This is a genomic window from Salinispora pacifica CNR114 (genome assembly GCF_000514775.1).
In the GTDB taxonomy this organism is placed as follows: Bacteria; Actinomycetota; Actinomycetes; order Mycobacteriales; family Micromonosporaceae; genus Micromonospora; species Micromonospora pacifica.
This window is the reverse complement of record NZ_AZWO01000020.1, coordinates 1-57,053: the sequence shown is the minus strand read 5'-3', so window position 1 is coordinate 57,053 and position 57,053 is coordinate 1. Positions and strand designations below refer to the sequence as shown.

General features: G+C 68.8%; 58 protein-coding genes, 1 tRNA gene and 3 pseudogenes (1 of these 62 running past the window's edge). 32 read left to right on the top strand and 30 right to left on the bottom strand.

The genetic code is table 11. The annotated features are described in order from the left end of the window. The 18 genes from B118_RS0114255 to B118_RS0114170 all read left to right on the top strand — a co-directional run. A protein-coding gene (locus B118_RS0114255; RefSeq protein WP_028192941.1) for a hypothetical protein crosses the window boundary here: on the top strand, positions 1–527 show its 3' portion. It extends 361 nt beyond the left edge of the window; only the last 527 of its 888 coding nucleotides appear in the window; its start codon lies beyond the left edge, outside the window; the stop codon is at positions 525–527. Between the two features lie 2 nt (positions 528–529). Beyond that, positions 530–952 (top strand): hypothetical protein, encoded by a 423-nt coding sequence (locus B118_RS0114250; protein WP_238323921.1) that lies wholly within the window; start codon positions 530–532, stop codon positions 950–952. After that, on the top strand, positions 953–1,246 hold the full coding sequence (locus B118_RS0114245) for a hypothetical protein (RefSeq protein WP_020609473.1): 294 nt from the start codon (positions 953–955) through the stop codon (positions 1,244–1,246). A gap of 2 nt (positions 1,247–1,248) precedes the next feature. Then, entirely contained in the window at positions 1,249–1,986 is a 738-nt protein-coding gene (locus tag B118_RS0114240; protein ID WP_028192939.1) for a hypothetical protein, read from the top strand. A gap of 14 nt (positions 1,987–2,000) precedes the next feature. Next, positions 2,001–2,414, top strand: coding sequence for a hypothetical protein (locus B118_RS0114235; protein ID WP_028192938.1), 414 nt, complete (start codon positions 2,001–2,003; stop codon positions 2,412–2,414). Positions 2,415–2,426: 12 nt separating this feature from the next. Beyond that, positions 2,427–2,669, top strand: a complete 243-nt coding sequence (locus B118_RS0114230; RefSeq protein WP_028192937.1) for a hypothetical protein — start codon at positions 2,427–2,429, stop codon at positions 2,667–2,669. A 2-nt stretch (positions 2,670–2,671) separates the two neighbouring features. Continuing rightward, a complete protein-coding gene (locus B118_RS0114225; RefSeq protein ID WP_028192936.1) occupies positions 2,672–3,145 on the top strand; it encodes a hypothetical protein in 474 nt (157 codons plus the stop codon). A 2-nt stretch (positions 3,146–3,147) separates the two neighbouring features. Further along, positions 3,148–3,501: a hypothetical protein gene (locus B118_RS0114220; RefSeq protein WP_028192935.1), complete on the top strand. Its 354-nt coding sequence runs from the start codon at positions 3,148–3,150 to the stop codon at positions 3,499–3,501. 44 nt (positions 3,502–3,545) lie between these two features. Further along, positions 3,546–3,683 carry a hypothetical protein gene (locus B118_RS32395; protein WP_202902335.1) on the top strand — a complete coding sequence of 46 codons (138 nt, stop codon included), beginning with the start codon at positions 3,546–3,548 and terminating at the stop codon, positions 3,681–3,683. Further along, positions 3,683–5,719 carry a hypothetical protein gene (locus B118_RS0114210; protein WP_028192934.1) on the top strand — a complete coding sequence of 679 codons (2,037 nt, stop codon included), beginning with the start codon at positions 3,683–3,685 and terminating at the stop codon, positions 5,717–5,719. Before B118_RS32395 ends, B118_RS0114210 begins: the two co-directional genes overlap by 1 nt. Positions 5,720–5,734: 15 nt before the next feature. Beyond that, complete coding sequence (locus B118_RS0114205) at positions 5,735–8,452, top strand: hypothetical protein (RefSeq protein WP_028192933.1); 2,718 nt, start codon at positions 5,735–5,737, stop codon at positions 8,450–8,452. Positions 8,453–8,465: 13 nt separating this feature from the next. Further along, positions 8,466–8,864 carry a hypothetical protein gene (locus tag B118_RS31735; protein WP_155256552.1) on the top strand — a complete coding sequence of 133 codons (399 nt, stop codon included), beginning with the start codon at positions 8,466–8,468 and terminating at the stop codon, positions 8,862–8,864. A gap of 130 nt (positions 8,865–8,994) precedes the next feature. After that, complete coding sequence (locus tag B118_RS0114195) at positions 8,995–9,813, top strand: peptidoglycan-binding domain-containing protein (RefSeq protein ID WP_028192932.1); 819 nt, start codon at positions 8,995–8,997, stop codon at positions 9,811–9,813. A 20-nt stretch (positions 9,814–9,833) separates the two neighbouring features. Further along, on the top strand, positions 9,834–10,151 hold the full coding sequence (locus B118_RS0114190; protein WP_028192931.1) for a hypothetical protein: 318 nt from the start codon (positions 9,834–9,836) through the stop codon (positions 10,149–10,151). After that, positions 10,148–10,411 carry a hypothetical protein gene (locus tag B118_RS0114185; protein ID WP_028192930.1) on the top strand — a complete coding sequence of 88 codons (264 nt, stop codon included), beginning with the start codon at positions 10,148–10,150 and terminating at the stop codon, positions 10,409–10,411. The genes B118_RS0114190 and B118_RS0114185 overlap by 4 nt, the downstream gene beginning before the upstream one ends. A gap of 97 nt (positions 10,412–10,508) precedes the next feature. Beyond that, a complete protein-coding gene (locus B118_RS0114180; protein ID WP_028192929.1) occupies positions 10,509–11,246 on the top strand; it encodes a DNA-methyltransferase in 738 nt (245 codons plus the stop codon). Between the two features lie 187 nt (positions 11,247–11,433). Beyond that, positions 11,434–11,634: a hypothetical protein gene (locus B118_RS0114175; protein WP_018813121.1), complete on the top strand. Its 201-nt coding sequence runs from the start codon at positions 11,434–11,436 to the stop codon at positions 11,632–11,634. Positions 11,635–11,724: 90 nt separating this feature from the next. Then, a complete protein-coding gene (locus B118_RS0114170; protein WP_018813122.1) occupies positions 11,725–12,204 on the top strand; it encodes a hypothetical protein in 480 nt (159 codons plus the stop codon). Positions 12,205–12,309: 105 nt separating this feature from the next. Here the strand turns inward: B118_RS0114170 and B118_RS32880 are convergent, their stop codons facing one another. The 12 genes and pseudogenes from B118_RS32880 to gyrB form a co-directional block, all read right to left on the bottom strand. Next, entirely contained in the window at positions 12,310–12,732 is a 423-nt protein-coding gene (locus B118_RS32880; protein ID WP_028192928.1) for a single stranded DNA-binding domain-containing protein, read from the bottom strand. Positions 12,733–12,890: 158 nt separating this feature from the next. Then, the gene (locus B118_RS0114160; protein WP_028192927.1) at positions 12,891–13,175 is read right to left on the bottom strand and encodes a hypothetical protein; all 285 of its coding nucleotides are present in this window, start codon (positions 13,173–13,175) and stop codon (positions 12,891–12,893) included. Between the two features lie 77 nt (positions 13,176–13,252). Continuing rightward, positions 13,253–13,708, bottom strand: coding sequence for a hypothetical protein (locus B118_RS0114155; protein ID WP_028192926.1), 456 nt, complete (start codon positions 13,706–13,708; stop codon positions 13,253–13,255). Continuing rightward, a complete protein-coding gene (locus B118_RS0114150; protein WP_028192925.1) occupies positions 13,708–14,517 on the bottom strand; it encodes a class I SAM-dependent methyltransferase in 810 nt (269 codons plus the stop codon). The genes B118_RS0114155 and B118_RS0114150 overlap by 1 nt, the downstream gene beginning before the upstream one ends. Before the next feature lie 348 nt (positions 14,518–14,865). Next, positions 14,866–15,097, bottom strand: a pseudogene (locus B118_RS28315) (hypothetical protein). Beyond that, positions 15,097–15,273 carry a hypothetical protein gene (locus tag B118_RS32390; protein ID WP_202902334.1) on the bottom strand — a complete coding sequence of 59 codons (177 nt, stop codon included), beginning with the start codon at positions 15,271–15,273 and terminating at the stop codon, positions 15,097–15,099. Before B118_RS32390 ends, B118_RS28315 begins: the two are co-directional and overlap by 1 nt. A gap of 144 nt (positions 15,274–15,417) precedes the next feature. Beyond that, a complete protein-coding gene (locus B118_RS0114130; protein WP_238323920.1) occupies positions 15,418–16,611 on the bottom strand; it encodes a helix-turn-helix transcriptional regulator in 1,194 nt (397 codons plus the stop codon). Positions 16,612–17,410: 799 nt separating this feature from the next. Beyond that, positions 17,411–18,355 carry a tyrosine-type recombinase/integrase gene (locus B118_RS0114125; protein WP_080678058.1) on the bottom strand — a complete coding sequence of 315 codons (945 nt, stop codon included), beginning with the start codon at positions 18,353–18,355 and terminating at the stop codon, positions 17,411–17,413. 129 nt (positions 18,356–18,484) lie between these two features. Then, a tRNA-Ile gene (locus B118_RS0114120) sits at positions 18,485–18,558 on the bottom strand. Between the two features lie 125 nt (positions 18,559–18,683). Continuing rightward, complete coding sequence (locus B118_RS0114115; protein ID WP_028185176.1) at positions 18,684–19,640, bottom strand: DUF3566 domain-containing protein; 957 nt, start codon at positions 19,638–19,640, stop codon at positions 18,684–18,686. A 4-nt stretch (positions 19,641–19,644) separates the two neighbouring features. After that, positions 19,645–22,164 (bottom strand): DNA gyrase subunit A, encoded by a 2,520-nt coding sequence (gyrA, locus tag B118_RS0114110; protein WP_018221874.1) that lies wholly within the window; start codon positions 22,162–22,164, stop codon positions 19,645–19,647. Between the two features lie 131 nt (positions 22,165–22,295). After that, the gene (gene gyrB, locus B118_RS0114105; RefSeq protein ID WP_026185556.1) at positions 22,296–24,242 is read right to left on the bottom strand and encodes a DNA topoisomerase (ATP-hydrolyzing) subunit B; all 1,947 of its coding nucleotides are present in this window, start codon (positions 24,240–24,242) and stop codon (positions 22,296–22,298) included. Positions 24,243–24,737: 495 nt separating this feature from the next. Between gyrB and B118_RS0114100 the strand changes: the two genes are divergently transcribed. Further along, entirely contained in the window at positions 24,738–25,319 is a 582-nt protein-coding gene (locus tag B118_RS0114100; protein ID WP_018221876.1) for a hypothetical protein, read from the top strand. Here the strand turns inward: B118_RS0114100 and B118_RS0114095 are convergent. The 5 genes from B118_RS0114095 to dnaA all read right to left on the bottom strand — a co-directional run bounded on the left by B118_RS0114095 (position 25,310) and on the right by dnaA (position 31,675). Beyond that, positions 25,310–25,906, bottom strand: a complete 597-nt coding sequence (locus tag B118_RS0114095; RefSeq protein ID WP_018221877.1) for a DciA family protein — start codon at positions 25,904–25,906, stop codon at positions 25,310–25,312. The two genes, B118_RS0114100 and B118_RS0114095, sit on opposite strands and share 10 nt — an antisense overlap. Further along, entirely contained in the window at positions 25,896–27,029 is a 1,134-nt protein-coding gene (gene recF, locus B118_RS0114090) for a DNA replication/repair protein RecF (RefSeq protein WP_018221878.1), read from the bottom strand. Before recF ends, B118_RS0114095 begins: the two co-directional genes overlap by 11 nt. A 14-nt stretch (positions 27,030–27,043) precedes the next feature. Next, on the bottom strand, positions 27,044–27,916 hold the full coding sequence (gnd, locus tag B118_RS0114085; protein ID WP_018221879.1) for a phosphogluconate dehydrogenase (NAD(+)-dependent, decarboxylating): 873 nt from the start codon (positions 27,914–27,916) through the stop codon (positions 27,044–27,046). A gap of 38 nt (positions 27,917–27,954) precedes the next feature. Further along, positions 27,955–29,088 carry a DNA polymerase III subunit beta gene (dnaN, locus tag B118_RS0114080; protein WP_018221880.1) on the bottom strand — a complete coding sequence of 378 codons (1,134 nt, stop codon included), beginning with the start codon at positions 29,086–29,088 and terminating at the stop codon, positions 27,955–27,957. 817 nt (positions 29,089–29,905) lie between these two features. Continuing rightward, positions 29,906–31,675 (bottom strand): chromosomal replication initiator protein DnaA, encoded by a 1,770-nt coding sequence (gene dnaA / locus B118_RS0114075; protein ID WP_033773750.1) that lies wholly within the window; start codon positions 31,673–31,675, stop codon positions 29,906–29,908. A gap of 689 nt (positions 31,676–32,364) precedes the next feature. Between dnaA and rpmH the strand changes: the two genes are divergently transcribed. The 9 genes from rpmH (at position 32,365) to B118_RS28310 (ending at position 40,346) form a co-directional block, all read left to right on the top strand. After that, positions 32,365–32,502, top strand: a complete 138-nt coding sequence (gene rpmH / locus B118_RS0114070) for a 50S ribosomal protein L34 (RefSeq protein ID WP_018221882.1) — start codon at positions 32,365–32,367, stop codon at positions 32,500–32,502. Positions 32,503–32,537: 35 nt separating this feature from the next. Continuing rightward, a complete protein-coding gene (gene rnpA / locus B118_RS0114065; RefSeq protein ID WP_018221883.1) occupies positions 32,538–32,948 on the top strand; it encodes a ribonuclease P protein component in 411 nt (136 codons plus the stop codon). Further along, positions 32,945–33,232: a membrane protein insertion efficiency factor YidD gene (gene yidD / locus B118_RS0114060; protein ID WP_026271305.1), complete on the top strand. Its 288-nt coding sequence runs from the start codon at positions 32,945–32,947 to the stop codon at positions 33,230–33,232. The genes rnpA and yidD overlap by 4 nt, the downstream gene beginning before the upstream one ends. A 3-nt stretch (positions 33,233–33,235) precedes the next feature. Continuing rightward, a complete protein-coding gene (gene yidC / locus B118_RS0114055) occupies positions 33,236–34,348 on the top strand; it encodes a membrane protein insertase YidC (protein WP_018221885.1) in 1,113 nt (370 codons plus the stop codon). 159 nt (positions 34,349–34,507) lie between these two features. Continuing rightward, on the top strand, positions 34,508–35,107 hold the full coding sequence (locus B118_RS0114050; protein ID WP_028192922.1) for a Jag family protein: 600 nt from the start codon (positions 34,508–34,510) through the stop codon (positions 35,105–35,107). Between the two features lie 100 nt (positions 35,108–35,207). Then, positions 35,208–35,924 (top strand): 16S rRNA (guanine(527)-N(7))-methyltransferase RsmG, encoded by a 717-nt coding sequence (gene rsmG, locus B118_RS0114045; RefSeq protein WP_028192921.1) that lies wholly within the window; start codon positions 35,208–35,210, stop codon positions 35,922–35,924. Between the two features lie 361 nt (positions 35,925–36,285). After that, a complete protein-coding gene (locus tag B118_RS33455; RefSeq protein ID WP_080678057.1) occupies positions 36,286–37,584 on the top strand; it encodes a ParA family protein in 1,299 nt (432 codons plus the stop codon). A gap of 27 nt (positions 37,585–37,611) precedes the next feature. After that, a complete protein-coding gene (locus B118_RS0114035; RefSeq protein WP_026185557.1) occupies positions 37,612–38,604 on the top strand; it encodes a ParB/RepB/Spo0J family partition protein in 993 nt (330 codons plus the stop codon). 641 nt (positions 38,605–39,245) lie between these two features. After that, the gene (locus tag B118_RS28310; protein WP_420329456.1) at positions 39,246–40,346 is read left to right on the top strand and encodes a hypothetical protein; all 1,101 of its coding nucleotides are present in this window, start codon (positions 39,246–39,248) and stop codon (positions 40,344–40,346) included. Positions 40,347–40,381: 35 nt separating this feature from the next. Here B118_RS28310 and B118_RS0114025 read toward each other — a convergent pair whose 3' ends face one another. Together B118_RS0114025 and B118_RS0114020 are read right to left on the bottom strand one after the other, a co-directional pair. Beyond that, positions 40,382–41,362, bottom strand: a complete 981-nt coding sequence (locus B118_RS0114025) for a D-alanine--D-alanine ligase family protein (RefSeq protein WP_018221891.1) — start codon at positions 41,360–41,362, stop codon at positions 40,382–40,384. 7 nt (positions 41,363–41,369) lie between these two features. Next, entirely contained in the window at positions 41,370–42,683 is a 1,314-nt protein-coding gene (locus B118_RS0114020; RefSeq protein ID WP_018221892.1) for an aminotransferase-like domain-containing protein, read from the bottom strand. A gap of 128 nt (positions 42,684–42,811) precedes the next feature. On the opposite strand from B118_RS0114020, the gene B118_RS0114015 reads away from it, so the two are divergent. Then, entirely contained in the window at positions 42,812–43,477 is a 666-nt protein-coding gene (locus tag B118_RS0114015) for an N-acetyltransferase GCN5 (protein WP_018221893.1), read from the top strand. A 76-nt stretch (positions 43,478–43,553) separates the two neighbouring features. On the opposite strand, the gene B118_RS0114010 is transcribed toward B118_RS0114015, so the two are convergent. From B118_RS0114010 to murJ, 8 genes and pseudogenes are all read right to left on the bottom strand, one after another. Continuing rightward, positions 43,554–44,729 carry an N-acetylmuramoyl-L-alanine amidase gene (locus B118_RS0114010; RefSeq protein WP_018812784.1) on the bottom strand — a complete coding sequence of 392 codons (1,176 nt, stop codon included), beginning with the start codon at positions 44,727–44,729 and terminating at the stop codon, positions 43,554–43,556. 212 nt (positions 44,730–44,941) lie between these two features. Continuing rightward, positions 44,942–45,265 (bottom strand): thioredoxin, encoded by a 324-nt coding sequence (trxA, locus tag B118_RS0114005; protein WP_018221895.1) that lies wholly within the window; start codon positions 45,263–45,265, stop codon positions 44,942–44,944. A 34-nt stretch (positions 45,266–45,299) separates the two neighbouring features. Further along, complete coding sequence (gene trxB / locus B118_RS0114000) at positions 45,300–46,253, bottom strand: thioredoxin-disulfide reductase (protein ID WP_018221896.1); 954 nt, start codon at positions 46,251–46,253, stop codon at positions 45,300–45,302. Positions 46,254–46,441: 188 nt separating this feature from the next. After that, positions 46,442–46,801 (bottom strand): annotated as a pseudogene (locus B118_RS33880) (hypothetical protein); the annotation flags it as partial. A 102-nt stretch (positions 46,802–46,903) separates the two neighbouring features. Beyond that, positions 46,904–47,539 (bottom strand): annotated as a pseudogene (locus tag B118_RS33875) (hypothetical protein); the annotation flags it as partial. Next, complete coding sequence (sigM, locus tag B118_RS0113990; protein ID WP_018221897.1) at positions 47,536–48,270, bottom strand: RNA polymerase sigma factor SigM; 735 nt, start codon at positions 48,268–48,270, stop codon at positions 47,536–47,538. The gene sigM and the pseudogene B118_RS33875, both read right to left, overlap by 4 nt. Positions 48,271–48,313: 43 nt before the next feature. Continuing rightward, positions 48,314–49,915 (bottom strand): protein kinase family protein, encoded by a 1,602-nt coding sequence (locus B118_RS0113985; RefSeq protein ID WP_028192919.1) that lies wholly within the window; start codon positions 49,913–49,915, stop codon positions 48,314–48,316. 469 nt (positions 49,916–50,384) lie between these two features. After that, positions 50,385–52,127, bottom strand: a complete 1,743-nt coding sequence (gene murJ, locus B118_RS0113980) for a murein biosynthesis integral membrane protein MurJ (protein WP_026185560.1) — start codon at positions 52,125–52,127, stop codon at positions 50,385–50,387. A gap of 144 nt (positions 52,128–52,271) precedes the next feature. Here murJ and B118_RS0113975 point away from each other — a divergent pair, with 144 nt between their 5' ends. Beyond that, positions 52,272–53,729 (top strand): CCA tRNA nucleotidyltransferase, encoded by a 1,458-nt coding sequence (locus B118_RS0113975; protein ID WP_018221900.1) that lies wholly within the window; start codon positions 52,272–52,274, stop codon positions 53,727–53,729. A gap of 61 nt (positions 53,730–53,790) precedes the next feature. Here B118_RS0113975 and B118_RS0113970 read toward each other — a convergent pair whose 3' ends face one another. Both B118_RS0113970 and B118_RS28305 read right to left on the bottom strand, forming a co-directional pair. After that, positions 53,791–54,921 (bottom strand): TolB family protein, encoded by a 1,131-nt coding sequence (locus B118_RS0113970; protein ID WP_028192918.1) that lies wholly within the window; start codon positions 54,919–54,921, stop codon positions 53,791–53,793. Continuing rightward, entirely contained in the window at positions 54,918–55,433 is a 516-nt protein-coding gene (locus B118_RS28305) for a SigE family RNA polymerase sigma factor (protein ID WP_018221902.1), read from the bottom strand. Before B118_RS28305 ends, B118_RS0113970 begins: the two co-directional genes overlap by 4 nt. A gap of 119 nt (positions 55,434–55,552) precedes the next feature. On the opposite strand from B118_RS28305, the gene B118_RS0113960 reads away from it, so the two are divergent. After that, positions 55,553–55,957, top strand: coding sequence for a hypothetical protein (locus tag B118_RS0113960; RefSeq protein ID WP_018221903.1), 405 nt, complete (start codon positions 55,553–55,555; stop codon positions 55,955–55,957). A 27-nt stretch (positions 55,958–55,984) separates the two neighbouring features. Here B118_RS0113960 and B118_RS0113955 read toward each other — a convergent pair whose 3' ends face one another. Continuing rightward, complete coding sequence (locus B118_RS0113955; protein ID WP_027646169.1) at positions 55,985–56,605, bottom strand: TetR/AcrR family transcriptional regulator; 621 nt, start codon at positions 56,603–56,605, stop codon at positions 55,985–55,987. A 133-nt stretch (positions 56,606–56,738) separates the two neighbouring features. On the opposite strand from B118_RS0113955, the gene B118_RS0113950 reads away from it, so the two are divergent. Beyond that, positions 56,739–57,053: alpha/beta fold hydrolase (locus tag B118_RS0113950; RefSeq protein ID WP_043541372.1), on the top strand; the 315-nt coding region annotated here is incomplete at its 3' end.

Genomic DNA, 57,053 nt, shown 5'->3' with positions numbered 1-57,053 from the left:
AAATCCTCGGCGCCGTGATCACCGTGTCCCGATGGATCGAGGACCACTGCGAGCGGACGTTCCACCAGACGGCCGTCACCCGCACCTTCGATAGCTGCGACGCCTACCTCCTTGCCGTCGACGATCTCGTCTCGGTGACCAGCGTCGCTACCGACACCAGTCGAGACGGCACCTTTGCCACTACCTGGACCGCCACCGACTACCAGCTGCTGCCGCTCAACCCGGCGGCGGGTTCGGAGACACGGCCGTACACGTCACTGCGGTCAGTCGGTAACCACACGTTCCCGCTGCGATCCGGCACCGACCGGGAGGGACTGACACAGATCGTCGGCGTGTTCGGCTGGGCAGTAGTACCCGCCGCAGTCCGGCAAGCTGCCGCGATCTGGGCAACCGACCTGCTCAAGCTCAGCGGCATGGCGTTCGGGATCGCCGGCTACGGCGAGTACGGGCCCGTGCGGGCCCGCCCGAACCCGATCGTTGACGCGCTACTCGCCCCGTACCGGCGGCACCCGGTGAAGGTGGCCTGACCATGGCCACCACCATCGCGCAGATCATGACCGGACTCAAAGACCGACTGGGCAGCATCGCCGGGCTGCGCGCATTCGACTACGCCCCGGACAACCCGGTGCCGCCGTGCGCGTTCCCCCTCGTCCCGGCTATCCCCTCCTACCGGGAGGCGATGAAACGCGGCACCTACATCATCCCGTTCCGGATCGCGGTGTTGACCAGCGGTCAGCTTGACCGAACAGGGCAGAAAGCGCTCGCCGGGTACGCCGACGCGACCGGGCCGACATCGATCCGGGCCGCGCTGGAGGACACCGACCGGACGCTCGGTGCCCTCGTCAACGACCTGGTCGTGGACTCGTTCGAGCCGTCGGGCCTTGAAGACGTCGGCCTGGCCGGCTACCTCGGCGGCACCTTCAGCGTCCGTGTTATCGCCCAAGGAGGGTAGATGGAGATCAAAACGTGCACGCCGATCGCAGGCACGTGTCACCAGCCGGCGGTCGGCACCGGTAAACGCCCGGTGGAGCACTGCCGCCGCCACTACCTGGAGGCGATCAGCGCGGACATCGTGCGCGCCGAGGTGCTCGGCGCGGTGGGCATCACTGATGTGCGTACCGGCCGCAGTGTCGAGCGGGGCGGGATGGTCGAGTTGGATCCGGTGGAGACCAGCATCGCGCAGCTTGTCTACGCCGGACACATTCGGGTGCTCGACACCGACCCGAAGCCGGCCAAGAAGGGCTGAGCGTGACGACGTTCACGGCGAACAACATCACCACGTGGTTCGCCGGATACGACATGACCACCGACCTGTCCCAAACCACGATGCCCATCGAGTTCGAGGCGCGCGACGCGACGACGTACGGGCCGCCCGGTCAGCGCACCGCCCGGTCCCGTAACGCCGGCCTGGAGGATGTGTCGTCGCAGGTGGCGGGGTTCTGGCAGGCGGCCACCGCGTTGGACGAGACCGTGTTCACCGCGCTCGGCGGCGCGGTGCAGGTGATCACCCACTCGCACGACGGCGCGGAGGGCAGCCCGGCCTACTTCTACCAGGCGCGAACCTTCTCGTATCAGTTGTTCGGTGCGGTCGGTGAGATGGCGCCGTTCTCGTTGACGGCGCAGGGCAGCAAGGGTAACCAGGCGGTCGGCGCGGTCCGCGGCACCATCCTGAAGACCAAGAGCACCGTGGACGCGACGGGCCCGACGGGCACCGCCGTCGAGCTCGGCGCGGTACCGGCCGGGCAGTACCTGTACGCCGTGCTGCACGTCATGAACCCGGGCACCACCGTCACCGCGGTCCTGGAGTCCGACGCCGACAACACCTTCACCGCGGCGACGACACGGGCGACGTTCGGGCCGATCACAACGGTGGGCGGCACCTGGGCAACCCGGGTCGCCGGGCCGATCGGCGACACCTGGTATCGGCTGCGCATCACCGCGATCACCGGTACTGCAACCATCGCCTGCATCGCAGGCATCAAGTAGGAAGGGGGCGAAGTATGAGCACGTTTGCCCTGGTGGATGCCCGCGTCGAGGTCAACGCCGTGGACCTGTCGGCCTGGATCACGTCGGTGCAGCTACCGATCGAGTTCGAAGCGCTGGAGAACACGGCGATGGGTAACACCGCCCGGTCGCGGCTCGCCGGTCTCGAAGACTCCACCATCACGCTCAACTTCAACGACGACTTCGCCGCGTCGGCGGTGGACGCCACGATCTGGGCGGCGCGCCGCACTGTCGTGGTGATCCGGGTACGCCCAACGTCAGCGGCGATCAGCGCCACGAACCCCGAGTATGTCGGCGCGTACCTGGTGTCCCAGATCAACCCCTTCGGTGCCGGCGTCGGGGAGTTGGCGACGCGATCTGTGGCGTGGCCCCTGTCCGACCCGGACGGCGTCGCCCGCAACACCGCCTGAGGAGCCACGGTCATGCATGCTGAGATCGAACTCGGGCGGGCCGGCGGGCGCGTCATTCTCGACGGCACCGACGTGTCCGGGGCTGTACGGCGCCTTACTGTCCGGGCTGAGGCCGGGTGCCTACCGGACATCGAACTGGACCTGAGCATTGTCGACGCTACGCGTATCGACAGTGATCACGCGCAGATGTTGATTCCGCCGGCCACGCGGGACGCGTTGGTGACGCTTGGCTGGACCCCGCCGCTCGAGGCGTAGCGGTGGGTTTCATCGTCCAGGTCGAGGCCGGGCGGCGTGACCTGACGACTGTACGGCGCAACCTGCGCCAACTCGGCGACCGCGGCTTGTCCCGGCAACTATCCGCCGGCCTTCAGCGGGCGGCGAAACCCCTCAAGCCGCAGGTGCAGCGGTCAGCGGTGCGGCTGTTGCCGTCCGGGTACGGGCCGCTGCTGTCCAAGAGCCTGCGGGTTCGTATGCAGACCCGGGAGCGCCGTGGCCAGGCCAGCGTGCAGATCCGGGTGTTCGCTGACGGGCAGCGGGAGCGGCGGGACGTCCCGGCAGTCAACCGTGGCGTGTTGCGGCATCCAGTGTTCGGGCGCCGCCGCCGGGCGTGGGTGGCCCAACGGGTGCGACGCGGATTCGTGGACCGGCCCGCCGCCCAGCTCGCACCAGCGATAGCCCGGGAAATGCAGGCGGTCGTGGACCACATCGCCGACGTGATCACGAAAGGCTGACCGTGAGATTTCGCTTCACCTTCCACCCCGACGACCATGAACGGTACGGCGACGGAACGTGGACCCTCGACCCGGAGGCGCTACTGCGGCAGCCGGTCCGGGAGCTGATCGCCGTCGAGGCCGCAACCGGCATGGGCATCCCTGGCATGCTGCTCGTCCTCGACAGGCCGACCGACCCCCGGTACACCACGGCGCTCCTGGCGGCCACGTGGGTGGCCCGCCGTCTCGGCGGGGTCACCGAGGCGTACGAGTCGTATGAGCCGCTGGTGTACCTCATGCACCTCGAACGGCTGGAGGACGACGAGGTCCCCCCGGGTGGGGCCTCCTCGTCCTCGCCGCAGAGCGAGGGGGCCTAGCCGCCCTGCTCGACGAGGTCGGGCCGATCCTGTCCCGGCACTTCGTGGCGTGCACTCCTGCGGCGCAGCGCGAGATGACGCTGCGGGAGATCAACGCCCACCTCAGCGCCATCGCGCCTGAGCCCGCCGACGAACGGGCGGCGTTGATGGCCCAACACCCTGGTCTGCGAGGGAGGTCGTGATGGCTGACGTCCGCGACATCCTGATCAATCTGTTGGGGCGGGAAACCGTCTCCGGCGCGGCGAAAAGGGCCGCTGACGGCGTCGGCAAGCTCGGCGACGGAATGCAGGCCACCGCTCGTGACGCCGACCGCCTCGACCGGGAGATCGAGGCGGCCGAGGTCGCGCTGAAGGGCCTGGCCGCGCAGTTCGCCCGCACTGACGACGCCGCGGGGCGGATGGACATCAGCCGGACGATGCGTAAGCAGCAGACGGAGCTGCGTCGGCTGGTACGTAACCGCGACATCGTCAACGACGCCGTGCGGCAGGGCGAGGAGGCCGGCCGCGGGTTCGCGGTGTCGATGGTGGCCCGGATCGGCCCGATCCTGGCTCATGCGCCGCTGGGCCCGGCCGGAGCGGCGATCGGTGGGGTTCTCGCCGCGTCGATTGTGCCTGCCCTCGGTGCGGCTGTTGGTGGTGCGGTACTCGGCGGGACCGCGGGTGTGGGTGTGCTCGGCGGTCTGGTGCTCGCCGGCAAAGACTCTCGGGTGCAGGCGGCCGGGAAGGCACTCGGCCGGTCGGCGCTCGGTAGCCTGGAGAAATCGGCTGCCCGGTTCGTGAAGCCCGCGTTGCGGGGTATCGGAATCGTCTCCGACGCGTGGACCAGCATCACCGGGGACGTGGATGGGGCGTTTCAGGCAGCGTCACGCTACGTCGAGCCGCTCGCGCGTGGCGTGGCCGGTATGGCTCGCGAGTTGGGTCCGGCGCTGCGCGACGGTATCGAGGCTGCCGGGCCGGCTATCCGGGAGATATCCGACGGGCTACCCCGGCTGGGACGCGCCCTCGGTGACTTGTTCGACACCTTTGCCGACAACGCCGACGAGGGCGCGTCAGCGCTGCGGTTCCTCTTCCAGTTGATGGAGACTGGCATCCACACCGTGGGTGGTTTGGTTGACGTGCTGGGCTGGGTGTACCGGCGGACGCTGGACATCGGCGAGGCGAGCGCAGCGATGGCCGACACCCTGTGGGGGTGGCTGCCCGGCGCCGGCCCGAAGATCGATGAGGGCCGCAAGCGAATCACCGAACTCAAGGACGCTCTTGAGGACACCGGCGAGGCCGGGCAAGCCGGCGGTGAGCGGATCGCCGGTGGCCTGCGCAAGGTCGAGAACGCCGCCGGCGACGCTACCGCCGAGGTCAAGACGTTCGCGCAGGCCCTCGACGAGTCCCTGAACCGCGTGTACGCCTCCGAAGAGGCCAACATTCGTATGGCCTCAGCCCTGCGCCGCCTTACCGAGGCGGCCAAGGACGGCAAGGGCGCGGGTATCGACCCCCACACAGAGGCCGGGGAGCGAAACCGGCGGGCGTTGCTCGATGCTGCGCGGGCCGCGAATGACAACGCCGCGGCTATCCGGGAAACCACCGGCAACCACCAGCGGGCGGCGGATGTCGTTGAGCAGGCCCGCGCGGACTTCCTCCGCGCGGCCGACGCGATGGGCGTGGAGCGCCGCGAGGCGAACACCCTCGCCACACAGTTGTTCCGGATCCCCGACATCAACCGGACGGTGTCTGTCGACGCCGGAGGCGCCCGCACCGCGGTAGCCGCCTACAAACGGTGGCTGGCCAGCGTCAACCTGGACAAGACCTCGACGGTCAGGCAGCGGATCATCGCTGAGCGGCACACCGCCCGCGGCGGCGTCCGCGAGTTCTCGGCCGGCGGCTATGTGCGAGGTGCCGGCGCGAAGGGTGTCGACTCGGTGCCCGCTGTGCTGGCTCCAGGTGAGGGTGTGCTGACCTCGCAGGAGGTCGACAGTATTGGCGGTGCGGCCGGCCTGGAGCGGCTACGGGCGGCGATCCGCCGTGAGACCGGCGGCCGTGCGGCCCCATCGGCGCTGCCGGCGATGGCCGGTAGCCCCTCTGCCAGCGGGAGCTTCACGATTCGCGTCGAGGCCGGTGCAGGCGGTGGCTCGATGGAGCGGACTTTCACCGACATGTTCCTCGGCCTGATCCGGACCGGAGCGCTACGGCTTGTGGCTGATCAGGGCCGGATACGGCCGGCCTGACGGGGAGGAGTGCAGGTGGCGTTTCCCGCCGATCCACTGGATGTGACGGTGGAGCTTGATGTGGGTGGGTGGTTGGACATCACCAGTGATGTCCTGACCGGCCACGGTCCTGTCGTGATCAGCCGTGGGCGGATGTCGGAGGGCTCTGAGTCGGTGCCGACGTCGTTGTCACTGTCGATTCGTGACGTCAACGGCCGGTACAGCCCGCGGAACCCGACCGGCCCGTACTACGGGCTGTTAGGGCGCAACACCCAGGCCCGGGTACACCGCGGTAGGCCGCACCTGGGTGCCGCCGGCGGCACCTCGGTTTCTTCCACATCACACGATGCGCCAACGGTCACCGCTACTACGGACGGGCTGCTGATCTGCGCGTGGGTAGCCGGGGCGCCGATCGACTACACGCTGCCGGTGAGCATGACGGCGGGGCCAACGGAGACTGACGGCACCTATGCCACCATGGCCACCGCCTACGAGACTGTGTCTTCCGGGGCGACCGGCGCCCGCACCGCGACCGCCAGCGCGTCTCACAGTCACGTGGCGGCCTCAACGGTTGTGCACGGTGTGGCGATTGCGGTCGAGCAGACCCTGTCGGGCATCAGTGACACGCTGGCGAATGTCACCCTGACCACCGGGTCGGGGACGCAGGCCGGCTGGTGGCTGGTTGCCGTGCAGTGCTGGGCATCCGGCACGCAGATGCCGGATGCCCCGTACGGCGACGGTGGTGGCTGGATCCTCCTCGCCGACTCGCATGTCACCGCCAGCTCGTCTCTACAGGTCCGGATGTGGGCGCGGCGAGTGGCGACGGCCGGCGCGCAGACAGTGATCCTCGCCGGTACGGCCGCGGCCACGGCCGCCGACAACCACGCCGCTGTGTACGTACTCAGCGGGGTCGACGACTGGGACATTCGGGCCACGGTGGAGGTGCCAGCATGGCCGCCACGGTGGGACGTCACCGGCACCGATGTGTGGGTGTCGGTAAGCGGCGCGGGGATCTTGCGCCGCCTTGATCAGGGAGCCTCGCCGCTCACGTCGCCGATGCGGCGAGCAATCACCGGGACTGCTCCGGTCGCGTACTGGCCGATCGAGGACGGTGCGGGTTCTACCCAGGCCGCGTCCGGGCTAGTCGGCGGAACTCCGCTAACCGCTACCGGTGCGATCGCCTGGGCGTCTGTTGCGTCGCCCGGTTCGTCGCCCCTACCGGACTTCTCACGGGAAGCTAGCAGTCTCGCTGGCCCGATTACCGGTGTCGCGTCGGGCGACGATTGGGCTATCCGGTTTCTGGTGCAGCTCGGCAGCGGGGCGGGCTGGGACGTGCTGTCCATCGCTGTGGGCGGCGACAGCATCTACGACGAACTGCGGATAGACCTGTCGTCGTCGTCCGTGCTGGTGGCAGCGGTGGCCTACGGACATGACTCATCCAGCTTCACCTATATTCTTACCGATTTCACCGACTATGGCGATGGTGAGCCACACTGGCTGGAGGCGGGGGCGGCCGACGTCGGCGGCGGAACCGTCACCTACACGCTGCGGATTGACGGTGCCCTCCGGAGTTCAACCACCACGGCCGGAGCGCCGGGTGTGCCGCACCGTCTACACATCGGGCCGCGGGCGGATGGCACGGCCGCGCTGGGCCACATCGGTGTGTGGCGAGCCCCGACCACGGATACCTGGACGACCGTCGCTCCAGCCGTCACGGGACACATCGGCGAGACAGCCGGCCGGCGGATCGAGCGGCTGTGTCATGAGGAGGGCATCACCTGCCACATCGTGGGTGATCCTGACGACACCGTGACGATGGGCCCGCAACCCACGGGCACCCTGCTGACCCTGTTGCGCCAGTGTGAGGACGTCGACCAGGGCATCCTCTACGAGCCGCGCACAGTGCTGGGGCTGGCCTACCGAAGCGTGCGATCCCGGTACAACCAGCCGGGAGCCGTCGTCCTGACCTACGGCGCGGACGGTGAGGTCGCGCCGCCGCTGGAGCCCGTCGACGACGACCGGCACGTCCGCAACGACGTTACTGCCTCACGGTCCGGCGGGTCGGCGTACCGGTATGAGGTGACGTCGGGTCCGCTGTCCACAGCGGCGCCGCCGGATGGTGTCGGCCGATACGACCACCAAGTGACTGTCCACGTCCCGTCCGACTCCCAGCTACGTGACCAGGCGTCATGGCGCACGCACCTAGGCACGTGGGATGAGGCCCGGTATCCCACCATCCGCCTCGACCTGGCCGCGCTCGGCCATGCGGGCAAACCCGCGCTTATCCTCGCCGCCGCCGCAGTGGACGTAGGGGACCGCCTGACGATCGGATCTCCGCCTGTGTGGCTGCCACCGGACGGCATCGACCAGCACGCCGAGGGGTACACCGAGACCATCACCCAGCACGCCTGGGATCTGCGACTGGTGTGTGTGCCCGCAGGCCCATACACGGTGGCCGTGGCCGACGGCCCGCAACGTGTACCGGCGGACGGCTCCACCATCGCGGCCGTGTCCGAGTCAGCGCTGACCATGACGATGACCTCGACCGCCGAAAACGGCGGTTGGACCACGGATCCCGCGGATTTCCCCGTGGATCTACAGGTCGGCGGGGAGCGCGTGACCGCTACCGGGATCACCGGCACCGGGCTCACACAAACAGTGACCCTGGCCACGCGCAGCGTCAACGGAGTCCAACGGGCCTGGCCGGATGGGACCTCGGTGCAGGTCTGGACACCGGCCATCACACCGCTCTAACGGGAGGGGAGAAATGCCTGAGCTCATTACGTCCGGCCAACCACTGACGCCTGCCCGACTAAACGGCAGATATTACGAGGAGGTCACCACGGGTTTTACGGTCGCCGACAATTTAACGCTACTGAATTTCCAGCTCCGTCGTACGGCCGGAGTCTGCGTACTCGTCGTGCATTTAGCATTCGATACGGGGAGTAACCTGAGCTCGAATGGGAATTTGCCGGACCGCGAGCTTGGGACGCTGCCCTCATGGTGGGGGCCGACGGGGTCATCAACCATGTGGTCCGGCGATAACGGCTACTTTTCCGTAACGGGCATCATCCACGCCTCGAATGGAATTGTGGAAGCGCGTGCCGCCGGCGGCGATATTGCGGCGGGCACAAATCTGCGCCTGACCGCAACCTATATCAACTGAAGGTGAGTAATGACTGTAATTCCACACCCGGTCCCGGATGAGGAACCGGAGCAGCACATCGGGGAGCCGACCCCGGATCCATGGCTCGACCCTGAGCAGACCGACTGGCCAATCATGGAGGTGAACACCGATGGCATGGACAGTAGTACCGAATCTGGATGAGGCCCGAGACCAGCTCAACCAGCGGTTCCCCAAGCGAGACACCAGATCGGACGGCTCGATCGGCGACACCGCCCACCAGCGCTACCCGTCGAGCCACAACCCGGACCGGACCGGTCGGGCGGAATATCGCGATGGCGACCAGCTCGACGAGGTACGGGCCCGAGACTTCGACGCCGACCTGCACGACCCGCGCGGGGTCACGATGGAACAGGTCGTGCAGCTGTGGGTGACACTCGCCCGATCGGGTGCACTGTGGTGGGTGCGGTACATCATTTACCAGGGCCGGATCTGGCACCGTCGGCACCAGTTCGCCACCCACGCGTACACCGGGTCGAACCGGCACACGAGCCACTGCCACGTGAACTCAGACTTCACCCAGGCCGCGGACACGGTGCGGGGCACAAACTGGCGGCTCGACCAGCTCGGCGTACCGGCTCCGGCACCGGTGCGGCCGGCTCCGGGACCACCGGTGGCGTTCCCTCTGCCGGGCGGCTACTACTTCGGCCCACGCTCCGGTGGTGACAGGTCGGTTTCGGGCTACTACCGCCGCCGATTCGTGGGCAAATCCGACCGGCAGTGGCTCGCGATGTGGACCAAACAGCTCACCCGTCGGGGCTGGCCCGCCGGCAAGGGCAAGCGGTACCTGCGCAAGACCGGCGCCGATGGCCTGTACGGGCCGGAGTACCGAGAGCTGATCAAGGCATTCCAGGCGGACCAGGGCCTCACCCGCGATGGGCTGCTGGGCCGCAAGACGTGGGATGCCGCATACCGCAACCCGATCATCTAGCCGCACGTCAGGAGTCCGCGGTGGAGACACTGCTCTACATCTCGGCGGTGATCGCCGCCGTCGGCGCCGCCGCCGAGGTACTCCGCCGCGCCGGCCGCGGCACGCTGACCACCAGCCGCAAACTGGCCAGGCTCGCCGATGACCTGCTCGGCGAGCCACCCCGGCCCGGCCTCCCCGACGGGCGCCCCGGGTTGATGGCCCGGGTCGGCCGAATCGAATGCCGCCTTGACGCCCTGGAGGAACTGCGCCCCAACGGAGGTCAGTCACTCAAGGACCAGGTCGGCCGGATCGCCGAGCAGGTCGGCGCCGACACCACCCCCGAGAGGAAACCCCAATGACTCACGACTACCTGATCTCGCTGATCCGTACCGCTGTCCCCGCCGCCGTCGGCGCCGCCCTCGCGTGGCTCGCCTCGACGGCGGGCATCGTGCTCGACGCCGACTCGGGCACCGCCCTCACGGCCGGTGTGGTCGCGCTGGCGATGGCCGGGTACTACGCCCTCATCAGGATCGCAGAGGCGCGCTGGCCGTGGCTGGGGGTGCTGCTCGGCACGCCGGCCGCGCCCACGTACGAGGCGCCGGCCGCCCGAAGGCAGTAGTCCAGCCGACCCAGCCACACCCCGTTGGTGGTGGTGACCGGGGCACCACCACCAACGGACACCCTTCAGACACCCCCGGGTTGATGCGGGAGACCCGATGAGCCCCTGGACTGTGCACCACGGCGACGCCCTGACGATCCTGCCCACCCTGCCCGCCGCGAGCGTTGACCTCGTGCTGACCGACCCGCCGTACAACTCCGGCGGCCGTACCCAATCTGACCGGACCAAGAACACCACCCGAAGCAAGTACGTCTCCGGCGACGCCGCCCATCAGCTGCGGGATTTCACCGGGGACAACCGCGACCAGCGCTCTTACACCGCATGGCTGTCGCTGATCCTCGCCGACTGCCTCCGCGTATCGAAACCCGGCGCATCCCTGCTTGTTTTCACCGACTGGCGGCAACTACCGGCCACCAGCGACGCCCTGCAGGCCGGCGGCTGGCTGTGGCGCGGCATCATCTGCTGGCACAAACCGATCTCTCGCCCGCGTGTCGGCGGGTTCAAAGCCGACTGTGAGTTCCTGCTGTGGGGCTCGCATGGGCCGATCGACGCCACCCGCAACCCCGTCTACCTGCCCGGCCTCTACAGCGCCAGCCAGCCCCGCGGCAAGGGCAGGCAGCACATCACCCAGAAGCCCGTCAACCTGCTCGCCGACCTGATGAAGGTCTGCCCACCCAGCGGCGTCGTACTCGACCCCTTCGCCGGCTCCGGCTCCACCGGCGTCGCCGCCACTGCCGCTGGCCACCCGTTCGTCGGTATCGAGGCCAGCACCCACTACGCCCAGATTGCACGACAGCGGATCACCGACGCCACCATGCAGCACACGCCCGGGTAAGATCGCCGATGCGGTGCCGCCGGTGACGTCCCGGCCGGCGCCGACCACCAACACAAGCGCCCCGCTCTGGCCTCACGGCCGGGCGGGGCGCTTCGCGCTGTCTGGAACCAGCCCAGACATCCAGATAACCCTTACGCATCCGCAATGATTTGTGTTAGAGTGAAGTCACAACGAAGGGAGGTGAAAGATGGAAATCGGAGAAGCGATGCAGCTGATCGCCGAGGAAGCCGAACGCCAGGGCTTTCTCGTCCGGCAGACCCGCAGCAGCATGTGGCACTTCCGTAAGGGCGGCGACAACTGGCTCGTAGCCCCCAAGGACGCCGGTGACGTGCTGGAGGTCCTACGGGTGCTGATCAGCGCCGGCCTCGACTGGTCCTTCAAGGACTAGTCGAGGCACGCCGGGGTCGGGTTACGCCGACCCCGGCCACCTCCGATATCTCGCCCCACCTTCACCAAGCAAAGAAAGGAGAAGAGCATCATGAGTTGGTACTTCGAACTCGAATTCGTCGGTGACCTACGCGACGAACACCTCGACCAGGCAGCCGAAGGAGCCTCGATCGCGCACTACCAGGAAACCCTCGGAGTGCTGCGGTTGCGCGCCCCACTCGACGCGGGCGAGTACGAGGCGGCCATGAACGAGGCAATACAGTGGCCAGTACGACTGACCGGTGCCGCCGCGCTGGTCCGCGGCGGGGTACTTACCGGCCCGGACCGCCTGATCATCGAGACGTCCGCGGCACGATCCCGAGGCTGGGACCTGCTCGGCTCCGCTGAGATCGCCGAGCGACTCGGCGTGTCCACGGCGAGAGTTCGCCAGCTTGAGCAGCGCCCCGACTTTCCGGCACCTGCCGTCGAACTCGCCGGGGGGCGAATGTACCGGGCGGACGACATCGCCGCCTTCGGCAAGGGGTGGCACCGCGCCCCCGGACGACCACGCAAACGCCAGTCCGACGCGTAACCTGGTACAGCGAGGCCCCGCAGCTACTGGCGTTCTGCGGGGCCTCGCTGCCGCCCGCGCTACACCACGCCGGCCGTGAAGCCAGGCGGGATTTTGTGATGTCCATCAATCTGGTACTGCGGCGGCAAACTCCGCGGGGGCCGCAGTGTTCAGGCTGGCGACCGCCCATCGGTCGCCCTCCACCACAAACGCCCCGAGCTCTCTCATTGAGTGGACCCACCCCGATTGAGCCTCCGGGGCGAACACAGCAACCGTCACTTCATCGCCGCCCATCGTGCAGGTGCCCATCTCGTACCGCCCTGGGTCAAGTGCGATCTGCTCTCCGCCGTTGCATCCGGCGGACCACATGAGCGCTACCACACCAAACACCGTGCTCTGTGCTGCCGGGGTCGGCGCTTGAGGGCCCCAAGTCACGGGATCCGTGCTGTTGCTGCCCTGGGATGCCTGGGAGGTGGCTAGGACTAGCCAACTGAGCGCCAGGCCGACGAGGACGCCAATCAAGGATGCAGCTAGGTCCCGGCGCACCATCGCTCCCCTCGTCGGTGGGCTGCCGCCACAGCAGTGATCACGATTCGTGTGCGGGTCACTACCGCACCGTACGACCGGCCGTCAAACCAGGCCGCCGTGACACGCCCTGACCAGGGGCGCAGCAGTGCTCACGGCAGCCGCCGGAGGGGTCAAGCTGGTCACGCCGCCCATACGACCTCCTCGGGGGCCCTGTACCCCTCGGATACCGTCACTCGACCAGGGATGATCCACATGTGTGTTCGCATCGGCAAGTCATACATGCTCACCAACAACCCGGACCGCCACGCCGCTTCGGCGAGCAACGGGTGCAGCCTGTAATCGCAGTCAATCGTGACTGCGAAGCCCTGCTGCGGCACCTCCCTACCGAGGCGCTGATCGATCAGCTCGGCCAGAGCGGCGGCGAACCGGTCGGCCTGGGCGGGGGTGAAGCGGCGCCGCAGCATAGCTTTACCGTTGGTAAGTTTGTTGGCCCACCAACGGGCCGCGGCACTGGCCTCGGGACTCGGGGCAATAGAGAGTGTCATGGCCTGACTCGGGAGCGCAGCAGCCAGCCGAGACTGTCGAAGACGCCGTCCGGCTCGTATGGTCGCCAGCGTGCCTGAGCAGGCGGCACCACCCAGCCGACCGTCAGCCCATCAGGGGCGTGCCCTGGCGGTGCTGGCACCCATGCATCCGGTCCACGATGCAGCCGACCACCGTCCCGGGCGACCTGGTCAGGGTCCAGAAAGCCCGGGGCGAACAAGAACATCCACCGCATTCGGTCCCCAGGGCCCAGCAGCATTGACCACCACGGCGGGCGGACGGTGGCGGTAGGTACGCGGGTGAGCAGCCGGTGGTGGATTATCGCCCCGATCGGCGAGGCGATCTCCAACACATCGAACCGTAGCGCCTGCAACGCAACCCCCCACGGGCGCGGTTGTGCCGGCCAGCCGTGAGCGGTGTACTCGGCAATAGCACGAGCCACCCTGGCCGTCATCATGCGCCTGCCTGCGGAACCCGGCTGACCGCCAGCAAATTAGCGCTGGCGTGGATCAGCTCGGGGCAGTGGTCGCCCATCCGGGCACCCAGTAGCGCGGCGTTAAGCATGCCGCCTCCCATATCATCCAGGTTGTACCGGTCGGCTGCGACCGCAAGCCACCCACCCGGCCCGCCGACTCCGTGCACGTTGACCACCTGCAACCCTGCTCCGGTCAGCTCATCGCGCAACTCGTCGATGGTGTGGTAGTACGTTGTTGCTGGCCAACGGTCGTTCCTGGAGCTCCATCCCTGAAGCTGGATGTCCTCCACGATAGCCCGACGTTGGACCAGTTGCCCGGCGATGGCCGCGCCGAAAAGGTTGGCGTGCCGGCCCAATGCCACCACCGCCACCACGCCGCCTGGGCGGGTCACCCGCACCGCCTCGGCCACCGCCACCCGCCGATCCTGCGAGTCGGTCAGGTGGTACAAGGGCCCAGCCAGAAGTGCGACGTCGAACGAGTCTTCATCCCAGGGCAGGCTGCGGGCATCCCCAACCACCGCCGACACACCCGCCCCGCGCGCCTGGTCGACGTGATGGGCTACAGGGTCAAGCAACTCGACCGCGTGACCCCGCTCTCGCATCCACGCTGCGTGCGCGCCCGGTCCGCCCCCAATGTCGGCGACCCGACAGGGTGCCGACGGCAGGTAGCGGTCTAGCAGCTCGCGCACCCGGGCTGCCTCCAGTCGACCCCGGATGGTTGCCCCTAGGCGGCCGGCCTCGTCATAGCCGTGTACGTAGTGATCGATCAGGTTCTGACCTTCACCCATCGCGTCCTCCAAGTTTGATGAAAGTTGCTGTTTCCGGACCGCTTTACAGTCCGGTCCGTCCCACTCGTAGCCCTCCACCCACGCCCACCCGGGATTGGTAGGCCGATCGAGGACCCGGATCACCCGGACCGTGGTCGGGCGAGCGAGTTGCGGGGAGGCACGTCGATTGAGGCGGATTGTGTCCCCCGGCGGTTGCGAAACTGGCGATCACCTAAACTGCCCGATCACCACAGCGACAACAACGATCACCAATACCAGCGCTGTGATCAGTTTCTCCCTACCCGTCGGCGGTTCGGGGGGTTCAGGCGCTGGCATCGACGGCCGATTCCCATCGGCCGGCGGTCGATTTCACCGCCGGCCCCGCGCACGCTGCGGGTGGAGCCCAGTTGCCCTGCCCGGCCGTGGCGAGGTAGTCGTATGCGGTCTCGGTGGGCGGACACGGCCAGGCGGACCGGCAGATCGGGCACCGGTCCACCCGCGGCCAGTGCTCGGTGATGATCCGCCGGGCGGACAGGATCATCCGGTTGCGTAGCTGGACCGTCGACAGGCTGCCGGAGCGCGGCCGGGCGTGGGTGGCCATCACCGGGAGCAGGCCCGCTGCCGGGCCAACCGGGTCATCAACGGCCGGCTATCGAGGATCACCGTCGGCTGGTCCCACAGCGGGCGGTAGGCGCCGGCCCGCGCCGAATACACCGTGGCGGGACCGGTCGCGTCCAGCCGTGCGGGCCGGTGGCGTTTGCGGAACAGCCGAATCATGCGCGTACTCCCTCACCCTCGATGGTGGCGAGACGGCCGACTCTCTGGCTGCGACCGCCCCTACCCAGTCACGGGGAGGGCAGACCGGAAACCGCCGTCACACGGACTATCGACCGACGGCGGTATCGGGAGAGTAACTGCTAGTTAAGTCTGGTCGTGGTCGGGATCGAGCGGGTCGACACCAACCCGTGTCGCCAGATCCCGCAGCTCATCGGAGCCTCGTCGACGAGAGTCACGGATCATCTGTCCGACCAGTTCGCGCACGCTCGGCCGGGACCGAAGTTTGGCCGGTGACGCCTCGTCAGCCTCCAGCCACGACAGGATGGCGCGGTCCTGGTCGCCGGCGGCGTACCAGCCACGCCCCGTGTCGATGTGCATCCGGGCGCGGCGGCTCACGGTGCGGATACGGGACCGGTCGACCTGGCGGGCGTACTCGGGAGCCCGCTCGGGCTCGCCGTTCTCAACCGCCACCCCGATACGCCAGATGTCGACGTTTGTGGAGGTGAACTCCATCCGCCACGGATCCGATCCCACGCGACGGGCTGTGGCACCCGCCTCGGCGAGATGACTGTCGGAGTCGCCGATGTCGAGTGAGGCCGCCGACAGGGCGGCGTGCAGGTGCAGCATGCCGTACCACGTGAGGGCGGCGTCGTCACCGTCGTCACCGAGGCGCTCGGCAGCGGCGACCGCGGTCATCAGCGACCGGCGGCGCCCACCGATAGTGCCGGATGCCAGCGCGGTCTGTGCGAGCGCGAACGCCGCCGCCGCGGACTCGATTTGCCTACCGAGGCGACCGGCGGCAACCTCGGCGCGCTCTGCGTACCGCGCGCTCAAATCGACGTACCCAAACGGCTTGATCGCCAATGCTGCGGTGACCGCGGTCCGTACGAACAGCGCCAACGCGTGTTCGTCTCCGGAGTTGGCGAGTTGGCGGGTGTCAGCGACCAGCGTGGGCAGTAGCCGTGCCAGATTCTGATAGTCGCAGGCCATCCGCGCGGACATGGCTGCGTCCGTGCGGGAGGCAACGTCGGCCAGGGACGGCAGCCCATCGGCCGTGGGCTCGTCATCAAGTGCGCCACGTAGAGCTGGCACGGCAGCATAGATAGCAACATCGTCAGAACTGCGTGGCGCCGTAGGTTGACCGGTTAGATCGGTGACGCTGACCTGTAGCGCGCTGGCTAGTGCGATCAGTAGCGAGCGTTTCGCAACAGGCCGGCGGCCGTTCTCCAGCATGCTGATATAGGCCGATGTTACGCCGACTGCGTTTGCCAAGTCCTGTTGAGTTAGTCCGCTGATGTCGCGCCACCTGGCGACGCGCAATCCGATGTAGTCGCTCATGGTGCCCTCCCGCACGAGGGTTGTCACGCCAGCCCCGCACGAACCGGCGTCCTGAATGGCACAGTACGTCGCTTCAACGACCCCTGTTACCGTGACGTGGCGCGCAAGGGGTCGGACCGCACATCCGGCCCCTACTTTCTGCCTCCGTTCTGAGGGCTTCCCTGCCGCGCCGCCATCGACGGTACTCCCCGTCCGCACGTCACGCCGTCACCCGGCCGTGTGGTCACCTCGGGCGCGTCGGGCTACACCCAAACCTTGCCTCAAACGACGGAAGAATCGTGCCTCATTTGCTCTTACCCGACATTGAATAACCCACGAAAGATGCGAAACTCGCTCACAGATGTTGCTTGTCGATTGTGGAACTGGTATTAAACTAGGTCCGGATCGGTGATCAAGTAGTGACTGACCGTAAAGATCTGGCGGGGCCCGTCACGCACCAGCACCCCCGCCCCAGACCCATCCACGACACGCCACGAGAGCCCTGGCCATCCGGATAGAACATATGTTCGACTCACGTTCCCTGTCCGACACTCAGCGGAGGTCATCTACCACACCATGCGCCAGGCCACGACACCCCAGTTCCGACAGGTCATCACTGCGGTTGCCCTAACGGCGGTCAGCTTTACCAGCTTGCTAGCTGCTCGGTACATTCGCCGACAGGTCTACGACGCCGGGTATGTAAACGGGTACGCCGATGGCCTGACAGCGCCGGTATACGAGGGCCGCGGGCGTCGACGACGACTCAAGGTCGTTCGGTGATCCGCTGCGTGGGGCCACCCTGGGTGGCCCCACCGCGTTCCTAGACTCCGCCCATTACGTCGACCCGGTCATACGCTCGCCGTGCTCTGGCGGACCGGGCAGACCGGCCGTAGTGACGCAGCATCTGCGGCGACTCCCAGCCCGCTAGCTCCTCCAGATCACCCTCCGCACCACCAGCGTCCAGCCAGCGATGGGCGAATGTGTGGCGAAACAGATGGGGCCAGAGCCTGATGCCGAGCCGCGCGCCGCGCCGCTCTATCGCCTGTCGGATGCCGGATGGGGTCATGGCACCTCGACGCCGGACGCCTACCCAAAGGGCTGTCGCTCCGCACTCGACGACCGCCTTGTGGCGGGCACGGACGCGGAGGTATCTATCGATAGCTACAGCACAGCGATGGTCGTAGCGCACAGTGCGAGTCTTGCCGCCCTTGCCAGTAACGGTTGCCTCACGCTTAGAGACTGCGAGGTCATCGAGCGTCAAACTTGCGATCTCGGCGAGTCGGCCACCGGTACCGGCGAAGAGCCGGATCAACGCCGCATCACGGCGAGACTCAAAGTCTCGGCCCGACTCGGCATCCTTGAGTAGCAGTGATAGCTGCTCCTGAGCGATGACCGGCGGAGGCGTCTCGCCGAGCTTCGGCGCTGCGGGCACTGCCACCTTGGACATCGGGTTGGGGGCGTCCTCCTCTGCTGCGAACCAGCGCCAGTACTGCTGGAGCGCGCCGCCGATGTTGTGCACGTACTTGCGGGAGTATCCAGCGTCTTGCAGGTGCAGGAGAAAGCGTCGGATGTGCTTGTGGTCGGTCTCGTGCCAGTCGTGCAGCGTCGGCGAGTCGGTCGCGAGCCAGCCGGCGAGCCAGCCGATCGCATCGGTGTATCGCTCAACGGTCAGGGGGGACCTGCCTGCGGATTCCAGGTGAAGTGTGAAGCTTTCGATCCACGGAAGTGCCCAGTCGGGCACACGTGGACGTGGGTGGCGTGGCATACCCCCACCTTGCCCGCAGTTTCGGGCAGGCGAATCGGCCGGAAGCCGCGTACCTCTGTCGTCTCTGAGCATCGTTCGGTCCTCCGCGTGAGTGGAGTACCGGCGTTTGTGCAGGTGAAGCGGTATGGGTGGGGCTAGCTGGAATCGAACCAGCGACCTCAGAGTTATCAGCTCTGCGCTCTAACCGACTGAGCTATAGCCCCGTGTTGCGACGAGCAAGGTTAACCCATCGGCCCGGCCGCCCCAAAATCGGGGGTGGCTCCGGGCGTGCTCCCGGCACCGGCGGATCGGGGACCCGGGCCGGGCGGCCCGGGTCCCCGTGACGTACTCAGTCGCGCTCGGCGAGCGTCAGCTCGACACCGCCCACCAGGTCGGCGCAGACGTTGTAGACGAAGGCACCCAGCGTTGCCAGTGCCGTGAACAGCACGACGTTGACCAAGCCGATCAAGGCAGAACTCAGAATCACGCCACGGGCGGTGATCTGGAAACCGTTGGCGCTCTGCCCGCCGCCCGCGTTGACCAGATCACTCAGGCTGTCGTTGACGCTGGCGAACACGCCCATCGCGTCCAGCGCCAGATACAGCACCGAGGTCGCGACCACGACGACGATGAAGAGCACCACCGAAACGGCGAAGGCGAACTTCATCACCGACCATGGGTCGATCCGCCGCAGGTTCAGCCGGGCCCGGCGCGGCCCGCGAGACGCGGCCGAGCTGACCGCGGTACGCGCGGCGCGCACCGCCTCGCCGACGCGCGCGGCGCCGACGGCCGCCACCCCGCCGATTCCCGGCGGGAGGCCGCCGCCCTGGGGTCGGCCAATGGAGTTCGGCTGTGGTCGGGCGGCCCCGGTGACCCGCGGGTGACTTCCGGTGTCACCAAGTCGGGGGACGCTGTTCACGCCGCCCAGGGCAGCCGCACTCCCGGTAGCCGCACTCCCCGCAGCCGCGCTCCCGGTAGCCGCGCTGGTCTTCCCAGCGCCACCGGAGGTCGGTACCTGGGCGGTCCCGGCCGTCTTCTTCTCAGCGGCGGCACCATCGGTACGCGGCGGTTCAGCCTTCGTGGCCGTAACCGGTTCCTCGGTGGGTTCCGACTCCTTGGCCGGGTTGTCCGGCGGCGGGGCCATCCCCGGAGCTCTGGTGAACTTGGGGGCCGGCACGTCGGCGGGGACGGTGGCCCGGCCCACTGCCGCACGGCTGGCGGCTGAGGCACCGCTCGTGGCGCTGTCCTCGTCGACCGGGTCAGCCGAGTTCCCCGCGTTCCCCGACTTCGCCTGTGTCTCCGTCATGCAACTAGTCCTGTTCGTCAGGCTCGTCGGCATTGCGAGCAATCGCCACGATGGTTACGCCATCCGGAAGGTCCATCAGCTTGACCCCCATTGTGTTCCGGTCGCGCGTACGGCGTACAGGCTTCACCGGAGTCCGAATGACACCACCGTTACTGGTGATAGCGAAGAGCTCGTCGTCCGGGTCGATCACCACAGCACCGACCAGACCACCGCGCCGCTCGGTGATCTTCGCAGTCAGCACGCCTTTACCTCCCCGGCCCTGGACCGGGTATTCCTCGATCGGAGTACGTTTCGCGTATCCACCATTGGTGGCCACCAGGACGTCCAAGCCGTGCCGGACGACCTCCATCGCGAGCAACTCGTCGTCCTCGCTGAACCGCATCCCGATCACGCCCGAGGTAGCCCGCCCCATTGGCCGCAGCGCCTCGTCGGAGGCGTTGAACCGGATCGCCAGGGCGTTCTTCGACACCAGCAGGAGATCCTGCTCCGGCGCCACCAGGGCGGCACCGACCAGTTCGTCGTCCTCGCGCAGGTTGACCGCGATGATGCCGCCGGACCGGTTGGAGTCGAACTCCTCAAGTCTGGTCTTCTTTACCACTCCGTTCTTCGTGGCCAGAACCAGGTAGGGGGCGACCTGGTAGTCGGAAATCTCGATGATCTGTGCGATCTGCTCGTCTGGTTGGAAGGCGAGCAGATTGGCCACGTGCTGGCCTTTGGCCACCCTACTGGCTTCGGGGAGCTCGTACGCCTTGGCCCGGTACACCCGGCCCTTGTTGGTGAAGAACAAAATCCAGTCGTGCGTCGAGCACACGAAGAAGTGGCTGACGATGTCATCCTGCCGCAGGGAGGCGCCACTGACCCCCTTGCCGCCCCGCCGCTGCGACCGGTACGCGTCCACCTTGGTGCGCTTCGCGTACCCGGTTCGGGTGATGGTGACCACGACGTCCTCGCGGGCGATCAGGTCCTCCATCGAGACCTCGCCGTCGAACGGAATGATCTGGGTACGCCGGTCGTCGCCCCACTTCGCGACGATCTCGCCCAACTCCTCCGAGACGATCCGCCGCTGCCGCTCCGGCTTCGCCAGGATGTCCTTGAAGTCGGCGATCTCCAGCTCCAGCTTCGCCAGGTCGTCGAGGATTCGCTGCCGCTCCAGCGCGGCCAGCCGGCGCAGCTGCATGTCCAGGATCGCGGTCGCCTGGATCTCGTCGATGTCCAGCAACCGGATCAGGCCCTGCCGCGCATCGTCCACCGTCGGCGAGCGCCGGATCAGCGCGATCACCTCGTCGAGGGCGTCCAGCGCCTTCGACAGACCCCGCAGGATGTGCGCCCGCTCCTCGGCCTTACGCAGCCGGTACGCCGTCCGCCGGCGGATCACCTCGATCTGGTGATCGACGTAGTAGCGGATGAACTGGGCCAGGTTCAGCGTGCGCGGCACACCGTCCACCAGCGCCAGCATGTTCGCGCCGAAGGTCTCCTGCAGCTGGGTGTGCTTGTAGAGGTTGTTCAGCACCACCTTGGCGACCGCGTCGCGCTTGAGTACCAGCACCAGGCGCAGGCCGGTGCGGCCGGAGGACTCGTCCCGGATGTCGGCGATTCCGCCGAGCTTCCCCTCCTTGATCAGCTCGGCGATCCGCTCGGCCAGGTTGTCCGGGTTCACCTGGTACGGCAGCTCGCTGACCACCAGTGCCGGGCGGCCCCGCTTGTCCTCCTCGACCTCGACCACGGCGCGCATCCGGATCGAACCACGACCGGTGCGGTACGCGTCCTGGATTCCCGCCTGGCCGACGATCAGGCCGTGGGTCGGGAAGTCCGGCCCTCTGACGATCCCCAGGAGGGCTTCCAGGGTGCTCGCCTCGTCGGCCTCCGGGTGCTCCAGGCACCACTGCACCGCCGCACCGATCTCCCGCAGGTTGTGCGGTGGGATCTTGGTGGCCATCCCGACCGCGATACCTTCGGAGCCGTTGACCAGCAGGTTGGGGATTCGGGACGGCAGGATCGTGGGCTCCTTGGCCCGGCCGTCGTAGTTGTCCTGCAGGTCGACGGTGTCCTCGTCGATGTCCCGCAGCATCTCCATCGCCAGCGGTTGGAGCTTGCACTCGGTGTACCGCATCGCCGCTGCCGGATCGTTGCCCGGGGACCCGAAGTTGCCGTTGCCGTCCACCAGCGGGTAGCGCAGCGCCCAGGGTTGGGCCATCCGGACCAAGGCGTCGTAGATCGCCGAGTCACCGTGCGGGTGGAACTGGCCCATCACGTCGCCGACCACCCGGGAGCACTTCACGTACCCCCGGTCGGGCCGGTACCCCGAGTCGAACATCGCGTAGAGGATCTTGCGGTGGACCGGCTTCAGCCCGTCCCGGACGTCCGGCAGTGCCCGCCCGACGATCACGCTCATGGCGTAGTCGAGGTAGGAGCGCTGCATCTCCACCTCGAGACCGACCGGCTCGATCCGGTCGTGCGCCACGACGGCGCCGGCGGTCTCGGAGGTGTCGGACTCGTTCGGTGTGGACTCGGGGGTATCGGTCACTTGTTAACCCTTATCAGACTCAGAGTCGCTTTTGTGCTGTGGATAACCGCTGTGGAAACCGGCCTGGCTGTGGATAACTCTGTGGATTCACCGAGTCGCGCCGCGTTCGCCGGACCAGACCCGAGCAGGTCTCAGATGTCCAGGAACCGTACGTCCTTGGCGTTACGCTGGATAAACGAGCGACGAGCTTCGACATCCTCGCCCATCAGCACGCTAAACAGCTCGTCCGCGGTCGCCGCGTCATCGAGCGTCACCTGCCGCAGGGTGCGTGTGGCCGGGTTCATCGTGGTCTCCCACAGCTCGGGATAGTTCATCTCGCCGAGCCCCTTGAACCGCTGGATGTCGTCCGGCTTGGCGTTGGGCTTCTTCTGCTGCCGCAGGGTGATCAGACCGTCCCGCTCTCGGTCCGAATACGCGTACTGCGCGTCGTCGCCCTTCCGGTTCCACTTGATCTTGTAGAGCGGCGGGGCGGCCAGGTAGACGTGCCCCAGCTCGACCAGCGGCCGCATGAAGCGGAAGAGCAGCGTCAGCAGCAGCGTCTGAATGTGCTGACCATCGACGTCCGCGTCAGCCATCAACACGATCTTGTGGTACCGCAGCTTCTCGATGTCGAAGTCGTCGTGGATACCCGTGCCGAGCGCGGTGATCAGCGCCTGGACCTCGTTGTTCTTCAGAACCCGATCGATCCGCGCCTTCTCCACATTGAGGATCTTGCCGCGGATCGGCAGGATCGCCTGCGTCCGCGGGTCGCGCCCCTGCTTGGCGGAGCCGCCTGCCGAGTCGCCCTCAACGATGAAGACCTCACACTCACGGGGATCAGTTGACTGGCAGTCGGCCAGTTTGCCCGGCATCGAGCCGGACTCCAGCAACGACTTACGCCGGGCCAGCTTGCGGGCCTGCTGGGCGGCGACCCGGGCGCGCGCGGCCTGGGAGGCCTTGGTGATGATGACCTTCGCCTCGGCCGGGTTTCGGTCCAGCCAGTCAACCAGCCACTCGTTGCAGACCCGCTGCACGAAGCTCTTGACCGGGGTGTTGCCCAGCTTGGTCTTGGTCTGCCCCTCGAACTGCGGGTTGGTCAGCTTCACCGAGATGATCGCCGCCAGCCCCTCCCGGATGTCCTCCCCGGAGAGCTTCTCGTCACTCTTGAGGAGCCGCTTCTCCGCACCGTACCGGTTGATGACGCTGGTCAGCGCCGACCGGAAGCCTTCCTCGTGGGTGCCGCCCTCATGCGTGTTGATGTTGTTGGCGAAGGTGTAGACCGACTCGCCATACGACTCGTTCCACTGCATGGCGATCTCGACCGACATCCCGTCTTCCTCGGTGCCGAACTCGACCACCGACTTGTGGATCGAGGTCTTCGAGGCGTTCAGGTGCCGGACGAAGTCGGCGATGCCACCCTGGTAGCAGAAGGTGACCTCGCGCATCTTGCTGTCATCGCCCTCGTCGACGCGCTCGTCGAGGAAGTGGATGGTCAGACCCCGGTTGAGGAAGGCCATCTCCTGGAGCCGACGGTAGATGGTCTGGAAGTCGAAACTAACGGTCTCGAAGACCGTCGGATCGGGCCAGAAGGAGACCGCCGAGCCGGTGGCGTCGGTCGGCTCCCCCTTCTCCAGCGGCGTCGGCTTCGAGTCCGTGTACGACTGCCGCCAGAAGTAGCCGTCCTTCTGGATCTCGACAGCCATCCGGGTGGAGAGGGCGTTCACGACCGACACACCGACGCCGTGCAGGCCACCGGAGACGGCGTACGCCTTGCCGTCGAACTTGCCGCCGGCGTGCAGCACGGTCAGCGCCACCTCCACACCCGGCTTCTTGAGCTTCGGATGCGGGTCGACCGGGAAGCCACGGCCGTTGTCGGTGACCCGAACCCCACCATCGGCGAGCAGCACCACGTCGATGGTGTCGCAGTGCCCGGCCAGCGCCTCGTCCACCGCGTTGTCCACGACCTCCCACACCAGGTGGTGCAGACCGCGTTCGCCGGTGGACCCGATGTACATACCGGGGCGTTTACGGACCGCCTCCAACCCTTCGAGGACGGTGATCGACTCTGCGCCGTACTCCTGCTTGTCCTGCGCTGCCACCCTCGGCCACTTTCTCGCGTCGGCCACACCACTGGCGCGACCGGTCACGGGGTTCGGCGGACAGAACGCGACGTCGGGCGCGCGGACCGGCACCGGAGAGTGGTCCGGGCCGGGGGTCGAACGCGCCGGCCGCCGCGGGTGCCCGCGGATCGCGATCGGCTCGACCTGATGTGGAACGATGATCTCGGGCCCATGTTGGCCCCGGGTTTCATCGCTCCGCACCGGGTCTTCGTCTCAGGCCCAATCCTACTGTGCGTCGGCGACAGATCCACCACTCGGCACCCCTTGCGCGGCGGCTGAGACCTTCATAGCCGGCCGACTGCTCACTCCACGACTCCCCCTACGTACACCGAGCCGACCGTAGGCTCGCACCGGCCGGCGCCGCTCCCGCCCAATGTGTGTCCATCTCGCGACGAACTCCGGCTTGATCTTTGCCGGCTGGAACCGGACGATCGACGCGTTCGTACGGAGTTTGGGCTTGAGAGGTGACACCAGATGGGGCTGGACAACGTCGTGGTGAACTGGCCGCGGACCGGCCGCTTCTACGAACCGGTCGCGCCGGCGGAGTTCGTGGACTTCGGGGAGATCGTCGATATGCCGAAGATCTCCGCACCGACCGCCGCGCTCGCCGAGCTGATCGCCAAGACCGGCACGGTCCGGGCAACCGCGTACACCGAGCTGGTCGATCTGATCCTCGGCTTGGATAATGTGCTGTACGCCACAGAGAACTCGGAGGAGGACGAGGACCCGGTGATCGACCCGGACGGCTGCGGGTGGATCGCCGACGGAGTCGAGCGGTTCGTGGCGCGGCACCGAGCAGTCGGCGAGGCAGTCACCTTCGAGACCGTCAGCGCGGTACTCCGCGCGCTACTCGGCGACGGACGCCTGGCCGAGCAGCAGCTGCGTTGGCTGGACAGCCGGCTGGACCGGCTCCGCGACGACAGCGGAGCGCCGCCGCAGTGGACCTTCACCTGCGCGGAGCTGAGCGTTCTCGCCGCGTTCTACCGTCGCTGCGCCGAGCGGGGCTTCGCGGTCTACGCGGAGTCGGTGGCACCCCGCCGGGTCGTTCAGCCGTAGGTGTCCCGGGGGCCGCGGCCCCGCACCCGACGAGGGCCACGCGACCAGGACGGCGCGGCCGGACCGTGGATGTGCAGCCGGCGTACGACGTTGTGGCCCACCTCGCTGGCGATCTGCTGCAGTAGCGAGCCGGCGAGCAGCCGGAGCTGGGTGGCCCAGGCGGTCGAGCGCGCCTCCACGGTCAGCTCACCCCCTTCCAGCTTCACCGGCCGGCTGTGCTGGGCCACGTCCGGGCCGACCACCCGTTCCCAGGCGCCGAAAACCGTGGCCTCGGCCGCCGGTTGCTGCCAGCCCCGGGCCTTCACCAGCCGGTCCAGCACCGCGCCGAGTGGCTGCGGGTCGCGCGGGTCCGGCCCCGGGCCGGAGTAGCCCCGCGGCCGTCGCCCCCCACCGCTCACCCCGCTGTTGCGGCCGCGCCGTTGCGGCTGCGCCGCCTGACGCCGTGCCTTCGCCGCATCCAGCACCGCCCGCGCGAGCTGCGGCCCGGCCGGCGCCTCCGCGCCGGCCTCCGCTGCCGGGGCCGCCCCGTCCGCTCCGGTATCCCCCGCCGCACGGGGGGCGGCGGTGGGTTCCGCCTCATCCGACACGCTGCACCTCCCCCTCGCGGACAACGAACCGCGCCCCGTGCAGACGCGCGGGGAGATCTTCTGCCACCGCACAGGTCACCAGGAGTTGGCTCGCCGCACCGACCAGCTCGGCGAGGCGGTCCCGTCGGCCGGTGTCCAACTCGGCGAAGACGTCGTCCAGCACCAGCACCGGCTCGATCCCGTCAGCGCGCAGTAGGTCGTACCCGGCCAGCCGGAGCGCCAGCGCCAACGACCAGGACTCGCCGTGGCTGGCGTACCCCTTCGCGGGTAGTGGCCCCAGCGTGAGGGTGAGCTCGTCCCGGTGCGGGCCGACCAGGGTGGTCCCTCGCTCGATCTCGGCTGACCGGCCGGCGGCGAGCGCGTCGCTCAGCGCCGCGGTCAGCGCCGCCCGGTCAGCGGCGGGGCTGACCGATTCGACCGACGATCGGTATGTGATGCCGGCCGCGCCCCTACCGGCGGCCACCGCGTCGTACGCCCGGGTGACGTGAGGGGTGAGTGCGGCGACGAGGTCGAGCCGACCGGCGAGCAGCTCGGCACCGTGCCGCGCGAGGTGGTCGTCCCAGACGGCGAGGGTGGAGAGGTCACCGCCGCGGGTACCGCCGGTCTTACGCGCCAGGTACGCGGTGCGCAGCAGAGCGTTCCGCTGCCGGAGCACCCGTTCGTAGTCGGCCCGCACCCCGGCGAACCGGGGCTGCCGGAGCACCAGCAGATCGTCGAGGTAGCGGCGCCGCTGCGCCGGGTCGCCCCGGATCAGCTCCAGGTCCTCCGGGGCGAAGAGCACCAGCCGCAGGGCACCGAGCACGTCCCGGGACCGCCGGGCCGGGGACCGACCGAGCCGGGCCCGGTTCGCCCGCCCCGGAACGATCTCCAGCTCGACCAGCAGCTCCCGCCCCTCGTGCACCACGGCGCAGCGGATGATCCCCGCGGCGGCACCCATCCGGACCAACGGTGCGTCCGTGGCGACCCGGTGGGAGTCCAGGGTCGCCACATAGCCAAGCGCCTCGATCAGGTTGGTCTTGCCCACCCCGTTCGGACCGACCAGGATGTTCGCCCCCGGCTCAAGATCCACGCCGACCCGCTCGTACGAGCGGAAGTCAACGAGTTCCAGCCGGCGAACGTACACGGGTGGTGGAGCCGTCAGCGCTTGCGAACGGCGTGCCCGCCGAACTGCTGGCGCAGCGCGGCGACCGCCTTCATCGCGGGCGAGTCATCCTCCCGGGAGGTGAAACGGGCGAAGAGCGCGGCGGCGATGACGTTCATCGGAACGGCGAGCCGGACCGCCTCGTCCACGGTCCACCGCCCCTCGCCGGTGTCCTCGGTGTAGGGGCTCAACTCGGCCAGCTCCGGGTCCTCGTCGAGTGCCCGGTCGAGGAGGTCGAGCAGCCAGGAGCGGACGACCGTTCCCTCCCGCCAGGACTTGAAGACACCGGGAACATCGGTGACCAGCTCAGACTTGGCCAGCAGTTCGTAGCCCTCGGCGTAGGCGTGCATGAGACCGTACTCGACGCCGTTGTGCACCATCTTGGCGTAGTGCCCGGCACCGACCGGACCAGCGTGCACGAAGCCGAAGTCTCCGGCCGGCTTCAGCGCCTCGAAGATCGGCATCAACCGGGCAACATGTTCCTGGGCGCCGCCGACCATGAGGGCGTACCCGTTCTGCCGGCCCCAGACGCCACCGGAAACACCGACGTCGACGTACCCGATGCCACGCTCGTTCAGCCGCTCGGCGCGCGGGGCATCGTCGCTGAACCGCGAGTTGCCACCGTCAACGATGATGTCGCCGGCGTCGAGCACCTCCGCCATCTTGTTGATGGTCTCGTCGGTGACGGCGGCGGGGACCATGACCCACACCGCGCGGGGCGCGTCCAGCTTCTGCGCCATCTCCGCCAGGCTCGCGACGTCGCTCAGCTCGGCATGGTTGTCGTAGCCGATCACCTCATGCCCGGCGGCACGCAGCCGCTCCCGCATGTTGCCGCCCATCCGGCCGAGCCCTACCAGGCCGAGCTGCATGTCCGTACCTCCGTGCGTTGTGTTCGTCTCGGGTGCGATCAGCGGGAGACGCGGATCGGCATGATGAGGTAGCGGTACCCGGGCACGATCTCACCATCCTCGCCGACGGGGGAAATCACCGCCGGCTTGAAGGCGTCAACGAACGACAGAACGGCGAACTGGGTCCCCATGTTCGAGAGACCGTCGATCAGGTATTGGGGGTTGAAGCCAACAGTCAGCGGATCACCGCTGAAGGTGGCCTCCATCGCCTCGCTGGCGCGGGCCTCCTCGGTGCCACCGGCCTCGACCACCAGTCCGTCACCGCTGAGGCTCAGCAGCACCGGAGTGGTGCGCTCGGCGACGAGCGCGACCCGCTTGACGACCTCGACAAGCGCGCTGACCGGCACCTGGGCCTGCGCATTGTGAGTGGCGGGGAAGAGCGAACGGACCGGCGGGTAGTTGGCGCCGTCGAGGAGTCGGCTGGTGGTGCGCCGGGGGCCGCCAACGAAACCGATCATGCCCTCGCCCGCCGCCCCCTGGGAGAGCGCCATGGTTACCTGGCCACCGAGCGTCCCCAGGGCCTTGGCGGTGTCGTGCAGAGTGCGGGCCGGCACCAGCGCGTTGAGGCTGATCTCCGGGTCTTCCGGGTGCCACTCGATCTCGCGCAGGGCGAGACGGTAGCGGTCGGTGGCGAGCATGGCCAACGTGCCGCCGGAGAGCTCCAGCCGGACACCGGTCATCATCGGCAGGGTCTCGTCCCGGCCGGCCGCCACGGCTACCTGGGCGACGGCGGCGGCGAACGCGGCGGCGTCGATGGTGCCAGCGCTGACCGGCATCTCCGGGAGTGTCGGATAGTCCTCGACCGGCATGGTGGGCAGCGTGAACCGGGCGCTGCCGCAGACGAGTTCGAGGTGGGCGCCGACCGCCGCGATGTCGACCGGCTTCGCCGGCAGTGCCTTGGTGATCTCAGCGAGGAGCCGGCCGGAGACCAGGGCGGCGCCGTCGGCGTCTCCCTGCACCTCGACGGTCACCTGACTGGAGACCTCGTAGTCGAAGCCAGAGACCTGCAGGTTGCCGTCGGTGACCCGGAGCAGCACCCCGGCGAGCACCGGTACCGAAGGACGGTTCGGCAGGCTCTTTGCGGTCCAGGCCACGGCCTCGGCGAGCGCGTCGCGCTCTACTCGGAACTTCATCAATGCCTCCGCGTCAACGTCAGCGCCAACTCTCTCATGCCGACCGCTGCCTACCGACCCGCCGGGGCGTGCCGGTTCTCCTGGCACCTTAGGGCGCGCGGGCATCGGCGGTACGCCCGGCCCCATGCATGTCCAGGTGCCGCTGACCGGCTGCGGCGGTCTGCGGCCCGATCCACAGAAAGTCCAACGGTGATGATTGGTTTTTGTTGTCTTCAGAGATATAACTCATCGTCTTCGTCGCACCTGTGCAAACTGTGGAAAACCTGTGTTGACCCAGGTCAGCCCGGGTACCCACCGGTGGGTTTCCTGTGGAGAACCCCGGGGAAAACCCGGGCTGTCATCCACAGGCCAGAGTTACCCCCAGGCCGTCCACCGTTGTCCACCGGTTATCCACCGGTTATCCACCGACTTCTTCCCCAGGCCTGTGGATCGTCGCTCGTAGCTCGACCCGAGTTATCCCCAGAACCTTCAACAGCTTGTCCACACCCGGTCCGCCTTCGGTGGACAACCACCCCGTTATCCCCAAGCGTCCACAGCACTACCCCCAGGTTTTTCCACAACCTGTGGATAACGAGGAGGTGATGGCCCCACGTTCTCCACCCACAGCGGCGGAGGCTGTGGACAACGAGCGGGACTCTCGGTCCCGAGACGGGCGGCCCGGGTCCGCCCCACGGCCCAGATCCGGGTCCCGTCGTCCGGTCCGGTGGGGGATGGTGGAGCGCCGAAGGAGCGCCGCTGTGGGTGCCGGTTCGGTGGCTCGGCGGGTGGTTCGGTGGTTCCGGGCAATCCGCTGGCAGGTGGGGGCGCCGGCGGGGCCTCAGGTGTTCTGTTTGATCCGGTTGGTGAGTTCGGCGATCTGGTTGTAGAGCGAACGCCGTTCCGCCATCTGCTGACGAATCTTGCGGTCGGCGTGCATGACCGTGGTGTGGTCGCGCCCTCCGAATGCCTGTCCGATTCGGGGCAGCGACAGGTCGGTCAGCTCCCGGCACAGGTACATGGCGACCTGGCGGGCGTTGACGAGCACCCGCGAGCGGGAGTGCCCACGCAGGTCCTCCAGACTCACCCCGAAATAGTCGGCGGTCGCCACCATGATCTGGTCGGCGGTGATCTCTGGTCCGCTGCCGTCCGGGATGAAGTCCCGCAGCACCTCCTCGGCCAGCGACAGCTCCACCGACGACCGGGTGAGGCTGGCGAACGCGGTGACCCGGATCAGCGCGCCCTCAAGCTCTCGGATCGAGTTCGACACCCGGGACGCGATGAACTCGAGTACGTCCGGCGGGGCGAACAGCCGCTCCTGGGCGGCCTTCTTCTGCAGGATCGCGATCCGGGTCTCCAGGTCTGGCGGCTGGATGTCGGCGAGCAGACCCCACTCGAACCGGGTCCGCAACCGGTCCTCCAGGGTCGCCAGCTGCTTCGGTGACCGGTCGGAGGTGATCACGATCTGCTTGTTGGCGTTGTGCAGCGTGTTGAAGGTGTGGAAGAACTCCTCCTGCGTTCGCTCCCGGTTCTCCAGGAACTGGATGTCGTCGATCAAGAGGATGTCGACATCCCGGTATCGGCGCTGGAAGGCGCTGGTCTTGTCGTCGCGCAGTGAGTTGATGAAATCGTTGGTGAACTCCTCGGTCGAGACGTACCGGACCGAGTTGGCGTTGCCGAGCGTGGTGGCGTAGTGGCCGATCGCGTGCAGCAGGTGCGTCTTGCCCAGCCCGGAGCTGCCGTAGATGAACAGCGGGTTGTACGCCTTCGCCGGCGACTCGGCGACCGCCACCGAAGCCGCATGGGCGAATCGATTGGACGAACCGATGACGAACGTCTCGAACATGTACTTCGGGTTGAGCCGGTTGCCACCGCCGTCGGCTGGTGTTGGTAACCGGCGGTCCTCGCGGCCACCGGGTCGGGGCAGGTGGTCCACCCGCCCCGGCCCGCTGTCGGTACCGAGTTCCCGGGGCAGCGCCGGCCCCCCGCGCTGCTCCGCCGCCGCTGCGCGGTAGCGGACGTCGAAGGGGCGTTCGGACACCGGCGGGCCCAGGCGGGCCTGCTCGTCAACATCGAGTCGCTCGCCTCGGGACGGCCCGCCGAAAGCGGAGCCGAACAACGGCTCCTGGCCGTCCTGGGACACCGACGTCGGCTGCTCGCCGTACGAACCGGCGGGCACCGCGGCGCGGCGCTCCGGTTGGGCCTGCCCGGGAATCAGCGGGAACTGTTGGTCCACGCCGTCGTCCGGGTTCCCTCCCGCGGCACCACCGGTGGTGCCGCCGGGCGGCGTACCGACCTCGGGGCTTGGGGCGCTGTGGTAGATGGTGCCGGCCGGGCGGCCGGAGCCGTCTTCCGGCGCTCGCACGGTGACAGCTACCTGGATGGGCCGCCCCAGCCGGCGGGTGAGCGCCTCGGTGATCGCCGGGCGGAGCCGGGACTCGATGACATCTCGGGTGAAGGCGTCCGGGACGGAGACGAGCGCGGTGTCCTCGACGATGGCGCGGAGCCGGGTCAGCCGTAGGTAGGCCCGCTGCTGCGCGGAGACGATCTCATCGGCCAGTTCGTCGGTCGTCGCCGTCCACACCGCGGCAAGGTCGGTTGTATCCGTCACCGTCGTGCCACCCCCTCGCCTCTGTTCCCGGACGCCGCCGTCCTCCCCGTCGGCCGTCCCGGGCCCGCCGGGTTCACGCGGTCTTTCCCCGTCCCGGCTGACCGAACGACCCTTGTCCACAAGTTATCCACAGCCTGTGTGCGTACCGATTGTGCCGCCCACCGAATGTGGGTCAGACCTCCCCCGGTACGAGCGGGCACTGAAGCGGGTCATCTTGCCGAACGATCCACCGCCCGATTCGGTCTTGCCTGCCGGCGGCGACCACAGCCGGACGGCTCCGGGCTTCCGACAGCCATTCGCGATTTGGGCCGACAGCCCTGCACCGCAATCGGGCACGGTAACAGCGATGTCCGGATGCCATCAACAGCGGACGTACCCGGACCGTCGGCGGCAGCAGCGGAAACACCGGAACAATCGGTGTCGGGCCAGACGGTGGGAGCGTTGACGCTCGTTGTGCCCCTGCGTACGCTGGAGCGGCTGCTCTCTCACCCTCTGCTAGGGTGATGGATGCTTGCTGTCCGCAGCGTCGGGCAGCGTTGATCGGGGGCGCCGCGAAGGTGTTCCGGATCATGACCTGGTTCGGATCATGACACGACCCGGATCGTGACACGACCTGAAACTGGGACGACCTCGGACCAGACGCGACCCCGGCGATCTTCGCCCAGGGGTAGGACAACGGAGAGCCTGACGTGAGCAAGCGCACCTTCCAGCCGAACAACCGCCGGCGCGCGAAGACCCACGGCTTCCGGCTGCGCATGCGCACCCGTGCCGGCCGCGCCATCATCTCGACCCGTCGCAGCAAGGGCCGCGCTCGCCTGGCGGCCTGAGGCCACCAGGTCCGATCGGCAGGGCGTGGAGAGTCGTGCTGACCGCCGCGCAGCGTCTGCGGCGCAGCACTGACTTCGCCGCGGCGGTCCGTGGTGGCCGACGCGTCGGGCGCGGCGTGGTCGTCGTCCATCTGACCTCGCCCGGCACTCCACCGGAGATCTCGTCGCCGGAGCCGGCGCGGGACACTGGTGCGGAGCAGACATCCGCACCAGCCCGCGCCGGCTTCGTCGTCTCCAAGGCGGTTGGCAACGCCGTCGTCCGCAACACTGTTCGCCGCCGGCTGCGGCACCTGGTCCGGGAGCGCCTCCCCGGGCTGCCGGCCGGGAGCACTCTCGTCGTCCGTGCCCTGCCCGCCGCGGCGCACCGGTCGTACCAACGACTCGGTGTTGATCTCGACACCGCGATCGCGGCCGCACGCGCCCCCCGCGGGCGGCGGTCCCGGTGAGTTCGGCACCAGATCCGGCACAGCCGATCTCACTCGGTGCCCGGGTGCTGGCCGGGCCCATCATCGCGTACCGTCGGTGGATAAGTCCGGCGTTGCCGGCCCGCTGTCGGTTCTACCCGTCGTGCAGCGCGTACGCCCTGGAGGCGGTGACCCGCCACGGCCCGGTTCGGGGAGCCGGCCTGACGGCCCGGCGGCTGATGCGCTGCCACCCCTTCCATCCGGGTGGATTCGATCCGGTGCCGGAGCCGGATGGTCGCCGCCGCGCCGATGTGACTGGAGTCTGAGAATTGCTCGATCCTATCTATGTAACGATCTCGTGGATCCTGCTGCGCTGGCACCAGCTCTGGGACGCCATCGGGGTGCCGGAAGGCGTGGTGCTCGGCACCAACTGGTCCTGGATCCTGGCGATCATCTTCCTGGTGGTCACCGTCCGGGTGATCCTCTTCCCGGTCTTCGTCAAGCAGATCAAGTCACAGCGGGCGATGCAGGCGCTGCAACCGCAGGTCAAGGCGCTGCAGGAGAAGCACAAGGGTGACCGGGAGACGCTCCAGAAGGAGATGATGGAGCTCTATCGGAAGGAAAAGGCCAACCCGCTCATGGGCTGCCTTCCGATGTTCCTCCAGATTCCGGTCTTCCTCGGCCTGTTCCATGTGCTCCGCCGGCTCAATCCAGACAAGCCACTAGACAAGAAGACGCTCTACGGCTGGACGGTCGACCAGTTCGACAGCGCATCGGTCGCGAAGCTCTTCACCGCGCCGATCGCCGGCAAGTTCGGCTCCTCCCCCGAGGAACTGGCCGCGCTGGGCGCCGACGGCACCACCGTCAAGATCATGGCCGGCATTCTGGTGCTGGTGATGATGGGCACCACCTACCTGACCAGCCGCCAGATGATTCTCAAGACCGGCTGGGCCGAGGACCCGCAGCAGCGGATGATCCAGCGGTTGATGCTCTACGGCATCCCGGCGTCGCTGCTTATCTCCGGCGCGATCTTCCCGATCGGTGTGATCATCTACTGGGTTACCAACAACATGTTCACGTTGGCCCAGCAGCAGTGGGTGTTGCGCAAGTTCCCGCCGCCGCCGAGCGCGAAGTCCAGCACCACTGGTACGCGTGGTCCGGTGCAGCCGGCGAAGAGCGGCGGCCTCTTCGGCCGCGGCAAGTCCGCCACTTCGGCCGCCACCCAGCCGGCCGCGACCAAGGTCGCCGCCCCGAAGCCAGGTGCCAAGCCCACCAGCCAGAAGAAGGGCCCGCCCGCGAATCAGAAGGGCCAGGCCGCCGGTCAGAAGGCCCAGCCCGCGAGCCAGAAGGGCCAGCCGGCCAACCAGAAGGGCCAGGCCGCCGGCCAGAAGAAGGGCCCGCCCGCGAACCAGAAGGGGCGTCCCGCCAAACGGCAGGGCTGATCCGACCCGTGTTCGGCGGTATCTACCTTGATACCGCCGCCGGTGGGCAAAACGCCGCCGCGCCCTGCGGCCACGGGCGAGACTGCCCGGATAGACCTACCCGTGGTATCGGCGTTCCCGCCGGCCCCGGGAGACCAGCGGACCCGACGGTCCGGCCGAGTGAGTACGGAGGAGACCGTGACCGAGATCAGCACGCCCCGCGCTGACGAGTCCCAGGACGCAGAGGGGACGGAGACGACGGCGAAGAGCCAGACCGAGGCGGCCGAGGCCGGCGGCACGGAGCAGCGGTCCACCGGTGAGAGCGATCTGTTCCGGCAGAGTGAGATCGCCGCCGACTACGTGGAGGGCCTGCTCGACATCCTCGACTACGACGGGGACATCGACGAGCTGGTCTCCGGTGGGCGCCCGGTTGTGGAGGTGGTTGGCGGCCGACTCCAGAGCCTGGTGGGTCAGCGCGGCGCCACGCTGGAGGCGCTGCAGGAACTCACCCGACTCGCGGTCTTCCGGCAGACCGGCACCCCCAGCCGACTGCTGCTCGACGTGGGTGGCTACCGGGCGGGCCGCCGTAAGGAGCTCGCCGCAGTGGCGAAGAACGCCGTTGAGAAGGTCAAGGAGCACGGCGAGTCGGTGCGGCTGGAGCCGATGTCCGCTTTCGAACGTAAGTGTGTGCACGACGTGGTCAACGCGATCGACGGCGTGGCGAGCGAGTCCGAGGGCGTCGAGCCGAGTCGGCGCATCATTGTTCGGCCGGTGGACTGAGCGGGTGACTCACGACGACACAGCGGCGCGCTCTGCGTCCGGCCCGGGTGGTACGCCGCCCGGGCCGTTGCCTGTCGGCGATCGCCCCGCGCCAGCCGCGGTGGATGCCACGCCACCCCCGGAACTGGCGACCGCGGCCCGGACGCTCTTCGGTGACCGGCTGGGCCTGGCTGTTGCGTACGCGGGCCTGTTGGTGACCGATGGGGTGGTCCGCGGCCTCATCGGCCCGCGGGAGGCGCCGCGGATCTGGGATCGGCATCTACTCAACTGCGCGGCGGTGGCGGAGCGGATTCCGTCGGGCGCGACGGTGCTTGACGTGGGTAGCGGTGCCGGACTGCCCGGCCTCGTGCTCGCGGTCGCTCGGCCGGATCTCTCGGTCACCCTGGTCGAGCCGCTGGCACGTCGCACCGCCTTCCTCGTCGAGGCGGTGGCGCAGCTCGACCTGACGGCCTCGGTCCGGGTCATCCGGGGCCGGGCCGAGGAGATCGCCTCCGGTGGTGGTGGCGTCGAGCCGCTCACCGGTGATGTGGTGACCGCTCGGGCGGTGGCCCCGCTGGATCGGCTCGCCCGGTGGTGCCTCCCGCTGGCCGTGCCGGGTGGACGGCTGGTCGCCCTCAAGGGCGCCTCGGCTGCGGAGGAGGCCGCCGAGCATGCCGTCGTCGTGGATCGGCTCGGCGGCGGCTCACCGGAGGTGCACCTCTGCGGCGCGGGTGTTGTCGAGCCACCGACGACGGTGATCGAGATCGTTCGGGAGCAGGTGGTGGGACCGCCGCGACCCAAGCCCACGAAACGCTCCCGTGGTGGTCGGCGGCGCTGAATCATCGGACACCGCACTGCCGCCTCCTGATCAGCGAGGCGTGTCCAGGTGTGTTGGAAGCGGCGCCATGGGGCGCCGCCGACCTGGTGGACCATTCAGCGCTCTGGTTTGAGTTCGGCGGATCCGGCTCGCAGCTGCGTCGTTGAACAGGTACGGGTGGCAGGCGAGCTGTGCAGCCCGACGTGGACCGATCACGCCCAATCCCCGTAGGCTGGCCGCGCGTCGATAATGTGGAGCGGGGGTGCCGGGCACTCGCCGGATTCCGACCGCTTCCAACGGGCCGCACGCTCGGGGTGTGACCACCCGAGCGACCCGTTGACAGGATGCGGACCGACCATCCGAAGCCGGGCAGGGATGACAGGTGCATGACGACGGCAGGTACGACGATCCGCGCGCGACCGGGTCAACGGGCGACCTGGTTTCACGTGAAACCGACGATCCCGGTTGGGTCACCCCCAGCCCTCCCGTCAGTCCGCCCGTCCGAGCGTCGCAGGACGAGACCTTCCGGCGAGCGGCGCCAGCTCCGGGACGTTCCCGCCCCTCGTCGCCGGAAGTATCGTTGAGCCGCAGTACCGGGGAGAGTTCCCGGGTCGGCGATCCGCCGGTGGCCGAGCAGGCCGCGTCGGTACGGGGGACGGCAGCCGCGTCGACAGGCGTCGAGGTGGCTGTGCCGCAGCAGGCAACGCCGGGGCGGCCGGCCGAACCGACCAAGGCTCCGAACCTGCCCTCCGGGCAGGACGGGGTTGACACGTACGTTTCACGTGAAACACCGACGCGCGAAGAGGATGACCCACCGTTGGCGATGGAAGCTATGCGCGCCGTGCAGATCCTGAACCCGAGCGGCGAGGTGACGATGCCTCGCCCAGACCGGACCCGGGTCATGTGCGTCGCGAACCAGAAGGGCGGCGTTGGAAAAACCACCACGACGGTGAACCTGGCAGTGGCGCTAGCGCTGCACGGGAACCGGGTGCTGGTGGTTGACCTCGATCCGCAGGGCAACGCGTCTACTGGACTCAACGTCCCGCATCACACCGGGGTGCCGGACGTGTACGACTGCCTGATCAACGGCTTGCCCTTGGCGGAGGTCGCCCAGCCGGTCGAGGGTATCCCCAGTCTGTGGTGTATACCCGCCACTATCGACCTGGCCGGCGCCGAGATCGAACTGGTCTCTGTGGTTGCTCGGGAGTCGCGGCTGGCCCGCGCCATCACGGGCTATCCGGGCCACTTCGACTACGTCCTCATCGACTGCCCGCCGTCGCTTGGCCTGCTCACGGTGAACGCGTTGGTTGCCGCGGAGGAGGTGCTCATCCCGATCCAGTGTGAGTACTACGCGCTGGAGGGGTTGAACCAACTCATCAACAACATCAACCTCGTCCGGCAGCACCTCAACCCCCGGCTGGACGTCTCCACCATCCTGCTCACGATGTACGACCGGCGTACGCGGCTGGCGGACGCCGTGGAGCAGGATGTCCGCAACCACTTCGGGAACAAGGTGCTCCAGGCGGTCATCCCGCGTAACGTCCGGGTATCCGAGGCACCCAGCTACGGCCAGTCCGTGATGACCTACGATCCCGGGTCACGGGGGGCGACGAGTTACTTCGAGGCCGCCCAGGAGATTGCGGAGCGGGGCATCAAGGCCGAGGTGAACCGCAATGCATAGCGCGGACAGGCCACGGGGAGGCCAGGCATGAAGAATCGTCCCAAGGGTGGACTCGGTCGAGGGCTGGGCGCTCTCATTCCGACTGAGGCGGCCGCGCCCGGCGCACCCACCCCGGTCGTCAGTAGCCCAGTGGTGACGCCGACCGCGGGCCTGGCGGTGGTGAGTACGCCGCCACCGGCGTCCGACTCACTCAGCCCGGTCCCGGGTGCTCGCTTCGCCGAAATATCGGTCGACGCGATTGTTCCCAACCCCAAGCAGCCGCGGCAGGTCTTCGACGAGGACGCCCTGGAGGAGCTGAAGGTCTCCATCCAGGAGGTCGGTTTCCTCCAGCCGATCGTCGTCCGTCAGCTGGACGACGAGAAGTTCGAACTCGTCATGGGTGAGCGTCGCTGGCGGGCGGCACAGGCGGTTGGTCGGAGCTCCATTCCGGCGATCGTCCGGGACACCCGGGACGATTCGATGCTCCGGGACGCATTGCTGGAGAACATCCACCGCGCCAACCTGAACCCGCTGGAAGAGGCGGCGGCGTACCAGCAACTGTTGGATGAGTTCGGCGCCACCCACGAAGAGCTGGCCCGGCGGATCGGCCGAAGCCGGCCGCAGATCTCCAACACGATACGGCTACTCAACCTCCCTGCTCAGGTGCAGCGCCGGGTCGCCGCTGGAGTGCTCTCTGCTGGCCACGCCCGAGCGCTGTTGAGCCTGGACAATCCGGAGGCGCAGGAGCGGCTTGCCCAACGCATCGTCGCCGAGGGGCTCTCGGTACGGGCAACCGAGGAGGTGGTGGCGCTCTCGCTCAGTGACGACAGCAGTGAGAAGGAGGCGCCAACGCGTCGGCCGAAGCCACCTGCGCCAGCACTGACTGATCTCGCCGACAGGCTCTCCGACCGTTTCGACACCAGAGTCAAGGTCGACATCGGCCGGAGCAAGGGAAAGATCACGATCGAGTTTGGCAGTGTGGACGACCTGGAGCGCATCGTCGACATCATTGGGGTCGACCGGGAGCAGCCCGAGGATTGACCGAAGGCCCGACTCGCGGGCCCTTGAAGCGCCGCCCCCGTTTCACGTGAAACGGGGGCGGCTGTCGTTCGACCTGGGAGTGACTCGATCTGTGGAGCGGTGGGGAGCACCGCACGTCGGCGCTGCACTTGATCTGTTGCCTCGGCCACTCCCCTCCGCCCGCTTACACCTATCCGTCCGCTCGCCCCGTTTGCACTCGCTTGCTTGCGCCCGCCCGCCCGTTTGTCCCACTGGCTACTCGAACCCGATCCGTTCACGCGGATCTGTCGGCTCTCCGAGCCGATCATGCCGATGGGTCAGCTCGGAAGGGCCCGTCGGGCGGCTGCTCCCGCGCCTGGGTGTCAGCCCGCGACCGGCGTGTGCCTGTCGACTGGCCCTCGCGGCTCTGACCGGTGATGTCGGCGCCGGGCGAAGCAAAAGTATCGTCCCCAACGTTATCCACAGCAGTTGTCCACAGGTGGCGCTGTTTCACGTGAAACAGCGCCCCAACCCCGGTGTTGACCTGTGGAAGACGGCTGTGGATAACCGCCGACCTCCTGTGGATAACGTCGGGGGCGGATGGACGGCGGTGAGCCGATCCGACGGATCGACGGTCGAAGGAGGTGGGGACAGCGGTCCCGGAAACAGCTAGGGTCACCCTCGTGCCCGACACCCCTCCCTCAGTGCCGAACTTCACCCAGTGGCCCTCCTTCCCCTTTGAGGGCGATCTCCGCGTCAAACAACTTGATGATCCGGTCGCGACCGAGCCGCCCCGTCGCGGCGAAGGTGACCGGGAATGCACCGCTTGTGGCGCCCCCGATGAGGCGTACATCTGGGTTGGCGAGCGGTGGCGGGTACGTGCGATGGATAGACCTACCGGGCTTCCGATGGTGTTGATCCTTGAATCCCGCTCGCACTTGGATCTAGGTGACCTACCGAACCTGCTCGCGGCCGAGCTCGGCGTGCTGACGGTTCGGCTGGAGCGTGCCATCCGCTCCCTCGACGGCGTGTCCCGGGTGCATGTGAACCGCTGGGGTGACGGATCCGCGCACCTACACCTCTGGTTTCTCGCCCGGCCGTACGGTCAGCTCCAGCTCCGGGGGACCTTCCTGCCCCTGTGGGATTCGATTCTGCCGCCGATCCCCGAGTCGACCTGGCGGGAGAACCTCGCCCTCGTCGCCGCGTGGTTGGCGGACTTCGGTGGACGCCAACTGGCCGAACCGCCTCGAATCCAGTGGCAGGCACCGGCCAGTTTCGGGGCGGTGGAGGCCGCAGCAGCCACCGAGGCCGTCGAGACCGCGGAGACCGCGGAGACCGCCCTGGACGCAGGAAGCTCAGTTTCCGTGACCAGGCAGCAGGACGCGACAGGTAGCGGCGGTACGGCGGGCGGCGGTACGGCGGGCGGCGGTACGGTGGGCGGCGGTACGGCGGAGAGCGCCGGTGCGGCGGGACTTGACGCGGCGCCGGGCGGGGAGGTCGGTGGGGAGGTCGGGAGTGTGGCGGCTAGCGCTGGTGCTGACGTTCCGGCGGCCGGCGCTGATGCTGGTGTTGGCGCTCCAGAGAGTGAATCTTCCTCGTCCCGGCTCGCTGAGGATCCGGGACCTCCGGCGGAGGGTGCGGGTGCCCCGGACCACCCCGAGGACGAGGCCGGATCGGGCGGCGCGATCGGCGAGGACCCCGCGGGCCGCGCCGACTCCGGTGCACCGGAGCAGGCCGATGACGCTCCGTCACTGCTATCAGCGCCGGACCCGGTCTCGTCCTAACCCGGCCCCGCCAACTACGACCGTGCTTCGCCGGCTCAGGCCGCCCGGGAAGCGGCCTGGGAAACCAGGGTCCCGATCATCCGACCGAAGTCGAGACCGGCGGCCTGGGCGGCGAGCGGTAGCAGTGAGGTCTCCGTCATTCCGGGCGCGACGTTCACCCCGAGTACGTGCGGCTGACCGTCGGGATCAATGATCAGGTCGACCCGACTGAGGTCGCGCAACCCGAGCGCGGTGTGGGCGGCGACAGCGAGCTCGGCGACCGCCTCGGCCACCTCGGTGGCCAGTCGGGCCGGTGTGTGCCATGTGGTGCGGCCGGCCGTGTACCGGGCGGCGTAGTCGTAGACGCCGTTCCGGGGCACGATCTCCACCGCCGGCAGGGCCTGCGGTCCTGCGCCGAGGTCGATTACGGATACTGCCACGTCTGTCCCGGGTAGGTAGCGTTCGACGAGGGCGGTGGAGTCGTACGCGAAACAACCGACCATCGCGGCGGGCAGGGCGGCGCTGTCCCGAACCACGGCGGCGCCCAGACCCGATCCACCCTGTGCGGGCTTCACCATCAGCGGGAGGCTCAGCCGATCGACGATGCGGTCCAGCACCGCCACCGCACCAAGCTCGGAGAAACGGTCATGGGGTAGGGCCACCCAGTCCGGGGTGGGGATGTGCGCCTCTCGAAGCACGGTCTTGGCCGAGGGTTTGTCCCAGGCGCGGCGGGACGCGCGGGCGTCGCAGCCGACGTACGGGACGTCGCAGAGGTCCAGCACGCCCCGGAGCGAACCGTCCTCGCCGGTGGCGCCGTGTAGCGCGATGACCACCGCGTCCGGTGGGTCAGCGACGAGCGCCGGCAGCAGGGCGACGTCCGCGTCGCGTAGCTCCGCCTCCACGCCCACCGCGCGTAGTGCGTCGAGGACCCGGCGGCCGGATCGCAGCGAGACGTCCCGTTCATAGGAGAGCCCACCGGCGAGTACCAGCACGCGCAGGTCGGTCAGGACAGCGGAATCGGCAGCGGTCTTACCCATGCCAGAATCATGCCAAGTGTGGTCCGGGGGTGTCGGAACCGGCCCGCCCCCGACGAGAGCCGGGCGGGCCGACGGCGCCAAAGACCCGGCGCATGGCGATGTCCTGCTCCATCACTCCGGAGAGCCGCCGTACGCCCTCCCGGATCCGCTCGGGCGGCGGGAAGGAGAAGTTGAGGCGCATCGCGTCGTTGCCGGTGCCGTCGGCGTAGAAGCCGGTGCCGGGCACGTACGCCACCCGGGCGGCGATAGCGCGGGGCATCATCGCCTTCGAGTCCAGCCCGTCCGGCAAGGTGGCCCAGACGAAGAGGCCGCCTCCGGGTCGGGTCCACGCCGTGCCGGCCGGCATCAGGTCCGCCATGGCGGCGAGGAGCGCGTCCCGCCGTTCCCGGTAGACCTCCCGGTAGACCTTGAGCTGCTCCCGCCACGGCATGGTGCCGAGGTAGGTGGACACGGCCGCCTGAGCGAAGCCACTGGGGCAGAGGATCTGTGCCTCACTGGCGATGACGAGCTTGTCCCGCACCGCGTGCGGGGCGAGAATCCAGCCGACCCGCAACCCCGGCGCGAAGGTCTTCGAGAACGTGCTGAGGTAGAAGACGCCATCGCGGCGGCGAGCACGCAGCGGGGCCGGCGCGTCGCCCTCGAAGCCAAGCTGCCCGTACGGGTCGTCCTCGACCACCAGCAGGCCGGAGCGTTCGCAGATGTCGAGGATCCGTTCCCGCCGCTGCTCGGTCAGCGTCACGCCGGTCGGATTCTGGTACGTGGGGATGGTGTAGAGGAACTTGATCCGGCGCCCGGCGCGTGCCTGATCGGCGATGGCCGTCTCCAACGCCTCCGGGATCAGCCCGTCGTTGTCCATCGGCACGTGCACGACCTGTGCCTGGGCCGCTTGGAAGACCCCGAGCGCCCCGACGTAGGTCGGGCCTTCGGCGAGTACGACATCACCGGGGTCGAGGAAGAGGCGGGCGACCAGGTCCAGTGCCTGCTGGCCACCGATGGTGACGACGACGTCGTCGGGCGAGGCGCCGCAGGCGGCGTCGATGCCGGAGAGCGACATCACCTCGCAGATTCGTTCCCGTAGCTCCGGGGTGCCCTGGCCGATGCCGTACTGGAGGGTGGTTGTGCCGTGGTCGGCACCAAGCCGGCCCAGCATCTCGCCGACCGCGTCCAGGGGGAGAGCAGCGATGTACGGCGCACCTCCGGCGAGCGAGACCACCTCCGGCCGGTTGGCCACCGCGAAGAGCGCCCGGATCTCCGAGGCGGTCATGCCTCGGACTCGTCGAGCGTAGCGGTCGGTGTAGTCGTCAAGCGTCGTGCCGGTCATGTTCCGCTGTCACCTGCCCGGTGGTCGTTTCGCGTATCCCTTCCCGTGGTGTCCGGATCCGACGTACGATCAGTGGTCGGGGACACCGAAGGGCGGTCTACCTCCGAGCCTACTGTGGGGATGCGCCAATGTCGCGACGTCTGGTCAGTCTGACCTTGGACACCCTGGAGGATCTGCCCCGTTCGTGCCGGCAGTGTGTCTACTGGGAGCTGGATCCGGTCTCCGCGGACCGGGCCCGTGGGGCTGGGGATCCCGGCCTGGAGAAGGAGGCGTGGGTCTCGCAGACCCTGCTGGAGTGGGGTGCCTGCGGCAAGCTGATCTACGTGGACGACATGCCCGCCGGGTTCGTGCTGTATGCCCCACCGGCTTACGTGCCGCGATCGATGGCCTTCCCGACCTCACCGGTCTCCCCCGACGCGGCGCTGTTGATGACGGCGAGGGTGGTGCCGGCCTTCGCCGGTGGCGGGCTTGGCCGGATGCTCGTGCAGGGGGTCGCCCGGGACCTGACGAAACGCGGAGTCAAGGCGATCGAGGCGTTCGGTGATGCGAAGTTCGGCGACGCCGACGACTCGGCGGGGGCCTGTGTGGCCCCGGCAGAGTACTTCCTTTCCGTGGGTTTCAAAACGGTCCGCCCGCATCCGCGCTTCCCCCGCCTGCGCCTGGAGTTGCGCACCGCACTGAGCTGGAAGTCCGATGTCGAGTACGCGTTGGAGAAGCTGCTCGGCTCGATGAGCCCGGAGAGCCTGCTCCGGCCGGTCCGGCCCACCCCGGCGACCCGGTCCGGCGCCAACTGACCGCCGGATCTGGTCCGGCGCCAACTGGCCGCCGGTGACCTGGTCCGGCGCCGGCGGGCAGCGGGCACTGCTTCGGTCAGTCGACCACCGTCCCGGCGGCCACGCTCTCAGCCGCCACCATCGCCCGCAGCTTGCTCACGTCGATCGACCCGGTGGGTACATCTTGCTCGATCGGGAGGTACATCCGCTGGATGGCGGCGACGATCGCCTCCACCACGCGGTCCCGGAACCGTGGGTCGATCAGCCGGGATCGGTCTGCTGGCGAGGTCAGGTAGCCCACCTCGACCCGGACGGCCGGCATTCGGGTCAGCCGGAGCAGGTCCCATGCCTTGGCGTGGGACCGACAGTCGCGCAGCCCGGTTCGCGCCACGATCTCCCGCTGGACGAGGCCGGCGAGGCGCTCACCGGTGGTGGAGGTGACGCCGTTGTCGGTGCCGTAGTGGTAGGTGGCCACGCCGTCGGCGGCTGGGTTGACGTGGCCGTCGAGGTGCAGGGAGATGAACACGTCCGCACTGAGCGAGTTGGCCAGGGCGGCCCGGTCAGCGTCGGGCAGATGGTCCCGCTGTGCCGGACCGCGGGTCAGCTGCACTCGTACCCCGGCCGCGGCGAGCCGCCCCTCGAGTCGACTGGCGAGGTCGTGCACCAGGTCGGCCTCGGTCCAGTGCCGCTGCCCCTCGGGCACGGTCAAGCCCGGATCGCTGCCGCCGTGCCCCGGGTCGATGACCACTGTCCGCCCGACCAGGGTGGGACCGGACTGTCGAATGGCGTCAGATTCACGGAGCCACTGTGGGCGCCCGCCGACCACCTTACGGCCGAGGCGTCGGAGCGAGTTCACGGTGTGGGGGCCGCAGGTGCCGTCCGGTACCAGCCCCACCTCGCGTTGGAACTGGGCGAGCGCCCGGGCTGTCCGGACCCCGTAGATGGCATCCGCCCGGCCGACGTCGTAGCCCATCTCGAGGAGCCGTTCCTGCAGCGACCGGATGTCCTCACCGATGAGGGGCTCCGGTACGGAGTGGTAGAGGCTACGGGCACCCAGCCGCCAGCGGGCCGCGTCCAGGGCCTGCCACGTCTCGGCGCCGACTCGGCCGTCCACGCTGAGCCCACGGGACTGTTGGAAGGCGCGGACAGCACGTTCGGTGCGGGCGTCGAACTCGTCGCTGTCGGGTGCCGGGACGAGCAGGTCGAGGCCGGCCAGCACCTTACGGATCTCGGTGACCGCCGGTCCACGGTCGCCGGGTCGGATCGGACGCACGCTCGACCCCCTCTGCACGGACACTGGCTGGCCGGATGGCCCCTCGAAGGCCGCCGATGGCCCTGTTCCGGTGGCCCCGCAGACGATCTGCGGTGTTGTCTCTGGGGTTGAGGTTAGGCGCTCGCCGGGCCTGAGGTGTGGCGGCCGGAAAAAGACCTGCCCCCCGCACCCGGTGGAGCGGATGCGGGGGGCAGGTCTGCGTCGGGTGCTGGTCAGAGCGCGGACTGGATAAGCTTGACCAGCTCCCCCTTGGGCTTGGCACCGGCGATCGACTGCACTGGCTTGCCGTCTTTGAACACGGTGAGCGTCGGCACCGACATGACCCGGTAGTTGCGGGCGGTCTCCGGGTTGTCGTCGATGTTGAGCTTGACGATGCTGACCTGATCGCCCATCTCACCGGCGATCTCTTCGAGCAGTGGCGACACCTTCCGGCACGGCCCGCACCACTCCGCCCAGAAGTCCACCAGAACCGGCTTGTCGGACTGCAGTACCTCGGTGGTGAAGCTGGCGTCAGTGACCGACTTGGTTGCTCCCACTACGTTCCCTCCTCGGGGGATGTGTTTCGGAATATCAGCCCTGGATCGTGGCGATGAAGCGCTCGGCGTCCAGGGCGGCGGCGCAGCCCGTACCGGCGGCGGTGATGGCCTGCCGATAGGTGTGGTCCACCAGATCACCGGCGGCGAACACCCCCGGGATGCTGGTCTTGGTGTTGGGCGCGTCCACCTTCACATACCCCTCGTCGTCCAGGTCCACCTGGCCGCGGAAGAGCTCGCTGCGGGGGTCGTGGCCGATCGCCACGAACACGCCGGTCACGTCAAGCACCCGGGAGTCACCGGTGTGCACGTTGCGGAGTCGGACGCCGGATACCTTGCCGTCCGCGCCGAGGATCTCCTCCACCGCGGCGTTCCACTCGACCTTGATCTTGTCGTTGCTCAGTGCGCGCTCGGCCATGATCTTGCTGGCCCGGAACGTGTCCCGACGGTGGACGATCGTGACCGACTCGGCGAAGCGGGTCAGGAAGTTGGCCTCCTCCATCGCCGAGTCACCACCGCCCACCACGATGATGTGCTGGTTCCGGAAGAAGAAGCCGTCACAGGTGGCGCAGGACGACACACCGTGGCCGAGGTACTCCTGCTCACCCGGTACACCCAGCGGGCGCCAGGCAGAGCCGGTGGCGAGGATGACAGCCTTTGCCCGATAGCTGGTCTCCCCCACCCAGACGGTGCTGACCGCGTCTGAGCCGACCTCGCCGGTGTTGTTGAGCTCAACCCGGGTGACATCGTCGGTGAGGAATTCGGCACCGAAGCGCTCGGCCTGCTTGCGCATGCTGTCCATCAGCTCGGGACCGAGAATTCCGTCGGCGAACCCCGGGAAGTTCTCCACCTCGGTCGTCGTCATCAACGCACCGCCGGACTGCGCCCCCTCGATGACCAGCGGCGCGAGGTTCGCGCGCGCGGCGTAGACCGCCGCCGTGTAGCCGGCTGGCCCGGAGCCGATGATGATCAGGTTGCGGACGTCGTCCACTGCCGTCTCCCGATTCGTCTGTGTGTTCGCCGACGGCGCGCACCGACGGCGATTCGGTGCCGACACCCCGGAATCAGGCGCCGGCAACTGATGTAGAGAACGCCATCGTACGAACCGGGAATTCCCGAGCCGGTCATCCGGTGGGTCAGCTCACGTCACGCAGCACACCCCGCGACGGTCGTGGGGTTTTACCCTACCCGCGTACGGTACCGGGTGTCCGCGCCCGACCCGGGCACACCGCACTCGGGCCCGCTGACCCAGGCCCAGCGGGCACCAGTCTCATCGGCGAACCGGACGACCAACGCCGGTTGGCCCTCGAAGCGGGCATAGTCCACCACCTCGACCGCCAGCCGGCCAGCATCGTGTTCGACGCCGATCTCGGCCAGGCAGGTTTCGAGCGCGCCCGGATCGGTCAGCCGATCGAGCCCGATCGACCCAGCCGCCCGGTCGCCCTGGATCCCCACGCCGGATGGCTCCGACTCGGCGGTGCCCACGCCGGATGGCTCCGACCCAGCGGTGCCCACGCCGGATGGCTCCGACTCGGCGGTGCCCACGCCGGATGGCTCCGACCCAGCGGTGCCCACGCCGGATGGCTCGGACTCGGCGGTGCCCACGCCGGATGGCTCGGACTCCGTGGTGCCCTGGCTGGAGTACTGCTGCGGCGACGAGACCGGTGCCGCCAAGTCCTCCCGCTGGTAGTCCGTACCGGTCCGCATCGGCGGCGCGGTGGTGCGCACCACCCCGGCGGCAGCCTGCTCGGGGGTGCTGGTGCTCGACCCCGGAACATCCGTCCCCCAGCCGAGTTGGTCCAGGTCGAGCAGCCCGACAGCGGCCACCGCCACCGCGGCGAGCGCGACCGGAGCACCGACCCGCTGCCACCGCCGGCGTCGTCGGCCGGGGCCGGCGGTGGCCGGGTGCGGAACGCCACCGGGGCGCCGTGACCCAGCGTGCGGCTGAGCCGGCACTACCGAAGGTCGCGCTGCTCTGCCGGCCGTCACGCCCTCGGCTGGCGCGCCCTCGGTCGTCGGCGCAGCGTCGGTCGCGGCCAGCGCGGCGCGAAGCTGATCCGCCACGGTCGCGGGCATCTCCTCCGCCGTCCGGTAGGCGAGCAGGGCGGCGTGGACCTCCGCGACCGCCGGCGCGAGCCGGGCGTAGGCGTCCGCCCAAGCCTCGTCTCGCTCGACCAGGCGGGCGACGGTCATCTCGTCGGGAGTGCCCGCCAGTGCCCCACCGACGTAGTCAGCGAGTAACTCGTGGTCGACCTCCCGGAACGCCCCGGTCGTCACAGCTCCTCCTGGTTGGCTTCGCGCCGGGGTCGCCCCGACACCGATCGGACGCCACCGCGCGGCTGGTGGTTCCGTCCCGTGACGGCTGGCATACCCCCGTCCAGGAGTGGCTGCTCCGGCGCCGTCCGGAGATAGCCGAGCGTCGCTGCCAGACGGGCCCGACCCCGGGCACACCGGCTCTTCACCGTCCCCTCCGCTACCTCAAGGATGCGGGCAACCTCGGCTATCGGGTAGCCCTGCACGTCGACCAGGATCAGCGCGGCACGCTGCTCGACCGGTAGCGCGGCCAGCGCCTCCCGGACCACCAGAGCAGTGTCGTGGTCGGGCATGGGAGCGGCCGGCTCCGTGCCACCGGTGGCACCGGCCCCGTCGCGTACGCCGTCGGGCAGCGGCACCGTCGGATGCGCCTGGCGGCGGCGGATCCGGTCCAGGCAAGCGTTGACCACGATCCGGTGCAGCCAGGTGGTCACCGCCGAATCGCCCCGGAACCGTCCGGCGGCCCGATGAGCAGAGAGCAGCGCGTCCTGCAGCGCGTCGGCCGCCTCCTCCCGGTCGCCGAGGGTGCGCACCGCCACCGCCCAGAGCCGGTCCCGGTGCCGGTGCAGTAGCTCGGCAAAGGCGTCCCGATCGCCAGCGACGTGCGCGCGCAGCAGCTCGAGATCGGAGGAGGCAGCGGTTGCCGGTGGGCCGTCGTGACCCACCGGCCGCTCGGTTGACCCGTTCGGCGCCATCACCGCGCCCGGCGGAGACAGTGCCGGGGACGCGGTGAGCGGATCACGAGACCTTGATCTCCTGAATGCCGACCTTGTAGCCGCCGTCACTCGGCGGCAGCTCGGTCAGCCAGACGAGCAGGTACTGGTATTCGGTGTCCGCATCGAAGGCGTCGAAGGTCATCGTCGTGCCAGCATCTTCCTTGGCCGGCCCGATCGGGTTCTGCTCGTACTCCTCGAAGAGCGCATTGTCGCCCGCGCTTGAGGAGGGGTGGTCGTTGGCGCCCGTGTACAACCGGGCCGACGCACCCCGGGCCGAGAGTTGCACCTGCAGGGACTTGATTTTGCGGGGTTCACCGAGGTCGAGCCAGATGCCCATGCCGCGCTTGATCTTGCCGAAATCCGGGTGCCCCCGGTAGGTCTGGGTCGCCCAGCCCTCATCCAGGCTGCCGTCGAACACCTTCTCGGCGTTGCGGACCTCGACGCGGTCCCCACTGTCCGGGTCAATGACCTTCGCAGCGCTGATTTCCGGCGGTTCGGCCGCTACGGAGTCGGGTGGATCTTCACCAGCCGTCGTGGTGGGAGAAGGACTGGCGGCCGTCGTCGGGTTCCGGTCGCTGTCCCCGCCTCCGCTGAGCACGCTGATGCCGATCAGGAGGCCGACGAGCGCGACGGCGAGGAGGCTGGCGATCCCGACGGCAAACTTGCGCCCGCCCGCCGCGGCCAGCGGTGACGGCTCGTCCCCGGTCTCGGCGGTGAACCGCAGTGGACCGCTGCTTTCCAGCAGGTGCTCATCGACCGGGACATCCAGCCGGGCCAACTCCGCGGCGAGGACATCAGACGGTGGGGGCGGGAGTGAGCCGTCCAGCAGATCCATGGTGAGGTCGTCGAGGTATGCCGGAACCCCGGCCCGGACCTGGCGCGGCGCGGCGAGCGCACCCGTCGGACCCCGGACCGCGTCCGGGGTCGCCGCCCGTCCGTGTCCGGCGGTGGCGCCGTGTAGCGGGACCTCGGCGTGCGGCCAGTGGCCGGTCAGTGCGAAGTAGAGGACGCCGCCGACCGCCCGAAGGTCGCTGGCCTGGCTGTCGGCCCCGTCGGTGCGCGCGTCCGCCAACACCACCCGGCCATCATCACTGATCATGATCGTGCCGGGGTGGACGTTGCCGTGCACCATTCCAGTGGCGTGCACGGCGGCCAGGGCGCTTGCGACGGCGTTGCCGACGGCGGTCGCCCGAGCTGGATCCAGTGCCCCCGCGGCCACGAGCTCCCGCAGCGACTGTCCGTCGACCCACTCGCGGACCACGTATGCCCGCTCGCCCTCGTCGATCGCGTCGTAGACACCGACCAGGTTGGGGTGGATGACCCGGCTGGCGGCGACGGCGGCTTGGAGCATTTCGGTGGCGGAGTCGCCGCCCGGGTAGCGCAGCACCACTGCGACGGGACGGCGCAACACGACATCGACCCCACGCCAGAGCAGCCGGCCGGCGCTGTCGTTGTTGATGTGCTCGACGAGCTCGTACCGCTCGGCGAGCACATCACCGGCGATCGGAGCACCGAAGGTCATGACCGGAGGAGCGTCCTCGTCCGCCTCCTGACCCCCGCCGACCTGGGTCACCCGTCCTCCCTCGGTGATCGTGTCGATCGATGGACCCGCGTTGCTGGGCATTGTGGCTTCCGCTCTGCCTTCCACGAACCGGCCGGCTGTTGTCGGCGCCTGCGCCGAAACCGGCCGCATCCGTCGAGAGCGACCTTACCTGGGTTCCCCACCTTCCCCAGCATGTCATCTTCCCACCGCACCGCTAGCGGCTGCCAGGCTCGGGTGTCTTGTCCGGTTTTGGCTGTTGTTGGCGGTGTTGCTGGCGCATGTACTAGCCAATCTAGAGGTTGACCGCTAGTAGTTGCCGCAGGGGCTGGGGTCGGGTGGCCGGGCACCCGGGCCAGATTCCCGGGCCAGCACCGGACATGCCTCCCGCCCGGCTGGTTATCCACAGGCTGGCGCGGCAACGGCGCGGCGGAGCGGAAGTTATCCACAGCCGTATCCCCAGATTGGTGATCCTCGTTCACGCAGAGTGCACTCCCGCCGGTGGGCGGATCAGATCGTTCCCGCCTCGGGAGAAACGGTCAGAACGGGACGCTCAGTGACCGAGCCGGCGGCGGACCATGGTGACCACCTCGGTGACCTCCCCGATCCGGAGCAGCATCGCGAGCCCGAGGTAGCTGAGACCGATCGCCGCCCCACCGATCAGCAGCTGTACCGCCGCCGCGAACCACCCGAGCTCCTCCGGCCGGCCCGGCAGCAGGCGGACCACCAGGAGACCGACCAGTGCCGCTCCGAGCGCGGCGACCAGCACCTTGCCCACCGTACGCATGATCCCGCCCAGCCCGATCCGGCCGACCCGGGGCCGCAACAGCAACGCGGACAGCACCACCGCCGCCAGGTACGAGATCGCGTTGCCGAGCATCATGCCGGCCGCCGCGAAGGTGGCGGGAAGGACGACGTAGAGCCCGACCTGGAGCAGCACCCGCAGCGCCACCACCGGGATGTTGGCCAGCGCGGGCGTACGGGTGTCCGGTAGTGCGTAGAACGCGAACGTGAGGAGCTGGCTGACCGCGAAGGGCACCAAGCCGATTGCGGCGACCAGCAGCACGGTGGCGGTGGCGGTGGCGTTCTCCCCGGTGAACGCGCCGTACCGGAACACCACCACGGAGATCGGCGCGGCCAGCACGGCGTAGCAGACCGCCACCGGGGCGAGTACGGCCGTGACCATCCGGGTGCCCCGGGACAGGTCGGCCGTGAGGTCGGTGAATCGGCCGTCCGCCGCGGCGGCGCTCATCCGGGGCATCAGCGCGGTGATGATCGAGACCGCGATGACGCCGTGCGCCATCATCAGCAGCAGGAAGACGTTGTTGTAGATCAGCAGGCCGGCGTCGTCCTCGCCGGCGACCCGGGTGAGCAGGTTGACCACCACGAAGAGCCCGAGCTGGTTGACCGCGACGTAGCAGAACATCCAGGCGCCGAGCCGGGCCAACTCCCGCAGTCCCAACGCGCGGAAGTCGAAACGCAGCTTCCACCGGAAGCCGACCTTGCGTAGGGCGGGCAGCAGACCCGCGGCCTGCACCGCCACCCCGAGCAGGGTGCCGCCGCCGACCAACAGGATCCGGTCCGCCCCGACCTGGCCCGGCTGGAGCGCCTGCGCGCCGTAGACCCAGATGTAGAGGCCGAAGGTGCCGATGGCCACCAGGTTGTTCAGGATCGGCGCCCACATCGGGGCGGCGAAGTGCCCGCGCGTGTTCAGCACGGCGGCGATCAGCGCGCTGATGCCGGTGAAGAACAACATCGGCAGCATCAGGTACGACAGGTTGGTGACCAGGCCCCGGTAGTTCTCGTCCTTACCGCCGGCGTAGATGCCGGTCAGCACCGGAGCCAGGACCACCGCGATCAGGGCGGCGGCGGCGAGCGCCACCACCGCCAGGGTGAGCAGCCGCTGGGCGTACGCCTCGCCCCGGTCCGGGTCGGCCTTGCGCCGCCGGACCAGCACCGGCACCAGCACGCTGGTGAGCACTCCGCCGAGCAGGAACTCGTACACCTGGTTCGGGAGGAAGATCGCCGTGGTGTACGCGTTACCGACCAGGTTGCCCAGAGCCGCGCCGATCATCAGGTTCCGGATGAAACCCGTACCCCGACTGACCAGGCTGCCCGCGGCCATCACCAGGCTGTTCGCCGCGGCGCTCCCCTCGGCCACCGCCTCATCCGGTGGCGCGACCGCCTCGGCGGCCGGCTGGTTCAGCGGCTCAGCCGAGATGAAGATCGCGTCGTCTCCCGTCGGTCGGCCACCGTCGCCCAGCGCGTTGGCGCTGCGGTAGAGCCGGCCGCTCATCGTTGTCGCCTCCAGGATCTGGTCGGTGCCCGGCACCGACCATGGGTCCGCGGGCGAGGGCCTCGACACAGACTAGTCGTCGGCCCGGCGTCATCCGCGCCCGGCGGATGCCGGGCCCGGTCGGACCGATAGGCTGGCCCTCCCATGTCCGATTCCGCACCGCACGCCGCCGACCGCCGCGAACTCACCGCCGCGCAGCGCACCGCCGTAGCCGAACTGCTCCGGGTTTCTCCGGTCGCCGACGAGTTGGGCCGCCGCTTCGCGAGCGCCGGTCACGAACTGCACCTGGTCGGCGGATCGGTCCGCGACGCACTGCTCGGCCGTCTCGGCGACGACCTGGACTTCTGCACCGACGCGCAGCCGGACGAGACGCTGCGGATCGTGCGTGGTTGGGCCGAGGCGATCTGGGAGACCGGGCGGGAGTTCGGCACCATCGGAGTGCAGCGCGACGGCCTGCGGTTGGAGATCACCACCTTCCGGGCGGAGGTGTACGACCAGGTCAGCCGCAATCCGGTGGTGCAGTACGGCACGAGCCTCGCCGAGGACCTGAAGCGGCGGGACTTCACCGTCAACGCGATGGCGGTCAGCCTCCCCGAGCATCGCTTCACCGACCCGCACGGCGGGTTGGCGGATCTCGCGGCCAAAGTGGTCCGTACCCCGGCGGCGCCGGAGGAGTCGTTCCGCGACGACCCGCTGCGGATGCTGCGGGCGGCCCGGTTCGCCGCCCAGCTGCGGTTCGCCGTGCACCCGGACGTCCGGGCGGCGATGGTACGGATGGCCGCCGACCTGGATCGGATCACGGCGGAGCGGATCCGGGACGAGTTCACCAAGCTGCTCTGCGGCGCGGACCCGGTGGCCGGCCTGCGACTGCTGGTCGACACCGGGCTGGCCGAGCGGTTCCTGCCCGAGCTGACCGGGCTCAAGCTGGAGATCGACGAGCACGCCCAGCACAAGGACGTGTACGAGCACACGTTGACCGTGGTGCGCAACGCCGTCTCGTACGAGGAGGACGGCTGCGATTTCATCCTCCGGATGGCCGCGCTCATGCACGACGTCGGCAAGCCGGCGACGAAGGCGGTCGGGTCGGACGGTCGGGTCAGCTTCCACCACCACGAGGTGGTCGGCGCCCGGATGACCAAGGCCCGGATGAAGGCGCTGCGCTTCCCCCGGGAGACCACCACCAAGGTCACCGCACTGGTCGCGCTGCATCTGCGGTTCTACGGGTACGGCCGGGGCGAGTGGACCGACTCGGCGGTGCGCCGGTACGTCACCGACGCCGGTGACCTGCTGGCGCGGCTGCACAAGCTGACCCGCTCCGACTGCACCACCCGCAACCGGCGTAAGGCCGCCGGACTCGCCGCCGACTACGACGCGCTGGAGGAGCGGATCGCTCGGCTCGCGGCCGAGGAGGACCTGGCCCGGGTCCGCCCCGACCTGGACGGCAACGCGATCATGGAGCTGCTCGGCGTACCGCCGGGTCCGGTCGTCGGGCAGGCCTGGAAGCACCTCAAGGAGGTACGGCTGGAGCGGGGCCCGCTGGGGCGGGACGAGGCCGAGGCCGAGCTGCTGCGCTGGTCCCGCGAGCAGGGAATCGTCGAGTAGGGCGGAGCGCGACCGGTCCGGCGCTTCGCGGACCGGGCTGCCGCGAGTGTCTGCCGGCCGGTCAACGGGGTGCCACCAGAACCGTCAGGTCCTGCCCGACCTTCCCCGGAAGGGCCTGCCGGACGAGTTCCCGACCGTCCAGGTCGACCAGCACCATCTCCCCGGTCAGCCGGTCCTGGTACAGCAACTGGTTGTCGGGGCCCCACGCCGCCTCCGCGCTCGCCGTCGGCCCGAGCACGCGCCCGGTGGCAACCTCGACGATCTCCGGCCCCTGCGGGCCCTTGACCACCACCCGCTGGCCGTCCGGCGACCAGGACCACGGTCCGGTGGGGTCCCCCTTGATCGGGAGGAACCGGGTCGGACGGCCGTCGTCGGGGGAGAAGAGCTGCACCCCCCGCCGGATGTGCGGCGCAGCCTCGGAGCGGGGCGCGGTGGGGTCGGTCTGTTGCCACACCACCTCCCGGCCGTCCCGGGTCCAGGTGAAGTAGCAGTAGTCGGTGCAGAAGTACCTCTCGGTGTCCACCGGGAACAGCTGCCATTCGCCGGTGGCACTCAGCACACCGAGGGCCGTGTGTCGTCCGATGGTCAGGGCGATTCGGCTGCCGTCGGGTGACCACTGTGGCGTCATGGCGTGCTGACCGGTACGCACCCAGCGGACCGCGCCGCTGCCCAGGTCGAGTAACCCGAACTCGCCCGGCCGGTCGTAGTCCACCACCCCCGCGACCGCGCCGCTGGGTGAGGTCCAGATCTCGTCGTACTCGTCGGTGCTGACGTACTGGTCCTGGGTGCGGTCCAACGCGTACCCCTGCTGGATGATGCGCTCGCCGTCCGGCGTGTAGGACATGCCGGACGGCGTGGCACCGACCAGTAGCCACCCGCCGGGCAGCGGCAGGGGGCGCTGGGCCCAGTTCCCGGTGGGTGCCGGTATCCGGGATGGGCTCGGTGCCGCTGGGTTCGACGGCGGAACCCAGGCGGCCGGGCCCGGCTCGGGGGCGGTTGGCCGGAGCCAGACGAAGGGAGCGGCCAGGGCGACCAACGCCGCCAGCGCGCCACCGGTCACAGCCAGTCGCCGTCGGTGCCGCAGCCGTCGGCCCCGGCTCCGCGCGGCGTCGGCGAGGCTGGTTGGCGGGCGGGCCTCGTCGGCCAGCTCCCGCAGTGCGATCCGTAGGTCCTGCTCGGTTGGTCCGTTCATCTCCACTCCTCGGTGCGGTGCCCGTCGAGTGCGGGAACCAGTTGCCGCAGTCGGGCCAGCGCCCGGGAGGTCTGACTGGCGACCGTGCCGGCCCGGCAGCCGAGCAGCTCGGCGGTCTGTTCGACACTCCGGTCTTCCAGGTAGCGCAGGGTCAGTACCGCGCGTTGCCGCGGTGGCAGCGCCAGCAGCGCCTCGCGCAGCAGCAGCCGCAGGTCAACCTCGTGCCCGCGGTCGGGTCCGCCGACGCTGTCGGGCGGCACGGCGACCGGGAACTCCGGCCGGCGGGAACGGCGCCGCCAGCCGGACACCTGGTCCCGGTAGAGGATCTGGCGTACGTACGGCTCGGGCTCTCCCCGGATCCGTGACCAGCGGGCGTACGCCTTGGCCAGCGCGGTCTGGAGCAGGTCCTCGGCGCCGTGCTGGCTGCCGGCCAGGGCGTAGGCGGCCCGCAGTAGAACACCACCCCGTTCGTTGACAAACGCGGTGAACTCCCCGTCGATGCGTTCGGACACCGGTCACCTCCGATACCTCTGACGCCGGCGACCGCTGAGAGCTTGCCTGGTGGGGAATCTAGATGTTGACAAGATTCGGGCGGAGGTGCATCTTTACACTGACTAGTTGGAGGTGCCCGATGTCCCCGTCAACCCTGAACACCGCCGGAATCCTGCTGATCACCGTCGCGACGATCGCGTTCGGCGGACTGGCCCTGCTCCAGCACCTCGCCGGGCGCGTAGCCGGCTACCTGGACAACCCGGTCCGCCGGGGCCTCTGGGCCGCCGGGCACGCGCACGCCGGGGTGCTGGTCCTCTTCGCCCTCGTCGCCCTCCCCTACATCGAAGAGGCCGACGCGGGAAGCGGCACCCGTACGCTGATCCGGCTGCTCTTCGTCGCCGCCCCGATCCTGATGCCGCTCGGCTTCTTCCTCTCGGTGATCCGGCCCCGGGACACCAAGCCCAACAAACTCATCTGGCTCACCGTCGCCGGCGGCGCCAGCCTCACGGCCGGCACCCTGCTGCTCGGGGTGAACCTCCTCTGAGTCCGGTCCGGCGGCGCCCGGGAGGTTTTACCCCGTTGTGGGGGCTTGTGGCCGGTTGGTGGCCAGGGCGGTGTCGATCAGGGTGGTGGCGGCGGCGCGGGCGTGGTGGGCGGCGTCGTTGGTGCCGGCGATGGCGGCGGTGGTCTGGGCGCCTTCGGCGAGGATGGCGAGTTGGTGGGCGAGTGCGGCGGGGGCGCCGGTTTGGGTGACCAGTTCGGCCAGGCGTGCCTGGAAGTTTGCCTTGTGGTCGCGGATGAGCGCGGCGATGTGGGGTGCGGTGCCGCCGAGCTCGCCGAAGGTGTTGATGAAGACGCAGCCGCGGAAGTCGTCTTCGTCGAACCAGTGGGCCAGCATGTCGTAGACGGCGAGTAGTTGATCTCGGGGTATGTCACTGCCGGTGGCGATGGCGGTTTCGACGAGGCTGTTCCAGATGCCGCGGCGGCGATGCAGGACGGCTTCGACAAGGTTCTCCTTGGAGGGGAACAGCTGGTAGAGGCGTTTGAGAGAAACGCCGGCCTCGTTGCGTAGGGCGTCCATGCCCACGGCGTTTATGCCGCGGCTGTAGTAGAGCCGGTCGGCGGTGATCAGGACGTGTTCGCGAATCTGCTCGGTCTGGGATGTGGTCCGGTTTCGGGTGGCGGGGGCCATGGCTTCCTCTTGTCCCGGTCAAGTGTGGTGACGGTCACGCTGCCCCGGCTGGCGCAGGGGAACGTTCGTTCTCTAACGTACTACCCAGCGCAAGCGAGAACGAACGTTCTCACTTTTGGTCTGGGAGGTCGTCATGCCGTACATCACCGTCGGAACCGAGAACAGCACCAACATCGACGTGTACTACGAGGACCACGGTCAGGGACAGCCGGTGGTACTCATCCACGGCTACCCCCTGGACGGGCACTCGTGGGAGAAGCAGTCCGCGGCCCTACTCAAGGCCGGCTACCGGGTGATCACCTACGACCGGCGGGGCTTCGGNCAGTCCAGCCAACCCACCGTCGGCTACGACTACGACACCTTCGCCGGCGACCTGAACGCGGTCCTGGAGACCCTGGACCTCACCGACGTGGTCCTGGTCGGCTTCTCCATGGGCAGCGGCGAGGTC

Bases quoted from the DNA above. Each gene is read 5' to 3' on its own strand.
- B118_RS0114250 (WP_238323921.1), top strand. From the start codon at position 530: ATGGCCACCACCATCGCGCAGATCATGACCGGACTCAAAGACCGACTG.
- B118_RS0114245 (WP_020609473.1), top strand. From the start codon at position 953: ATGGAGATCAAAACGTGCACGCCGATCGCAGGCACGTGTCACCAGCCG.
- B118_RS0114235 (WP_028192938.1), top strand. From the start codon at position 2,001: ATGAGCACGTTTGCCCTGGTGGATGCCCGCGTCGAGGTCAACGCCGTG.
- B118_RS0114230 (WP_028192937.1), top strand. From the start codon at position 2,427: ATGCATGCTGAGATCGAACTCGGGCGGGCCGGCGGGCGCGTCATTCTC.
- B118_RS0114210 (WP_028192934.1), top strand. From the start codon at position 3,683: ATGGCTGACGTCCGCGACATCCTGATCAATCTGTTGGGGCGGGAAACC.
- B118_RS31735 (WP_155256552.1), top strand. From the start codon at position 8,466: ATGCCTGAGCTCATTACGTCCGGCCAACCACTGACGCCTGCCCGACTA.
- B118_RS0114195 (WP_028192932.1), top strand. From the start codon at position 8,995: ATGGCATGGACAGTAGTACCGAATCTGGATGAGGCCCGAGACCAGCTC.
- B118_RS0114185 (WP_028192930.1), top strand. From the start codon at position 10,148: ATGACTCACGACTACCTGATCTCGCTGATCCGTACCGCTGTCCCCGCC.
- B118_RS0114180 (WP_028192929.1), top strand. From the start codon at position 10,509: ATGAGCCCCTGGACTGTGCACCACGGCGACGCCCTGACGATCCTGCCC.
- B118_RS0114175 (WP_018813121.1), top strand. From the start codon at position 11,434: ATGGAAATCGGAGAAGCGATGCAGCTGATCGCCGAGGAAGCCGAACGC.
- B118_RS0114170 (WP_018813122.1), top strand. From the start codon at position 11,725: ATGAGTTGGTACTTCGAACTCGAATTCGTCGGTGACCTACGCGACGAA.
- B118_RS32880 (WP_028192928.1), bottom strand. From the start codon at position 12,732: ATGGTGCGCCGGGACCTAGCTGCATCCTTGATTGGCGTCCTCGTCGGC.
- B118_RS0114160 (WP_028192927.1), bottom strand. From the start codon at position 13,175: ATGCTGCGGCGCCGCTTCACCCCCGCCCAGGCCGACCGGTTCGCCGCC.
- B118_RS0114155 (WP_028192926.1), bottom strand. From the start codon at position 13,708: ATGACGGCCAGGGTGGCTCGTGCTATTGCCGAGTACACCGCTCACGGC.
- B118_RS0114150 (WP_028192925.1), bottom strand. From the start codon at position 14,517: ATGGGTGAAGGTCAGAACCTGATCGATCACTACGTACACGGCTATGAC.
- B118_RS32390 (WP_202902334.1), bottom strand. From the start codon at position 15,273: ATGATTCGGCTGTTCCGCAAACGCCACCGGCCCGCACGGCTGGACGCG.
- B118_RS0114130 (WP_238323920.1), bottom strand. From the start codon at position 16,611: ATGAGCGACTACATCGGATTGCGCGTCGCCAGGTGGCGCGACATCAGC.
- B118_RS0114125 (WP_080678058.1), bottom strand. From the start codon at position 18,355: ATGCCACGCCACCCACGTCCACGTGTGCCCGACTGGGCACTTCCGTGG.
- B118_RS0114115 (WP_028185176.1), bottom strand. From the start codon at position 19,640: ATGACGGAGACACAGGCGAAGTCGGGGAACGCGGGGAACTCGGCTGAC.
- B118_RS0114100 (WP_018221876.1), top strand. From the start codon at position 24,738: ATGGGGCTGGACAACGTCGTGGTGAACTGGCCGCGGACCGGCCGCTTC.
- gnd (WP_018221879.1), bottom strand. From the start codon at position 27,916: ATGCAGCTCGGCCTGGTAGGGCTCGGCCGGATGGGCGGCAACATGCGG.
- dnaN (WP_018221880.1), bottom strand. From the start codon at position 29,088: ATGAAGTTCCGAGTAGAGCGCGACGCGCTCGCCGAGGCCGTGGCCTGG.
- B118_RS0114035 (WP_026185557.1), top strand. From the start codon at position 37,612: ATGAAGAATCGTCCCAAGGGTGGACTCGGTCGAGGGCTGGGCGCTCTC.
- B118_RS0114025 (WP_018221891.1), bottom strand. From the start codon at position 41,362: ATGGGTAAGACCGCTGCCGATTCCGCTGTCCTGACCGACCTGCGCGTG.
- B118_RS0114020 (WP_018221892.1), bottom strand. From the start codon at position 42,683: ATGACCGGCACGACGCTTGACGACTACACCGACCGCTACGCTCGACGA.
- B118_RS0114015 (WP_018221893.1), top strand. From the start codon at position 42,812: ATGTCGCGACGTCTGGTCAGTCTGACCTTGGACACCCTGGAGGATCTG.
- sigM (WP_018221897.1), bottom strand. From the start codon at position 48,270: ATGGCGCCGAACGGGTCAACCGAGCGGCCGGTGGGTCACGACGGCCCA.
- B118_RS0113985 (WP_028192919.1), bottom strand. From the start codon at position 49,915: ATGCCCAGCAACGCGGGTCCATCGATCGACACGATCACCGAGGGAGGA.
- murJ (WP_026185560.1), bottom strand. From the start codon at position 52,127: ATGAGCGGCCGGCTCTACCGCAGCGCCAACGCGCTGGGCGACGGTGGC.
- B118_RS0113975 (WP_018221900.1), top strand. From the start codon at position 52,272: ATGTCCGATTCCGCACCGCACGCCGCCGACCGCCGCGAACTCACCGCC.
- B118_RS0113970 (WP_028192918.1), bottom strand. From the start codon at position 54,921: ATGAACGGACCAACCGAGCAGGACCTACGGATCGCACTGCGGGAGCTG.
- B118_RS0113960 (WP_018221903.1), top strand. From the start codon at position 55,553: ATGTCCCCGTCAACCCTGAACACCGCCGGAATCCTGCTGATCACCGTC.
- B118_RS0113955 (WP_027646169.1), bottom strand. From the start codon at position 56,605: ATGGCCCCCGCCACCCGAAACCGGACCACATCCCAGACCGAGCAGATT.